Origin of the sequence: Pseudoalteromonas sp. P1-9 (assembly GCF_001399975.1) — a bacterium.
GTDB lineage: Bacteria > Pseudomonadota > Gammaproteobacteria > Enterobacterales > Alteromonadaceae > Pseudoalteromonas.
In genome coordinates, this window is record NZ_LKBD01000030.1 from 1 (window position 1) to 57671 (window position 57671).

Genomic DNA, 57671 nt, shown 5'->3' on the forward strand with positions numbered 1-57671 from the left:
TAAAACATAGAAAAGTCATTTCACCTCTTATCCATCATTCAGATAGAGGTATTCAATATTGCTCACATGAATACCAACGCATACACGAAGAATATGACATAACGTGCTCAATGACAGATGGGTATGACTGCTGCGAAAATGGTGAAACAATCCATTGATATCTATAATCAAAGAAGGCCACACACGGCTTTAAAATACAAAACGCCCGATGAAATACATCGAGCGTTTTATTAAAAAAAGTGTCAACCCATGCTAGGACGGGTCATGATTAAATGATGCGATCTTTATTCCAGCGACGCTCTTTTGCTAAACGCTGTTTACGTGCTTCACATGGGTCGTCGCAGTCACATACTTTATCTATGCCCATTGCACCTAAGCCACCACAGCTACTCGCCATTGATTTCTTTTGTACAATTACACCCACAGCCATTGCTAGTGCAATAATAACGAGTAATCCAAAAGTAAGAAAAAATATAGACATAGTTGGCCCCTTAAAAAAGTGTCGCAATTATACGCGCTCAAGACAAAAAATGTAATATTGAATTGGCTAATACTTGACCCAAAGCAAGCCAAAATTCAAAACAGTCTCACTCTCAAATATGCAAATCGAGCAACTCAAAACACCTAGTTGCTCCGTAAAGCAAATAAATAACTTACAGGTACGGCTTAAACGCGTTGCTGGCGTAAGTTTCCAAACCTTTTGGCGTTTTACTAATGAGGTAAACGGCCAAGTTATGTTGCTCTGCATATTGTTTCGCTTGCTCAGTGCCCATTACTGTTAGCGCGGTAGCTAAACCATCCGCTGTCATTGCTGACGCATGAAGCACTGTTACCGACACTAAGTCCTGACGCACCGGCTTGCCCGTTTCAGGATGTATAAGATGAGAGTAATGTACGCCGTCAACATCGTAGAATATACGATAGTCACCTGAAGTCGCCATCGCGATATCATTTACACGAATTAACTTATGAAATTCGCGTGTACCAGGTTCACTATCGGGTTGTTCAATCGCCAGCACCCAAGGCACATTGTTTGGCTTGTGACCTGAAGTACGAATTTCACCACCTATTTCAACCATATAATTAGTTAACGACAGTGAATCTAAATACTCGGCTACTTTATCAATGCCAAAGCCTTTAGCGGTAGCTGAGAAACTAATCTCTAGTCCTTCTACTGTTTTCATCAGGCCTTGTTCTGATAGCTTAAGTTTATCAACACCAATATGTTGCTTTATTTCAGCAATCACCTCATCACTTGGAATCGTTTCAGGACGATTATCTGGCCCAAAACCCCATAAATCGATTAAAGGTCCCATAGTCACATCAAGCGTCTTTGTGCTTAAGCCTAAACGAATTGACTCAGCGGTAACGCGGCGGAAATCTTCAGAAATAGGAAAGTTTTGATACGCAGCTAAACGGTTAAACTGATTGATTTCAGAATCAGGAATATACGTAGACATGGATTGGTTTACGTCTTTCAACAGGCTTGTTACATCACTGAATAAGCTCAGCTCCTGCACTCTTTGTTCTGGCACAAATACCTTAATTGTGAAAGTGGTGCCCATAGTCTTGCCTTGCAACAACACCTCTTGCATCTTGGTTTCTTTAGCCGCCTGTTCACAGCCAACCAAGGTCAGTAGAATCAGAAAAAAAGCAAAATAGTATATTCGTTTCATAAACTTATTATCTTGTAATAAAAAAGGCTCCTAAATCATTATAGTCGATTTAGGAGCCTGAATTGTATCGTAAAAATTTATCTTTTTACCTGTGAATTAACCACCGAAGTCATCAAGTAGGATGTTTTCATCTTCAACACCCAAGTCTTTCAGCATGTTAATTACTGCCGCGTTCATCATCGGCGGACCACACATGTAGTATTCACAATCTTCCGGTGCTTCATGATCACGTAGATAGTTTTCATAAAGAACGTTATGGATAAAGCCTGTGTAACCTTCCCAGTTATCTTCTGGTTGTGGATCTGATAATGCACAATGCCATACGAAGTTATCATTCTCAGCCTGTAGGCCGTCAAAATCTTCAACATAGAACATTTCACGCTTAGAACGCGCACCGTACCAGAAGCTCATCTTACGGTCAGAGTTAAGACGCTTAAGCTGGTCGAAAATGTGTGAACGCATTGGTGCCATACCTGCACCACCACCTACGAATACCATTTCTGCGTCAGTGTCTTTCGCGAAGAACTCACCGAACGGACCAGAAATAGTCACCTTGTCACCTGCTTTAAGTGACCAAATGTAAGATGACATCTTACCGCAAGGTAAGCTTAAATCACGCGGTGGTGGCGTAGCAATACGCACGTTAAGCATGATAATGCCTTCTTCTTCTGGGTAGTTAGCCATTGAATATGCACGGATAGTCTCTTCATCAACTTTTGACTCAAGAGCAAAGAAGCCAAAGTGCTCCCAGTCACCACGATATTCTTCAGGAACATCGAAATCAGCATATTTTACATGGTGAGCTGGTGCTTCAATCTGGATGTAACCACCTGCACGGAAAGGTACAGATTCGCCATCAGGAATTGCAAGCTTAAGCTCTTTGATGAATGTCGCTTTGTTATCATTTGAGATAACAGTACATTCCCACTTTTTAACACCAAAAATTGACTCTTCAAGTTCAATTTCCATATCGCCTTTAACAGCAACCTGACACGCTAAACGACAACCTTCACGTGCTTCACCTTTAGTAATATGGTCAAGCTCAGTTGGCAGAATGTCACCACCACCTGAATGAACGTCTACGCGACACTGACCACATGAGCCACCGCCACCACATGCAGATGATACGAAGATACCTGCATCGGCTAATGCGCCTAATAGTTTTGAACCTGGCTGTGTGATAATCGCTTTTTCAGGATCACCATTAACACCAATCGTTACGTTACCGCTAGGTACTAGTTTTGATTTAGCCGCGATGATAATCAGGACTAAGATCACAACAATAGCGATAAACATGCTTACGCCTAATACAACTGTTTCCATCGTATAGTTTCCTCGCTACCTTAAAGTGAAATACCAGAGAATGACATAAAGCCAAGACCCATAAGACCTACAGTAATAAAGGTAATACCTAAACCACGAAGACCATCAGGAATATCAGCATACTTCATCTTCTCACGAATACCCGCTAGCGCAACAATCGCAAGCGCCCAACCAACACCAGAACCAATACCAAATACAACTGATTCAGTGAAGTTATAGTTACGCTCAACCATGAATGCTACTGCACCAAAAATCGCACAGTTTACGGTGATAAGTGGTAAGAAGATACCCAGCGCGTTGTATAGCGGTGGGAAGAACTTATCAAGTGCCATTTCAAGGATTTGCACAAGTGCTGCGATAACACCGATGAATGTTAGGAACTTAAGGAAGCTTAAGTCAGCTTCAGGGTAACCTAACCACTCAAGTGCACCAGGTGCAAGCAAGTTGTGGTAAACCAAGTTGTTTACTGGTACTGCAACACCTAGTACGAAGATTACAGCAACACCAAGACCTAAAGAGGTAGTAACTTTCTTTGATACCGCTAAGAATGTACACATACCTAGGAAGAAAGAAAGCGCTAAGTTTTCAATGAAAACCGCTTTGATAAATAGATTAATATAATGTTCCATCTCTTACCTCTTATGCTTTCTCTACTTGGTCTTTCTTATAAGTACGAAGTACCCAAATGAATAAACCAATGATGAAGAAAGAACTTGGTGGAAGAATTAGAAGACCCATTGGCTGATAGAAACCACCTTCAGAAACTAATGGTAAGATTTCAACATCAAACAGCGTACCTTTACCAAATAGTTCACGAATGAAACCAACTGTTAGTAGTACTACTGAGTAACCAAGACCATTACCAATACCGTCTAAGAAAGACATCATTGGTGGCGATTTCATTGCATATGCTTCCGCGCGGCCCATTACAATACAGTTAGTAATGATTAGACCAACGAATACCGAAAGCTCTTTCGCTGTTGCGTAAACAAACGCTTGTAGCGTTTGGTCAACAACGATTACTAACGATGCAATAATCGTCATCTGTACGATAATACGTACACTTGATGGAATGTGGTTACGGATCATCGAGATGAATAAGCTCGAGAAAGCCGTTACTAATGTCAATGCGATTGACATGATAAGCGCATTTTTAAGGCTTGAAGTTACTGCTAGTGCAGAACAAATGCCCAGTACTTGAAGTGCAATTGGGTTGTTCGCAAAAACAGGACCAAATAAGACTTCTTTCATTTCTTTTGAATTAGCCATTAGTTCAATGCTCCTTCACGTACTTTCGCTAGGAATGGGCCAAACGCTTTTTCGCTTGTCCAGAACTTAAATGTGTTATCAACACCTACAGACGTAAGCGTTGCACCCGATAAACCATCCACTTTATGCACATTGTTACCCGCTGTACCTTTTACGATATCAACTGGTAATTGTTTATCTTCCCAAGTCGCAGTCCACTTAGGGTTTTGGATTTCACCACCTAGACCCGGCGTTTCATTGTGCTTGTAGAAGTTAATCGCTTTAACTGTTTTAGTGTCAGTATCTAACGCTAAGAAACCGTACATAATACCCCAAAGGCCGTAACCTTGAACTGGTAGAATGATTGTTTCTACTTTACCGCTGTCATTTTTTGCAAAATAAACTGGCGACTCAGTTGTCATGCGCTGAACACCTGCTTTGTCATCTTGCTTGTCTAGTTTGATGCTGCGTTTAGCATCGAACTTAGTCATTTCAAAATCAAAGCTGTTTGGATCAGTGTCAACGAACTCACCTGTTTTCATATCAACAACGCGAGCTTCAATGTTTGCATTGAATGTTTCAGACACATTTTTAACGTCAGCAAAACCAGCTGCAGCTAGAATGTTACGCTGAACGTCTTGTGTTTTATTTGCTTGCTGTAGCGGACGAAGCTGCACAGCGGCAAGCGATACAACTACCGCGCACACTAAACATAAGCCAACTACAACACCAAGTGTTTTGCCGATAGATTCGTTATTACTAGCCACGAGCCAATCTCCTCTTGATGTTCGACTGAACTACAAAGTGGTCGAATAACGGTGCAAACAAGTTAGCAAATAGAATTGCTAGCATCATACCTTCTGGGTATGCAGGGTTTACAACACGGATTAAAACAACCATTACACCAATAAGAATACCGTACGCCCACTTACCTTTATCTGTGAAAGATGCAGAAACTGGGTCGGTCGCCATGAAGAACATACCAAATGCGAAGCCACCTAGCACTAGGTGCCAATGCCAAGGCATAGCGAACATGTTATTGGTTTCAGAGCCGATACCATTTAATAGGAATGACATTGCAACCATACCTGCAAACACACCTAGTACGATGCGCCATGAAGCGATACGGAAGTAAATTAGTGCTAAACCACCAATCATCAGTGCTAGTGTCGACGTTTCACCTACAGAACCTTGAACGAAACCGTAGAATGCATTCCACCATAGCTCCATGTTGCTATAGTCAACGCTACCAACAACCGCTTGGCCGAGCATAGTCGCACCAGAGAAACCATCTACCGCTGTCCACACAGTATCACCAGAGATTTGTGCAGGGTATGCGAAGAATAGGAATGCACGACCAGCAAGTGCTGGGTTTAAGAAGTTACGGCCTGTACCACCAAATACTTCTTTCGCCATTACTACACCAAAGGTAATACCTAGTGCTACCTGCCAAAGCGGAATTGTCGCAGGCAAGATAAGAGCGAATAGTACCGATGTTACGAAGAAACCTTCGTTAACTTCGTGCTTACGAATCGATGCAAAGAGTACTTCCCAGAAACCACCTACAGCAAACACAGTTGCGTAAATTGGTAGGAAGAAACAAGCACCGTAGAACATTTTAACGCCCCAGCCCGATGTTGCAGTTAATTCACCGCCAAACATTTGGAATAACGCAACCTGCCATGAATCACCTAAAGCGAAACCATTAGCAAGCGCGATTGACGCTTGATGACCAATGTTAAACATACCGAAAAACATAGCTGGGAATGTCGCCATCCACACTAAGATCATAATACGTTTAAGGTCGATATTATCACGTACGTGAGAGCCGGTTTTAGTTACATGACCTGGCGTGTAGAAAATAGTCGCAGCTGCTTCATACAGCGCATACCATTTTTCGTGTTTACCACCTGGTTCAAAATGCGGCTCGATATCTTCAAGAAACTTCTTTAAGCCCATGGGATTAACCTTCCTTCTCAATAGTAGTCAGGCGTTCACGAAGGATTGGACCGTACTCGTATTTACCTGGACAAACGAAGGTACATAGCGCTAAATCTTCTTCATCTAGCTCAAGTGCACCTAGCGAAATCGCACCATCTAAATCACCTGCGATTAAATCACGCAGTAATAAAGTAGGAAGGATATCTAAAGGCATAATGCGCTCGTAGTTACCGATTGGCACCATAGAACGGCTTGAGCCACCTGTTGAGGTCGTCATTTTGAATAAACGACTAGGCGCTAAATGCGATAGGAAAGTACGTGTTACTGAGAATTTCTTCGCACCTGGAGCAATCCAGCCGAATAATTCTTTTTCACGACCTTCTAATAATGCTGTGATCTGAGTGTGGTAACGACCTAAGAAAGCATGAGGGCCACTTGCCGTAGTACCCGAAAGTACAGAACCAGAAATCACACGGTTTTCGCCATCTTCTAACTCACCAGCAACGATGTCATCCGTAGATGCGCCTAGTTGAGTTTTGATTAAGCGTGGGTTTTTAACAGTAGGACCTGCTAACGCCACAACGCGATCAGTGAAGATTTCACCTGTTAGGAATAGTTTACCGAATGCAATCACATCCTGGTAACCTAAGTGCCATACTTGCTTTTCAGCAGAAACAGCGTCTAAGTGGTGAATGTGAGTACCTACTAAACCTGCTGGGTGCTTACCACCGAACTCATGTACTTCTACTTGAGCTACAGATGAAGAAGGAACAGTTGCACCAGGCGCCTTACATACAAACACTTTACCGTCAGTTAGGCGAGAAACAACCGCAAGGCCTGCTTCAAACGCTTCAGCTTGTTCAGCAATAACAATTGCTGGGTCTGCTGCTAATGGGTTAGTGTCAATTGCAGTAACAAAGATCGAGCTTGGCGTTGAATCCAAAGCTGGAACTTTACTGAATGGACGGGTACGAAGCGCCGGCCATTGACCTGATTCAACCAGTACTTCTTGCACTTTTGCACGGTCAAGGCTCGCTAGCTCACCCGCCGAAAAAGACGCAAACGTTTCTTGCTCACTGCCGTTAACTTCAATAACAACAGATTGCAATACACGCTTAGCACCGCGATTGACTTCTTTAACAACACCAGAGGCTGGTGCAGTATACTTAACGCCAGGATTCTTTTTGTCGACAAAAAGAACTTGGCCTTTCTTGACTTGGTCATCCACACGAACATGCATGGTAGGACGCATACCAATAAATTCTTCACCTAGCACAGCGACTCGTTTAACGGCAGAACCGTCATGAATCACCTGCGAAGGTGCGCCTTCAATTGGCAAGTCCAGACCTTTTTTTATGTTGATCATACGCACTTGCATTACATTAATGAAAAGAAACTGAAAAATCTAACCATGTACCACCAAACATTCACGAAAGTGCAAATATTAGGCGATACAATCGAATCTATACATATTCCCCGAATTTTAACATTAATTCGGATGACTATGCGAGTCTAAATTGAAATTTATGCTTACAAATTAAAGCCTAAAATTTGTACTTTACAAGTTACTAAACGCTCTAATCTACTGGGTCGATCACCATTTTAATTAAATCAATTAGCCAAAAGTGTAATGTGAGAAATTTTCAGGGGAAGAAGATTGGTGGAATTAAGAATTAAGAGTTCAGAATATCGGCGCACTACAACACCCACCTTCTGAACTCTAAAAAGAGACTCTGAGTTTTACACTAACTCGATATCTGCAACTGGGTTTACGTCAGCGTCGTAATCTACGCTGTCGATACCAAAACCAAATAGTTTTAAAAATTCATTATGGTAGCTCACGTAATCCGTAAGTTCGTCAATTGAATCGCTATCTACAGTATCCCAAATAGTTTGTACGCGAGCTTGAACGTCATCTTCCAACTCTTTGTAGTTTTGGAATAAATGGCCGCCTTCGTCAAATCGTGGGTTGTCACCGTAAAGGTTTTCACGGAATAAACCATTGATCTGCTCAATTGTACCTTCGTAAGTGCCATCTTCTTTCATCACTTTGAATAGACCAGAAATGTAAAGTGGCATAATTGGAATTGCAGAGCTCGCTTGCGTTACAACAGCATTTAGTGAAGAAACATACGCTTCACCATTTAGGTTCGCTGTTTTCTCTTTAATTGCTGCGGCTGCACGATCTAAGTCTTCTTTTGCTTTACCGATTGTCGCATGGCCATAAATTGGCCACGTTAATTCTTTACCAATGTAGGTGTAAGCTGTTGTTTTAAAACCATCAGCAAGTACATCAGCCTGTTGTAGCGCATCAAGCCACATTTCCCAGTCTTCACCGCCCATAACTTTTACAGTATTAGCGATTTCTTCTTCACTTGCTGCATCAACAGTTACTTCATCGATAACACGCTTAGACGTGTTTAAGTTTTTAGTTGTTACAGAGTTACCAATTGGCTTAAGTACTGATGAATAGGTTTCACCTGTATTTGGATCGGTACGACGTGGTGAAGCAAGGCTGTAAATAACTAAATCAACTTTACCTAGCTCTTCTTTAATGGTTGCAACTGTTTTTTCTTTTAATTCGTTAGAAAATGCATCGCCATTAATGTTTTTTGACCAAAGGCCAGCGGCTTCAGCTTCTGCTTGGAATGCCGCTGTGTTGTACCAGCCTGCAGAACCTGTACGCTTTTCCGTACCTTCTTTTTCAAAAAACACACCTAATGTTTTTGCGCCTGCGCCAAATGCTGCTGTAATACGTGATGCAAGACCGTAGCCAGTAGATGCACCAATTACTAATACGTTGTTAGGTCCAGTTTCTAATTGGCCTTGAGACTTCACATATTCAATTTGCTCTTTCACATGAGCTGCACAGCCAACTGGGTGCGCGTTTGTACAAATAAAACCACGAATTTTAGGCTTGATAACCATAAGTTAATTCCACTTTTACCTAATAAAATCTTTTAAAATTGTTGCTAGTTTAAAGCAAAGCACTGATAAACAGGTCTGATCAGCAAATAATTTTCATAAAAAAGGGGCTTACGCCCCCTATCATCTTATCGTGTTATCGATTCGAATAATATTCCATTTCTGAAATCTGATGATACGCCTTAACTTGCTGTAAAAACTCTGAGTAAGAACGCCATACTTTTGCTACGGCTTCGTCATTGCGCGCTTGTTCACTAATTACTTCCATTGTGGCCGCCTTTAATGCCTGCATAACTTCTGGCGAGAATTTACGCAGCTTCACATTGTGCTTGTTTTTAAGCTGATCAAGCGCAGTATTATTGCGAGCCGTATACTCATCTAACATATCTTGGTTTGCAGTGCGCATCGCTGAAGTCACAATGGCCTGCAAATCACTCGGTAAAGATGCATATGCCTCTTTATTAATTAGAAACTCTAAATTCGCGCCTGGTTCATGCCAGCCAGAATAATAGTAAAACTCTGCCGCTTTATTTAAACCAAAGGCCAAATCGTTATACGGACCAACCCACTCGGTAGCATCAATTGCACCGGTTTGCAGTGCAGTGAAAATTTCACCACCAGTAAGCGATAATGGCACGCCGCCGAGTTTTTCAAGCACTTCACCACCTAAACCCGGAATACGCATCTTTAAGCCTTTTAAATCCTCTACGCTATTCACTTCTTTTTTAAACCAGCCCGCCATTTGTACGCCGGTATTGCCACCGGCCGCAGGAATTAAGTTATAAGGTTCATAGAGCTCTTTCCATAGTTCCATACCACCGCCATGGTGAAGCCAACCGTTAACTTCTTGTGCATTCATGCCAAACGGTATTGCGGTAAAGAACTGCGCCGCAGGAATTTTACCTTTCCAATAATAAGCTGCGCTGTGGCCCATTTCAGCGGTACCGCTCGATACGGTATCAAATACCTCGAATCCAGGGACTAATTCGCCTGCGCCATACACTTTAATTTTTAAGCGGCCATTACTCATTGCCTCCACGTTTTGTGCAAAACGCTCAGGCGCTGTGCCGAGCCCTGGGTAATTTTTTGGCCAGCTGGTCACTAGCTTCCATTTAAAGCTTTGTTGCTGTTCGACCGTATTTGTTGTTGCATTACTGGTTTGTTGTTCTTGACCACAACCACTTAAGCCAACCGCCAAGGCAATTGAAGTGATTAGTGCACTTAGTTTTTTCATGCTTCCTCCGTGCGTTCCATTGCAATGATTTTATGCATAAAGTTGGCTAGGCAACCACGTTACTAAACTTGGGAAAGCCGCCATTAACGCCAATAAAATCAATTGAATAATAATAAAAGGTATCACGCCTTTGTAAATTTGCGAGGTTAACACCGATTTTGGTGCAACACCGCGTAAATAAAACAGTGCAAAGCCAAAAGGCGGGGTTAAAAATGAGGTTTGTAAATTCACCGCTATCATAATGCCAAGCCAAATAGGATCTGCCCCCATCATTAATAAAATCGGTGCCACAATTGGCACCACAACAAAGGTGATTTCAATAAAATCTAAAATAAAGCCAAGTAAAAACATCACTAGCATCACAACAAGCATGGCACCAAATAAGCCACCGGGTAATGCTGCAAACATTTCAGCAATCAGTTCTTCGCCACCAAACCCTCTAAAAACCAGTGAAAACAGAGATGCGCCAATTAAAATCATAAACACCATAGCGGTGACTTTAGTGGTGCTTTGCATTACTGCATTTAGATTTTTTAAATTAAACTGTTTTTGCCAAATAGCTAAAATAATGGCACCAAATGCACCAACACCGGCGGCTTCTGTTGGTGTAGCAATACCAAATAAAATAGAACCTAGTACAATAAAAATCAGCATCAGTGGCGGCACTAAAGCGACAAATAGCGACACTTGCTTGCGCTTTTTAATATGCTCAATATCTTCATCCAATAATGCAGGAACTTGTTCTGGCTTAAATACCGCAACAAACACTGAGTACAAGATATAAAGGCCTACCAAAATGATGCCAGGGATCACCGCACCTGCAAATAAATCGCCCACACTGACATTCTCTGGCGAGAAAATTCCCATATTAAGTTGTGCTTGCTGATAGCTACTAGATAACACGTCACCCAGTAATACCAATGCGATTGAAGGCGGAATGATCTGCCCAAGCGTGCCCGTTGCGGTAATAATGCCACAGCTATATTGTTCGCTATACCCGCGCTTTAACATGGTTGGCAATGCCAATAGACCCATAGTTACAACGGTTGCACCCACAATACCGGTACTTGCGGCAAGCAACATGCCCACTAATGTAACCGCGATGCCCATGCCCGCTTTGCGTTTACCCATAACTACTGCCATGGCGTCTAGTAAGTTTTCAGCAACTTTCGATTTTTCCAGCATTACGCCCATAAAAACAAATAACGGCACGGCAATTAAGGTGCTATTAGTGACTATGCCAAATAAACGATTTGGCAACGCATGCAAAAACGCCCCGTCAAAAATACCAAACAGACTACCAATACCAGCAAAAATAAGTGCTGTTCCCGCCAGGGAAAATGCCACAGGGAAACCCATTAAAAGTACTACGCAAATACATATAAAGAGTAAAATTGCCATGTATTCCATTACGCTTCTCCTTTATTGAAAAGCGTATTTAAGCTCTTACAAATTTCACTTAGGCTTTGTATCAGTAATAAAATACACATCAACGGGATCAAGCTTTTTAATAGGTAAACAAATGGTAGGCCGCCTGCTTCTTGCGATTGCTCTTTAATTTGCCAAGACACGGCAACATAATCGAAACTTACAAACAGAATAAAAATGGCAACAGGCCACAATAGCACTAAGTGACCTACTAAATTAACAAAGGCTTTTTTTGCTTTTGAGAAGCGACGATAAAACACATCAACACGCACATGCTCATCGTGTTTTAACGCGTAGCTACAACCCAACATAAATAAATAAGCATGAAGATAAAGCACGCTTTCTTGCATGGCTATCCAACCAAGACTAAAGCCATAGCGCAATAGCACGATTAAAAACATAATCAGCACCATCGCAAAACTAAACCATGCCACCGTTTGCCCTATTCGCTCTATAAAAGCATCAAGAAGGTTAGCGATTTTAATTAAATGTGATGAAGAGGAATTAGAGTTGACTGCACTCATTGTTAATTATTGTTATTATTTTAAAAGGAAAAATGTAACACCTAATTAACAAAGAGAAAAGTCCAACCTGTTGCACATCAAAGGCTGGACATTAGAAAATTGAGGTATATTTGTTACTTACTGATCAAATTTAGAACCACCTAAGCACTTAGGCGAATTAGGAATATCAGCATTTTTCCACTGCGTTTTGGTATAAGTATGAATCGCTAACGCATGAATATGATTCGCTAGTTCATCAGCAAGGACTTCGTTGATCATACGATGACACTGTAGTAAACGCTTACCTTCAAAATCGTTACTAACAACAATCACTTTGAAATGTGATTCTGTGCCACGACTGTGCATATGGCTTTCATTAATCACTTCTAAATGTTCACAAGAAAACGCATTTTTTAGCTTTGATTCTATCTGCTCTAACATCGACATAATTAATTCTCATTAAAAATTTTCGCCTATTATATGCCACAAACAGTGCGAAACGTCAGATTTATTCGACCATCATTAACACGCTTTTGTACCGGTAATGAATGTTGATAATCGCGCTGACTATCTCCTGTCATCAACAAACAACTGCCATTACTAAGAATTAGATCCGTCACTTGCTTTGAGGTGTTTTCGCGTATTTTAAACTTGCGTGAGCTACCTAGGGAAATCGACGCTATGGTTGGGGAAAACCCCAATTCAGGCTCGTCATCCGCATGCCAACCCATTTTATCTTCGCCATCGCGATACCAGTTAAGCAACGCTGCATTAAACTGTGTGCCAAACCAATTATTAAGGCTATTTTTTAAATTAAGTACGCTGGCATGCCAGGGCTCAGGCAAAAACAGTTGATTAGAATAGCGGTAGCCAGTTCCCGCATCGCCCATATAAATTTGCTTTCGCGGAATAGTATGCTCTTTGTTAAAAATGGTCAGCGTTGGTTGCTGCCACTCTAAAGCCAGTAATTGTTGATACAAGGAACGCGCTTTTTGCTCTGCAATAAAGTGTTCAAAATAATAAAAGTCTGGCGCGACACATTGCGCCTTATTTATTCGCTCAATGCTGTTAGAAACATTCCAAGCCATGATAAACTACTGCACCTTTAAAAATAAATTCACAACACCGTTATGTCGCAAACATCTTCAGACTCACAGCTAAATGAAATTGCTCAATTAGGTGAGAACACATTTACCCTATCACGCTTTCCGCTCAAACAAAAAAACGCGAGCTTACAAGCATGGGATGCGGCTGATGAGTATTTAGTAAATTATATAGAACAGCAGCAGTTAGTAGAAAACAGCAGCAAAGTACTGATCATTAACGACGGTTTTGGCGCACTGGCCTGTGCATTTAATCATTCATTCATCTACCATCTGAATGATTCGTTTGTGGCAGAACAGGCTGCGCATTACAACCTTGAGCAAAATCAGCTCACTAGTGAAAACACGGTGTTTTTAAAAAGCTTAGATGCTCTACCAAACGATCTTGACCTAGTACTTATAAAAGTACCGAAAAACGCGGGTTACTTAACTTTTTTACTTAGCCAATTGAGTAAAGTTTTACGCCAAGACATCCCGATTATTGCTGCAGGTAAAGCAAAAGACATCCACTCATCTACCATTCAGTTATTTGAACGTTTTTCAGGGCCAACAACAACATCACTCGCAGTTAAAAAAGCCCGTTTAATTTTAAGTAAACAACACAACAAGCCACAAGAAAGCAAGTTTCCAATCACTTGGCCTCTTGAAAAAACGCAATTTACCATCACAAATCACGCCAACGTGTTTAGTCGTGACTCATTAGATATTGGTGCACGCTTTTTTATCAATTACTTACCACAAGGAAATAAAAAACAGCGCATCATCGATTTAGGCTGTGGCAATGGTGTCATTGGTTTAACCACTCTTGAACGCTGCCCCAACGCACTTGTTACCTTTGTTGATGAGTCAGCAATGGCTGTTGCATCAGCTAAACACAATGTCGCAGCAAATCTGCCAGAACAGTTAGAAAACTGCACTTTTTTACACAATGACTGTCTCACAGGTGTAGAAAGTAATAGTGCCGATTTAATTTTATGCAACCCGCCATTTCACCAACAACAAGCCGTTACGGACCATATTGCATGGCAAATGTTTGTTGATAGTTTCCGCTGTTTACGTGACGGTGGCGAATTGCGTATTGTTGGCAACCGCCATTTAAATTACCATGAAAAGCTAAAACGCCTATTTGGTGGCTACAAACTATTAGGCTCAAATAAGAAATTTGTCGTTTTAAGCGCTAAAAAGAGAGCATTATAATTATGAATGCAAAATATAAAGTTACCGTTTTGGCCCTCACTTTGGGCTTTCTTGCTGGATGCAGCACACCGTCACAGAGATTTATATTCAGTCCTAACTATACACAAACACACCAAAAAATGGTGCAGCAAGATGTGAGTTTATCAGTCAACGACCGCCGTGCGAGCTTTACCACAGTTACCATTAAAAATAGCGATGGTAACCAAACGCTTGCCGATAAATACCTTGCAGAGTCAATTACGCCAGCAATTGAACAAGCATTAGCCCAAGTGGGTGCAAACAATAGCGGTATGGGTAAAGCGCTCGATGTTAATATTCAGCGATTAGATACCACGATTAAACAGCAATTACACAAACACACCACAATTACCAATACAGAGCTTGAAGTTGTGATTGAAACCACTGAGCACCGTTTTGCTAAGCGTTATAAAGGCAATAAGCAAAGTGAAGCGCCACTTAGCTTTGATAAAGCAAAAGTAGAACAGCAAGTTAATCGCTTAATTGAAGAAATGATCACACGTATTGTGACAGACCCTGAATTTGTTAACGCGGTTAATCGCTAGGAGTTACATATTATGAAGTATTTAATCTCATTACTCGTACTATTAATGAGCTTTTCAAGCGCTGCTAATCTGATTAAAAAAGGCGAGTTTGTGCAAAAAGATAACGCCTTCCCTTTGGTTAAATTCACCACCACTATGGGTGATATCACCGTTGAATTAGATCGTCGTAAAGCGCCTATTACGGTAAATAACTTTTTAGGTTACGTAGTTGATGGTGGCTACGAAGATACCGTTTTTCACCGCGTTGAACACGATGCAGAGCAAGAGCGTGACTTTGTAATTCAAGGTGGCGGTTACGATAAAGATTACGACGGTGCATACATGGGGCCTGCAATTCCAAATGAAAGTGGCAATGGTTTAAAAAACGATATGTACACTATCGCAATGGCCTATCAAGACCGTAAACCACATTCAGCCACACGTCAGTTCTTTTTCAATATGAACGACAATAACCATTTAAACCCTGGTCGTGAATGGGGCTTTGCTGTATTTGGCTATGTTACCGAAGGCTCAGAAACACTCGATAAAATAATGCGTGTTGAAACAGGCTGCCACGACAAACTGGGTTGGTGCTTTGTACCAAAGAAACCTGTCGTGATTTTAAAAGCACAAGTGCTTGATCCTATACAGTAAACATAACGCTCAATAATATGAATAATAGGTAAAGTAAAACAACTATGGTTACTGTTTCAGAGTATCTTGGCTATTTTAAAGATCGCCGCTTAATCAATGTATTTGCATTTGGCGTCGCGAGCGGTTTTCCCTGGATACTGATTGGTTCAGTAATGTCAGCGTGGCTGAAAGACGAAGGTTTATCACGTTCAATGATAGGCCTTTTTGGTATCGTCTTTGTGTGCTACAGCATTAATTTCTTATGGTCGCCTTTAGTTGATCGTGTAAAGTTACCCCTACTTCACAAGTTACTGGGGCAACGTCGCAGTTGGATTTTACTAAGCCAAGTGTTTATCTTGCTGGCAACCTTATGGCTAAGCCAAGTTGATATTCAAAACCAATTGCAAACCGTAGCACTGTGTTGTTTTGTTATCGCGCTTGCTGGTGCTACCCAAGATATCGCAATCGATGCCTTTCGTATTGATACTCTAAACGAGCACGAGACTCATAAAACAACGGCCGCCGCGACGATGGCAACGTCAGGTTGGTGGACAGGCTATGCGTTATTGGGCGCTGTGCCTTTTTACATGGCTGATCTACCCGACTGGCAATGGACACACGTTTACTTTGTGTTGGCACTAATAATGTTAGCCCTAATGCTAGGTGTGTTTTTTGCGAAAGAGCCCGATTCCAATCGCGAATATATTCATAAAGCGCTTGAGGCAGAGTTTATTCAAACTGACGCATCATTTTTAAAACGCATTGGCGCTTGGCTTTGGGTGACAATTGCCGAACCATTTAGAGCGTTTTTTAATCGTAACGGTGTAAAAACGGCACTCGCGCTGTTGGCCTTTATATTTCTGTTTAAAATTGGTGAAGCTTTTTTAGGAAGAATGTCGATTGTCTTTTACAAAGAAATTGGCTTTAGTAACTCACAAATTGCCACCTACTCTAAACTTGGTACCGGCTTAATTACCATTGTATTTGCCTTTCTCGGCAGCTTATTTAATTCACGCTACGGTATTGTAAAAGGCTTATTTATTAGCGGCATTGCTATGGCGGCTTCTAACTTAATGTTTTCGCTTATTGCTATGGTGGGACCAAAAGAGAGTCTATACGCTATGGCCATTTTGGTCGATGGCTTTACTCAAGCATGGTCGTTAGTCGCTATGGTGGCATTTATCTCAATGTTATGTGACCGTGCATTTAGTGCAACACATTATGCGTTACTTGCATCGTTAGGAAATTTGGGAAGAACATTTTTATCAGGGTCGTCAGGGTATTTAATTGACTACTTAAATGGGAATTGGGCGCTGTTTTTCTTACTTACAGCACTAATGGTAATACCGTCTTTAATTTTCTTATTTTTAATTAGGAAGCGCCTAATGGCATTGGAAGCAAGCTTTCATAGCAAGCAGTAGTGCATCCATGCATCATTAAATTACTTAAAATAAAGTGAATGTTTATTCACTTTTTAATAGCGTTAAGCCTTCAATTGGATCTATTTCAAGCGCTTGGCAGTAACGAATAAATTCAACAACATCTAAACGACGTTCTTGGTTTTCAATTTTACCAACAAATGAATGCGGTGTTCCAAGAACCTGTGCAAGGCTGCGCATAGTGTGGCCTTTCTCTTGGCGTTTTACTTTAAGCCATTGTGTTAAACGCGAATTTTCTTCCGACGCAACTGTTTTCCCCATCATAATTACTTCTCCTATTGATGATTGGAAATGCTCTATTCTATCAACCCACTTAAACCACACTGAGAATATTGGTAAGAATACACAATACCTAGCATAAAATTTTAGTTAGCACATTCTACCTACTTTGAGTAAATGCCCTACAAATTTTGCGGTTAATCTACAAATTATAGCGACCAAATGCAGGAATTAGATTGATCCAGTATAAGTAATTATTAAAAGTGCATAAAAATTTAGTACTAATATTTTCGTCTATCGGTCAAAGTGACTAGCTAAAATATAGTCAATATTTTCAATTGTGGCAGACTTCCGCGTTTTGCTATAACCTAATAAAACAATAAATAAGTATTCATCTTTATGATTAGATTGTTTTTTTTACTACCAGTTTTACTGTGCTTTGCGTGGTTTTACTTTCTTAAGGTAAACAACATCCCGTTAAAACAAGGGAAGAAAGGCTTTTTTTATATTCTCGGTGTTAGCTGCGTTATCTTGGCGTTTTTTACCCTGATGCTACACCTGACGAAAACAAACTAGCATAAAAAAAGAGCATCAATTGATGCTCTTTTCATTTTTAACTTAAGCTAGCTTGCCAGTTTGTGCTCTACAATCTCGGCATCTTGATATTGCATCGGCTTTTTTCTAAGAGCCAATAAGCACGGTGTGAGTACTAAGGTGAGCACTGTTGCAAAGGCAAGGCCTCCGGCCACAGCTGTTGCTAATTGCACCCACCATTGCGTTGACGGCGCACCAAACGCTATTTCTCGGTTAAATAAGTCGATATTAATTTGCAGTACCATAGGCATTAAGCCCAGTATCGTGGTAACGGTTGTTAGCAGCACAGGTCTTAGGCGCTGAGCACCAGTTCGCAAAATCGCCTCGTGTTGGTCCATACCTTGTCTGCGCAGAACATTATAGGTATCAATCAATACAATATTATTGTTAACCACTATTCCTGCTAATGAAATAACACCGATGCCCGACATCACAATGCCAAATGGCTGTTGCAAGATAATCAAGCCTAAGAATACACCCACCGTTGAAAACAGCACTGCACTTAAGATCAGCATTGCTTGATAGAAACTATTAAATTGAGTAACTAAGATAATGCCCATCACAAAAAGTGCCACTAAAAAGGCTTTTTCTAAGAACACCATAGATTCATCTTGCTCTTCATTTTCACCACGCACTTTTAGTTTCACGCGAGGGTCTAGCCCTTGCGCTTCAAGTTGCGCTTGCAAGCGCGGTAATGCCTTACCTAGTTGTTGACCTACTCTAACATCAGCATTCACCGTAACTACTCTGTGGCTATCAACTCGATTGATGGTATCCACTTTTTGTACCGCTTTACGCTCAATAAAGTGAGTAATTGGCACTTGACCGTGCTGAGTTTTTACTCGCAGCGTTTCTAATCGGCCTAAATCACGTTTATCTGCTGGAAAACGGACACGAATATCAATTTCATCATCGACATCATCAGGGCGATATTCACCTAGTTTCAAACCGTTAGTTACCATTTGCACGTTAGCGCCAAGCATGGTTGCATCTGCTCCAAAACGCGCGGCATCTGCTCGGTTTAGTTTGAGCTGCCATTCAATACCTGGTTTTGAGGCTGAATCGTCCACATTCACAAAAGCGCCGTCGTTTTCTATCGCATTACGAATGCGGCGCGCCTCTTCATTTAATACATCTGGGAACTTAGAACTGAGTTCAATTGATAAATCTTTGCCGCCGCCGGGACCATTTTCATCTTTGCGGATTTCAATTTCTACACCAGCCATATCTGAAGTATTGCCAAGCACTTCTTCAATAATTTGATCTGCCGGACGGCGTTTATCCCAGTCTTTTAAGTTCATACGCAGTGATCCGACGATATCTTTGCCACCGGAGCGAGAATACAGAGTTTTTATGCCCTCAACCGTTAAAATACGCGCTTCAATATCTTTCATGATTTGGTCTTTTTCATAAATCGACAAATCACCGTAACTGCGCACCTTTAAGTTAATGCCATTCGGCTCTACATCAGGAAAGAACTCAACGCCAAGCCCTGACATGCCGTAACTAATAAACACTAAAAAAGAAAAACCAATCGCGGCAAATAAACTCAGTAATGGACGCTTAATCGCACGGTCAAGTAAGCGAACATAACGCCCTGTTGCGCCTTTTAATTGTGTTAGGTTACCTTCTTCCGCTACCAATAGGTTTTGCTTTTGTTCTTCTGTCAGCGGGCGAACTTTACCAATTAAACTACCAATTGTTGGCACAAATACCAGCGCCATTACTAGTGACGCAGAGAGTGTGGCAATTAAGGTTATCGGTAAATACTTCATAAATTCACCCATCATACCCGGCCAGAAAATCAGCGGTGCAAATGCCGCTAACGTAGTAGCTGTTGATGCAATAATTGGCCATGCCATGCGCTTAGCAGCAACCGCATAAGCTTTTTTACGCGGCATGCCTTCACTCATCATACGGTCGGCAAATTCACTCACAACAATGGCGCCATCTACCAACATACCTACCGCCATAATCAAGGCAAACAGCACAACAATGTTGACCGTTAAACCAAATATCGCAATCACTAAAATACCTGTGAGGAAAGAGCCTGGAATGGCCACTCCCACTAAAAACGCGGAGCGCGTGCCTAAAATCGCGATAATCACAATAACAACTAAAAGCACGGCAGAAAGCACATTATTTTGTAAGTCAGACAGCATGTCTTTTACGTCTTTACTCATATCACCGGTGTAAGTTACTTTGATATGATTTGGCCAAATTGCTTTGCTTTCTTCCACTTTGGCTTTGACTTGATCAACCGTATCAATAATGTTTTCACCAGCACGCTTTTTTACTTCGAGCGATACCGCTTGTTGGCCATTAATACGTGCAATCGAATTTGGATCTTTATAAGAGCGTCTAATTTGCGCAACATCCATAAAGCGTACAACTTTATCACCCGATACTTTTACCGGTTGTTCCATAACATCTTGAATAGTTTCAAAAACAGATGGAATTTTTACCGCAAAACGGCCCTTACCCGTATCCAGTGTGCCCGCAGCCACTAAGCGGTTATTATTGGTGAGTAAGCTATAGATATCATTTTGGTCAAGACCATACGACTCCATTAAAAGTGGGTCGACAACAATCTCAACCATGTCTTCGCGCTCGCCGCCGATTTCGACCTCTAATACACTTGAGATTGATTCCAACTCATCTTTTAAATTACGTGCGAGCGTTAATAAGCCGCGTTCAGGAATATCGCCCGAAAGCGTTAAGGTAATTGTTGGTTGCTGATCTTCCATCAATACTTCGTGTACTTCTGGCTCTTCGGTTTCCGAGGGCAGTTTAGCTTTTGCAAGCGACACCTTGTCGCGCACATCAGCAAGCGCTTCTTTTGGATCAGAGCCTGCGAAAAACTCAAGCGTAACGGATGCGTGACCTTCACTGGCAACCGCCGTCATTTCCTTTACCCCTTCGATAGCCCGCAGTTCTATTTCCATAGGGCGAACTAACAAACGCTCTGCATCTTCTGGCGAAATGCCATCATGTACTATCGATACATAGATAAATGGAATAGTGACATCAGGATTCGCTTCTTTTGGAATATTTTGGTAGGTCACCCAGCCCGAAATAATCAATAAAATGAATATTGATAAAACGGTACGAGTGCGACTGAGTGAAGCATCAATTAATGTGCGCATTATGCTGCCCTCTATACTCTTGCTCATTCGCAAACACAGGTTCAACCGTATCGCCAATTCGCACAAAACCTTGACCTAGGGTAATCACATTTGCGCTTTCGCCAAGTCCAGCCATCCACACGCCTGAGGCTTCTGACTTCACAACATCAATCGGCGAAAACACCACGCGGTTATTGTTATCAACCGTTTTAACACCAATGTTGCCGTCTTCATCGAGTGCCATAAATGCTGGGCTTAAATGAATCGCGTTTACTTCATCATAAGTAATATCAAGCTGGGTAGAAAAACCTGCACGGTATCTAATATTTGGGTTATCAAATGCCGCTTCAATTTTAAATGTGTTAGTGCCCTCATCAGCAACGGAAGCGATGTAACGAATTTTTCCACTATAGGTTTTATTGTTAATAAATAAACCCGTTACGCTTTGCCCTACACTTAATCCCATCACTTCTTTTTGCGTTACATCGGCGCGTACCACAAGTGGGTTTAAATCAGCCAATTCTAAAATTGGGTCACCACGCCCCAAGTAATCACCTAGTTCAACAAGGCGCTGATTAATTACACCAGAAAATGGGGCTTTAATTTCTGTTCGTTTAAGCGATAGTTCAAGATTTGCAAGGCTCGCCTTTGCCTGCTCTAAACTTGCCTTTGCACGCGCTAACGCAGATTGATCATTAAGTCCTTTTTGCTTTAGCTTGAGTGCTCCTTGGTACTCTACTTCGCTTTGTTCAAGTAATGCTTTTGCAGCGGTAATTTGTGAATCTAAATCGGACTTATCGAGTTTAAGAATAACCGTACCTTGCTCAACAAACTGACCCTCTTTAACAAGAATCTCAATTACTTCACCTTCTTGACGAGCGGCAACACTGGCAACCTTATTTGGTTCGGTGCGACCATAAAGCTGCAATGAACGGTTAATTGGCTTGGCCTGCAAGGTTTCAACTTTAACTTTAGCAATACGCTGCTGGGATTCAGAGGTGCTTTGCTCATTGGCATTTGAGCCACCTGACATCATCCATAAGATAATAAAAACAGTAATAAAAATAGCGATGATATAAGGCTTTTCGTTTAGCTGAGTGCGTAGCTTGTTAAATAGGTGCATTCCTGTCTCCGGAACTGATGTGGCAGATATTTCCTTATTTGATGATAATACTTCTCAACAATATATGTAAGTTAAAAAATGTAACACTCTGCACTCGAGCGTGTTGTTATTCGTGGTCTAAATTCTGGTCAAATCCAACGCTTTTTGATAGCGGCGTTGCTTTGCAAGCCTAGTGGGCTAAGTCAAGAAGCAACAACAAAAAACCATCAAATTCAGGCACAAAAAATGCCACATAAAGTGGCATTTTAAATTTTACTATTTGTGTATTTAGTTAAACACTAAATGATGCGCCACAACCACAGGTTGTTGTTGCATTTGGGTTGTTTACGAAGAAACGTGAACCCTCTAGACCTTCGGTATAGTCTACTTCACCATCAACTAGGTACTGAAGACTCATTGGGTCAACTACTAGAGTTACACCGCTTTTCTCGATTTCTAAATCGCCCGGATTGGTTTTCTCATCAAATGTAAAACCATATTGGAAACCTGAACACCCACCGCCCGTTACGTAAACACGTAATTTTAATGCTGGGTTTTCTTCTTCCTCGATAAGCTGCTTTACTTTGTTTGCAGCATTTTCGCTAAATTTAATTGGTAGTTGATCAGACATACTTCGACCCATTTATATGAATGGCCGAATTATCTAATACCTGACCAATTTAATCAAGTTTAGCGCTATTCCCTTTGGTGATATTAAAGTAACGAAGTATCTAACGCATTTATTGCTTTAGATCATTACTCGCTATACAAATTAACTTATTTTTTATTGCTATTATGCTGTTATAATTACGTCATAATTAACCCTCTGAATTACCGATAACAATCGCATGACATTTAGCCAAAAAGTAACCGATAATTTGGCGGCCTTACGAAGGGTCGTTGCTCGTCCAAAATCGAGTATTCAATTAGCGTTACTGGGTGTGCTAGCGGGCTTAGTTGCCGCCATGTTGATTATTATGTTTCGCTTAGTGGTATTAATTGGCCAAAGCGGCTTTGTCAGCGAATACGATAACTTCACTCAACTTCCTGAAACTGAGAGATTAATACTACCTATTCTCGCCGCAGTATTTATTGCTACTTTCGCTTACCTAACAGGCTTTAAGCATTATCGCCTAGGTATTCCCTACGTTATTCACCGCATTAAACAAAACTATGGCCAAATGCCTATTTGGAATGCCGTTAACCAATTTGTTGGCGGCGCAATTGCACTTATCAGCGGCTTTTCAGTGGGACGAGAAGGCCCATCGGTACACATGGGGGCAGCAGGTGCCAGTGTTATAGCCAGTTATTTGCATTTGCCTTTCAATGCCATGCGTACATTAACGGGATGCGGGGTAGCTGCAGGTATTTCAGCATCATTTAACACTCCGCTTGCAGCGGTTATTTTTGTAATGGAAGTGGTATTAAGAGAGTATAAAGTGCATATTTTCGTACCGGTTATTCTGGCATCGGTAACTGGTGCGATTACTACTCAATTTGTTTTTGGCTCCGATTCAGAGCTAGCGCTAATTCAAGTGGTATCGATTCCACCTTGGCATTATCCCTATTTAGTTGTCTGTGGCATTGTACTCGGTGCGGTTGCGTACGGCTTTAACAAAAACCTGATGTTAATAATTCGCACCTTTAAATCGGTAAATATGTTCCCTCGCCTTATTTTGGCAGGCATTATTACTGGTGCAATTGGTTACTTAGTACCGCAAGCCATGGGGTCAGGTATGAGCGCCATAGATATTGCAGTAAGCTCCCCTGAACAGGTTCAGTTACTGACCACCATTTTAATCGCTAAATTATTAGCAACCTTATTTGCCTTAGGCTTAGGTATTCCTGGCGGCATTATTGGCCCAGTTATTGGACTAGGCGTTATTTTAGGCTCACTAATGAGCTACTTTGCTGCGTTTATTAGCCCTGAAGTAAACATTACAGGCACTTACGCAGTACTTGGTATGGCAGGTTTGCTTGCAGCAACGCTCAATGCGCCACTCGCAGCACTGATGACAGTCATGGAACTCACTGCTAGCCACAGCATTATTGTGCCAGCTATGTTAGTAATTGTGTCTGCGTATTTAACCGCACTCCAAGGCTTTGGCAACCGTTCCATTTTCTTACAACAACTGGACTTTCAAGGGCTTAAATATCAGGTCTCTCCTGCCGTAGAAGCACTGCAAAAAGTTGGGGTTATTGAAGAAATGAGCGACAAATTCAACTTACTTTACAGCGATGATAAATCGCTTATCGCTGAGTCTCTTGATGCAGCGGACGCACAAACCCCGCTAATTGTTTTTGATGATGAAAACGGCTACCGCCTTGCTGAATACGACTTAAACCTTACCGCTGAAGAAAGCGTGTCAATCCGCTATATCGAAATGCAAGGTGTCACCAGCCAAGCAACCCTTGGTGATGCATTTGAGATTTTACGCGACAATCGTTCAGGGGTTATTTACGTATATGATCAACTCAAAGACAATGATATTTTAGGCATTATCCGCTGGGATGACATTCGCCAAATTTTAATGATCCGCAACGCATTGCTTTAGGATATAACAATAATGAACACCCTATTACTGATAAAAGCACTTCACATCTTTTTTATGGTTGCTTGGTTTGCAGGCATTTTTTACTTACCCCGTTTATTTGTTTATCACGCGCTTACCGAAGAGCGCAGCAACAGTGCCATGCTAAAAATCATGGAACGTCGATTACTTTTCTTTGTTACGCCATTTGCTATTTTAACGGGCGTTTTTGGCATCACTTTAATTGTAATGTATGGCCGAGAGTGGTTCCGCGCGAGCATGTGGCTGCATTACAAATTGGTGCTGGTCATTTTGCTTTATATTTACCACGGCTACTGCTTCAAATTACTGGCCGACTTCAAACACGATAGAAACCAACGAAGCGATAAGTTTTACCGTATATTCAATGAATTACCTGTTTTAGTACTGCTTGCGATTGTTATCTTAGCGGTAATGAAGCCAAGTTTATAAAAAATCTGCTATATTAGCGCCCGAAAATAACTGTTCAGGATCTTTATCATGTCAAACTTTGTTGGCCAGCATGTTCTGTCTGTAAATGAGTTAAACCGCGATGCGATTGAAACCATTTTTAATGTTGCAAAGAAAATGGAGCCGTATGCAAAGAAACAAAAACGCACCAAAGTACTTGAAGGTGCTATTCTTGCAAACTTATTTTTCGAACCAAGCACCCGTACCCGTGTAAGCTTTGGTACTGCGTTTAACTTGCTTGGCGGCCTTGTTCGTGAAACTACCGGCATGCAAACTTCAGCGCTTGCTAAAGGTGAATCTCTGTATGATACCGCTCGAGTAATTTCATCATACGCAGATGCGGTTGCCATGCGTCACCCAGAAGCACACTCGGTTGCGGAATTTGCTAATGGCTCAACGGTACCAGTACTTAATGGTGGTGATGGTCCAAACGAGCACCCAACACAAGCGCTACTTGACCTGCTAACAATTGATAAAGAACTTGCGCGCTTTGACCGCAATATTGACGGCATGCATATTGCCCTTGTCGGCGATTTAAAATACGGCCGTACAGTGCATTCACTATCAAAGCTGCTGTGCCATTATAAAGACGTAAAATTTTCACTTGTCGCGCCAGATGGCTTGCAAATGCCTGATTACATTGTTGATACCGTAACTAATGCAGGTCATCAAGTTGAAATCGTCAACCAAATGGAAGGCAACCTTGCAGCCGATATCGTGTATCAAACACGCATTCAAGAAGAACGCTTCCCATCGCAAGAAGAAGCGAATAAGTACCGTGGTGGCTTCCGTATTAGCCAAGCGATTTACGATGCACACTGCAAACCAAACTCTGTACTAATGCACCCATTACCGCGCGACAGTCGCGGTGATGCAAATGAGCTTGATAACGACTTAAACAGTAACGATAACCTAGCGATTTTCCGCCAAGTACAAAATGGTGTACTGGTGCGTATGGCGCTATTTGCATTAACGCTAGGTGTTGACGGTCTCGTCGACAAATATGAAACCGAAGTGCCATGGTTCAGCCGTAAACAAAATACCTAATCTTATTTGGAACAAATTATGACAATTAGCCAAGACTTATTTGATAGAGCTCAGGCGTCTATCCCTGGTGGTGTAAACTCACCGGTTCGTGCATTTAACGGTGTCGGTGGCACACCGCGCTTTATTACTAAAGCCGAAGGCGCATTTACTTATGACGCCGACAACAACAAGTACATTGACTATGTTGGCTCTTGGGGCCCAATGATTTTAGGCCACAACCACAGTGCCATTAAACAGGCAGTGCTTGACGCTGTTGAAAACGGTTTAAGCTACGGCGCACCAACAGAAACTGAAATCCTAATGGCCGAGAAAGTAAAAGCACTTGTGCCATCAATCGAAAAAGTGCGCATGGTAAGCTCAGGTACTGAAGCGACCATGAGTGCAATTCGTCTGGCGCGCGGTTTTACAGGCAAAGATAAAATCTTAAAGTTTGAAGGCTGTTACCACGGTCACGCTGATTCACTGCTGGTAAAAGCGGGTTCTGGCGCACTGACTATGGGCGTGCCAAATTCACCGGGTATTCCTGAAGACTTTGCGAAGCACACACTGACTGTATCGTTTAACAAACTCGATGAAGTTAAAGAAATCTTCGCTAAATTTGGTGATGATATTGCGTGTATTATCGTAGAGCCTGTGGCGGGTAATATGAATTGTATCCCACCAGTTGCTGGCTTCTTAGAAGGTCTACGAGCAGTGTGTGACGAATACAAATCAGTACTGATTTTCGATGAAGTAATGACTGGCTTCCGCGTTGCAAAAGGCGGTGCGCAGGCGTATTACAATATCACACCAGATCTAACCTGTTTAGGTAAGGTAATCGGCGGCGGTATGCCAGTAGGTGCATTTGGTGGTAAAACTGAAATCATGGATTACATCGCACCAGTAGGCCCGGTTTATCAAGCAGGTACGCTTTCAGGTAACCCAATTGCCATGGCGGCAGGCTTAAAAGCCCTTGAGTTACTGGATGTTGACGGTCTTCATGACGAGCTTGAAGCGAAAAGCAAACGCATTTGTGAAGGCTTTAAAGCTGCTGCGGAAAAAGCAGGCATTGAACTTACCACAAACTACGCCGGCGGCATGTATGGTTTCTTCTTCACATCTGAAGAAACAGTAACTACTTACCAGCAAGCAACAGAATGTGATTTAGAGCGCTTTAAAAAGTTCTTCCACTTAATGCTTGATGAAGGCGTTTATCTTGCGCCAAGTGCATTTGAGGCTGGCTTTGTTTCAACGGCACACGGTGATGCTGAAATTGAAGCAACTATCGCTGCTGCAGAGCGCGCTTTCGTTAAGCTTTAAGCAAATAAAGTAGATTTAATTTATAAAACCACGCACTAGCGTGGTTTTTTTTGAACGAAAAAAGGCAAAAACTCGTTCTTCTTATAAACTTGTACCACTGTGTCACTTAACAGGATCAGAGTTTATGTCTCAACCCAATGCCTTTATTCTTCCCGCCGTTACCTTAATGGCAAAGCTAAATTACTCTAAAAAGATCATTGTAGTAGTATGCGTGTTACTAATTCCCTTGGCGATCAGCTTAATTTTTTTAAACGTACAGCTTAACCATCAAATTACACAGCACCAACGGGAACTCTCAGGACTAAAAAATTACAAACCTTTGCTACAGGCGGTTGTCGAGAATAACTTAAATAAAGTTGCAGCCAATGACTTTAATGTTTCAGCTAATAATGCGTTAGAGTCTCTCAATAAAATATCGATAAAAAGCCAATTGGCAACCGATAACGATTTAGCGAGCAATTATTTAAATCGCGCCATAGTAGATGATTTCCCGCTGCTCGTTGCTAATTTTTATGCAGTAAAAGAAGCCACAGACACAGTAATAAATAGTGGCAGTTTTACACCTGATACTTTTATCCAGTTATCTAACCAAAATAAAGCGTTACCGAGTTCAGTCAATAATCTTGAAAACAAATTGATGGTCGCGATGACACATCACAAACCAACAGAAACTGCGCTACAAAGCGTCGTGCTCGATACCAAAAGCGCCCTGCTAAACTATCAAAGAACCATTAAACAGCAAGTGCTCGACCCCGATTCTATCAATTTATCACGCTCGCAGTTTTCTCAGCTAAATAATAAAACAATCGAAAGTTTAGAACGCTTTACAGACACCTTGCTGCCACACCTAACTAAAAAAGTACGCCAACAAATGGCAAACGCTCAGTTTATTCGTAACAGCGTGCTAATTGCATCGATTCTGTTTACGGTAATCGCGCTTTACTTGGTGACAGGTTTTTATTTTGCAGTTATACGCACACTATCGCGTTTATCTAACACCGTAAATGAAGCCGCCAACGGCTCACTAAATATCAAAGTAAACCTTGAAAGTGACGACGAATTAGCCGCTATCGGCCATCAAATTAATTTTATGCTAAAGCAGTTTGCAGAGCTTGTAGAACAATCTCAACACGCCGCACTTGAACTTAATCAAGCAACCTCTCTGCTTGCAGATGCAAGTGACGCAAGTCGCCAAGATGCGATACAACAAGAACAAAAAATTGCTGAAATTTCGAGTCAATTAAGTGAAATGAGCAGCTCAGCACAAGCGGTTGAGCAACAAGCCACCGATGCGCAAACCTTAGCAAAAGAAGCCAGTACACATGTACAGCAAGGCAGTCAGAATACGCTTAATTTAAGCCAACATATGGCAGAACTACAGCTTGACTTTAAACAGAGCCAAGCTGCGCTTAATAAGCTTGCAGAAGACACACAAAACATTAGCAATGTTAGCGTCGCCATTAGTGAAATTGCAGACCAAACTAACTTACTTGCACTCAATGCCGCTATCGAAGCTGCTCGTGCAGGAGAACAAGGTAGAGGGTTTGCTGTGGTAGCTGATGAAGTACGAACACTGGCAGCACGCACTCAACAACAAACGCAAGAAATTCACACCATTGTCAGCACTCTACAGGTGGCTGCAAAAGATACTCAACATAAGATGCAAAACAGTGTAGATAAAATGGAGCAAGGCGTTGAACAAGCCAACCAAACACGGGATATTTTGGCTAACGCCGAACACGATATGCAATCAATTGACCGCTCTGGTGCTGCAATTATGGAGCAAGCCAGTTTACAGACCAGTAGCACATTAAATGTTGTTGCGCACAGCGATGAAATTAGCCAGCTTGCACAACACAGTTTAAGCTCTGCGCAAAGCACCGCTTCTGAAGCGAATCATATTCTGCAAATCGCCAACAAGCTGAAACAATCTCTTGGCCAGTTTAAGCTTTAAGCTTGTTGTTCAAACATCACGATACGCGCTAGTAACAGCGCGGTCGTGAATTAAATAACTCTGCTGGTATTGGCAATTTAAGCACAGTGCCGCATCCTGGCGGAGCTTGTCTGCCCGTTTCTGTATTAACAAATGCCCATTTAATGGACGGTGGTCTAGGTGTCGCGATTGACTCAGGATTAAGCTGACGCAAGTAGCGAATGTAAAGCTCTAAAGCACCAACGCTACCAGTTAACTTAGTCGGTTTATTATCATCACGACCAACCCAAGTAACGGTTACCGTATTTTGGTCAAAACCGGCAAACCAGCTATCACGCAAGTTGTTGGTTGAGCCCGTTTTACCTGCTAACTGAATGGTTGGGAAGTGTAATTTTAAGCGTTTCGCGGTGCCTTCACGTGTTACCTTTTGCATTGCATATTTAGTCATGTAACTAGTCGCAGGAGAAAAGCGCGTTTCAGGCGTACTGTTATGCTGATAAATAAGTTCGCCCACAGCATTGGTAATTGCCGCTACTGACGTTAACTTACGATAATCGCCATCAAACGCAATAGTTGAGTACATTTGCGCAACATCAATCGGTGCAAGCTCTTGCGCACCTAACAGTAGTGACGGGTACTGGTTAATTGACTCATCAACCCCTAATCGCTTAATTGACTCAGTTACAGCAGGTAAACCTAAATCTAGCCCAACCGCCACAGCTGGCATATTGATACTTTTACTAAAGGCTTGGTAAAGCGGCATTTTACCGCGGAATTTTTGGTCGAAATTAGACGGTGACCAAGTGTGTCCGGCTTCATCGCTAATTTCCATTGGCTCGTCATCAACTAAGCTACCTAAGGTGTATTTACCCGATTCAAATGCCGTCATGTAAATGGCTGGCTTAACCAATGAACCGATATTACGTTTGGTATCGAGCGCTCGGTTAAAACCATTAAAATCGCTATCGCGTGCACCTACCAAGGCAGACACTCCGCCGTATTTTACATTAACCGACAACATTGCCGCCTCAAGTTTAGAAGTCGATTTTAAACGCTCTAAATATGGCAACCCAGTTTCAAACGACTTTTCCATCGCCGCTTGTTTTTGTAAATCGAAATAAGTAAATACGCGTACACCTGCGTCAATTTTATCTTTTGAATTTAAAATTGTTTTCAGCTCGCGGCGCACTAAGTCCATATAGCCCGGGTGCTGATTAATATCAAAGCGCGATAGTGGTTCTATTTTGATATCGCGTGCTAACGCCAGTTTATAGCTCTTAGTCGAAATTAACCCATTCTCAACCATTAAGCGCAGCACCAAATCACGTCTTTCCATCGTGCGCTCTTTAAAACGTCTTGGATTATAAAAACTAGGCCCTTTAACCATCGCCACTAATAGCGCCACTTGGTCGTATTCAATTTCATTCAGCGGTTTACCAAAATAAAACTCACTGGCTAAACCAAAGCCGTGTACACCTTGCGAACGCGACTGACCTAAATACACTTCGTTTAAGTACGCTTCTAAAATTTCGTCTTTGCTGTATCTAAAATCTAAAATCAGCGCAATTAATGCTTCATTGATTTTACGTGTTAGGGTGCGATCTCGGGTTAAATAAAAGTTTTTCGCTAACTGCTGAGTTAAAGTACTGCCCCCTTGCACTGTGCGACCTGCGCGAATATTTGCAACCAAGGCACGTACAATAGACCAAACTGATACCCCATGGTGCTCGTAAAAATTGCGGTCTTCTACCAATAGCAAGGTATCTTGTACTACTTGCGGAATATGACTAAGTGGCACAAACTCGCGGTCTTGCTTGCTTTCGTTGGCAAGGCGCGCCAGCTGCAATGGTTCTAAGCGCGCCATTGATAAATTTGCCCCTTGTTCATCTTTAATTGCAGCAAGCTTTTTCGGGCCAAAGACTAAATCGAACCCAACTTGTTGTTCTGCCCCATCATAAAATTCAAAAGCACGGCGATAAATACGAATAGTATTGCCTTTAATAACGTACTGACCGGTATTATTGATGCGATTAACTTCAGAATAATTAAGGCGTTGGAGTTCCCACACCACTTCATCTTTTGATAAGTATTGGCCGGGATAGAAGGTCATTGCGCGGGCATAAATTTGCGCTGGTAACTGCCACTTGTTACCCTCAAATTTATGGCTAATTTTGCTATCTAAGTAGATTAAATAAAGTGCTAGTGCAACCAACAAACCAGCACCTAGCTTTAACGCAAGCATTGAAAAGCGTTTTAATTTGCTCGGTTTGGTTTTAGCTTGAGTGGCTTTTTTAGCGCGCGGCTTACGCGTTGTAGTTGTCTTTTTCGTTGCCGCTTTTGGCGTTTTCTTTTTATCTGTCATTGCACTTAGAATTGAGAAAAATCCTGTTTATCATACCGATTTTTGTATCGCATTTCATTGCCAATACCTATTAAAACCCCCATTATAATTGCCTGATGTTGTTGTTTGTATTTTAAATCAGCACGGCTGAGTATTGTTCTCATAAAAAAGCATCAAATCGCAACGTCATATTTTCACTAAATCTAATAATTTTAAGACCAGAAGGTTCGCTATGAAATACGCAAAATTAGGAAGTTCAAACATTGATGTTTCACGTATTTGTTTAGGCACCATGACCTGGGGTGTACAAAACAATCAACTTGATGCCAATCAACAAATTGAGTTAGCCGCCGAGCTCGGTATCAACTTTATGGATACAGCCGAAATGTACGCTGTACCACCAACACCCGAAACCTACGGTAAAACAGAAGAAATTATTGGTAACTACTTTGCCAAAAATAAACGAAAGCGTGATGACTGGGTAGTTGCAACAAAGATAGCAGGCAATGGCCTGCCTTGGATCAGAAATGCTTCAGACATCACAGGGCAAGCGGTTATCAATGCAGTTGATGCGTCGTTAAAGCGCCTACAAATCGACACCATTGATGTGTACCAGCTACATTGGCCTAACCGCACCTCTCCGCATTTTGCAAAACATAGACCAAACCAAATTAGTTTTACAAATGTTGATACTAAAGCGCATAAAGCGCAAATGTTAGATATTTTACAAGGGCTAGATCACTGTATTAAAGCAGGTAAAATTCGTCACTATGGCCTCTCTGATGATACGACCTGGGGCATTCATACGTTTATTGAGTTAGCCAAAGCACATAACTTACCTCGCCCGGTGTCTATTCAAAATGAATTCAATTTACTGCACGCTAAAGATTGGCCTTATCTAATCGAGCACTGTGTACATGAAAAAATTGCCTATTTACCTTGGTCGCCGTTAGCAACTGGAATGCTAAGTGGAAAATACCTAAACGATGCTAGACCACAAGGTAGTCGCTGGACATTAATACAGCGCAATGGGTTATTTAGAAATACCGAAATCGCACAGCAGGCGGTTGCTGAATATTGTCAGCTTGCTGCGAAATTAGGGATTACACCAAGCCAACTTGCACTGGCATGGTGCGATAAAGTAGATGGCGTAACTTCGACCATTATTGGTGCAACTACGCAACAACAACTAGCCGAAAACATTGCCGCATTTGAACTTAACCTACCAGATGACTTTATGGCGCAAGTAGATGCTATTTGGCGTAAATACCCACTACCGTATTAGCGCGGGCAGTTAACATACTAACGCTTAAATAATGTGTGTACTAACTGCTTTAAGTTAATCGGCATAATAACAAATAAGGCAACACCCGATGAAAAGTGCGGGTTTGCCTTACAATAAAATGCAATCTCTCGTTTTTCGCTGTTAAAAAATGCCTTTAAATCATCGTCACTGTAAGCACTACTGCGCCCTGTTTCCACTAAACAACGGGTATTTGTAAGTGAACTAACAATGCCAGCCTTGTTAAATGCGTCAAACAAATCGCGTTTATGATTCAAAAACTGCGGGCTAGGGTACGTGATTGCAACGCGCTTACTAATAGCGCGATACATTGCAGGGCTTAACATGGTGTCGGCGTAGTAAATATCTTGCCAAGGGTGCATTAACCAATACTTAAACGCTTGTTGAATAGAAAACGATAAAGTATGACCACCTTGTCGAAATTCAGGATAAAAGCCAGCGGATGCTCTTAACAGTACTTTTTTGTTTGCACGTTCAAACGTAAGTAAACAATAACCAACAATGTTTCCATCAGCAAAATAAAGCCTTAAAACACGTTTAAACGCCGCATTACAATTGAAGTATTTTTCAAAATATTCGTCACTGGAAATGCCATTAAAACAGGCAGTAAAAATATCTTTGAGCGCTGAAATATGTGATGTATCTAACCAATTATTTGGCCAACTAAAATCTTGTGTCTGCTGAATTGTACCCACATAACCACCCTAAATAGAGCTATAACTCTAAACAGAATATCAGAGCCTGTTTATCTAAATCCATAATAAACTAAACAAATCTGATGATTCTCGCGTACAATCACTATCAATTGAAATCGTGAATTGTACTTATGTCAAAATATAGCAATCAAACACTATTAGGTTACCTTGGTCTTATTCCATTTTTATTATTAGTAGGTGCTCACTTTCTTTTTGAGCATGTTTTATTAAGCCAAGCATTTATGTTTTATAGCATTAGTATTATGAGTTTCGTTGCCGGTACGTTATGGCGCGAGTCAAACAGTAATAAGCTAAATTGGCTAATTGTATTACCAACAATTCCAACGCTAGCGCTCGCACTATTTGATACAAAACTGGCCCTACTCTACCTCGGCGCCTGCTATGTTTTTGTCTTGGCAGTGCAAAAACGTACCGAAACATGGGGTAAATTAAACCCAGATTATCAACGCATGCGTGAGCGTATTACGGGTGTAGTGTTGGTTTGTCATTTATTTTTTGCCGCACAACTGCACCATGGTGTGGTGCAGTAAAAAACAGTGTGATTACATTCTGCTTTTTACTTTATTAGTTGCCTTAGCATTGGCCGGATCGTCTGGCCAAAAATGCTTAGGGTAACGTCCTTTCATTTCTTTTTGTACTTCACGGTAACTTGACGCCCAAAACCCTGCTAAATCTTGCGTGATCTGGAGCGGTCGCATTGCCGGTGACAGTAATTCAATGGCTAACGATAGCTGACCATTCGCAAGCTTAGGTGTGGTTGCAACGCCATACATTTCTTGCATTTTTACCGAGAGCTTTGCAGGCCCATCAACTTGGTAATGAATTTTTAGTTTTGAACCAGTGGGCACAACTAATCGCTCGGGCAATAGTTCATCTAATAAAGTTTGCTGTTGCCAATCAAGCAATCCTTTAAGTGGCGCTATTAAGTCCAACTTTTTAAGCGCCGCTAAACTATTTACTTCATTTAAATAAGGCGAAAGCCACGTGTCAAGATGATCAAATAGGTGTTGTTTTGATAACTGCGGAAACCCATTTGGTAAAAATTGATGGGCTAACGTTAAACGCACTATGTATTGCTCAACGTCAAACGTTAGGTTTAACAGCTGCCACCCTTTTCTTGCGATAATATGACACCAAGCAGCAGCTTTTTCATCACCATTAAGCGCTTTATTGCTCGGTTTACGTGACAGTATCAGCTGCCCTAAACAATATTGTGTTTCGGCAATAAAACGCCCAGCGCTCTCATCAAACTGTGCAACGTCTTTATTTTCAAATAAGTACGGCAACGCCCTTTCAACTTGTGCTAAGTCACACTTACACGCATTAAATACGTGCTGCCCTGTCGCACCGCCCATATCACCAATACACAATAGGTCATCATAAATTGGAAAGTCATCATAAAGCGTTGCGCCTGCACCATTAGCTAAACGTAATCCGTTACCGCGTTTTTGCGCAATGCGGTCGGGAAAAGCCAACGCCATTACAATCGATAAATATTCAAGAGGTAAATGATTAACTGCCGTTAATTTTAAGCGTTTAAGCCACAGGCGTAGTTCTTTATCAAAGTTTGGCTGCGGTGATTTAAGCTGAAAATTAAGCCCAGTTGCAAGGTCATTACTGCGATTTACCTGACTGGTGAAAAGCGCAACCAGATACACCGCCAAATGATAAATACCGGTATAATCAGCTTCAAGCTGCTTAGCTTTTATTAACATATGAGCAAAACGTAGCTCTGTACCATAACTCAACATTTGTTGACCTAATGAGGTAATCTTGCCATCAGCAGTGATAGCTTCAAGCATCAATAACAGGCTGTTTGCCGCATCAATCTGTTTGGGTGATGGCTGATCCAGTAACACCAAATCGTCAATTGACGTTCCCCAATTAGCGCACTCTAAAACAAGCTGACTAATATCGCTGCGCAATATTTCAGGTATGGCATGGCATGCTCGTCGCTCGAAATGTTCTTTACTGCCTAAGCGATACACCACACCCGCTTCGATGCGCCCTGCACGACCCGCGCGTTGAATCGCCGATGACTTAGCCTCATTAACAGTAAGTAATTGGCTAATACCATTTTTAACATTGTATTGGGTTATTTTCTCTTTACCTGAATCAACAACAATGCGAATTCCATCAATGGTTAAGCTGGTTTCTGCCACATTGGTGGTGAGTACTATTTTCCGTTGCCCTTCGGAGCATGGCTTAAGCGCCGCTTGCTGTGTTTTTTTGTCTTGCTTGCCAAACAGTGCGTAAATTGCAGTATCTTGCGCGATGCTTCCTGTGTTTTTGGCTGCGATAAGCTCAGACTCTACCGCTTTTATTTCTTTTACGCCGGGTAAAAACACCAGTGCGCTGCCGCTTTGTTCTGCCATTGCTTGAATGGTTAACGGCGCAATTTGCGCGAGCCAATCAGCTTCATTTTTAACTGCAGTGTAATGTTCAGCGATAGGAAATTGACGCCCTTCACTTTGTACCAGCGGCGCATCGAAGTGACAACTTAAACGCTCCCCATCAAGCGTTGCCGACATAATCAATAATTTAAGATCATCACGATAAGCCATTTGCGCTTCAAATGAGAGTGCAAGTGCTGTTTCAGCTTGAATTGAACGCTCGTGAAATTCATCAAAAATCACCAAATCTACGCCGTCTAATTCAGGGTCATCTTGCAGCATACGTGTCAGCATGCCTTCAGTTACAATTTCTAAACGGGTGTGTTGGCTGGTAAAATTTTCACCACGAATGCGCAAACCGATTGTGTGCCCTAGCGGCTCATCTAAACAGTCGGCCAGAAAGCTTGCGATATTGCGTGCAGCAAGCCTACGTGGCTCTAACATAATAATACGTTTGAAGTGATTATCTTTAATTAATTGCAGTGGCAACCAAGTTGATTTACCCGCCCCTGGTGGCGCTTGCAGCACCACGCGCTCATGTTGCGATAATCTAGAAACCAGAGTTTGATAAACACTTTCAATCGGCAGCAAAACAACTTTCCATTCATTTTTTGCTGAATTTTAACTGTTTTGCGTTAACTTCGCAGTAATTGGAATACAAATCGCTACAAATAATGCGCTCGCGATTAAACATGCTGTTAACCCATATTGCTGAAACAATAATCCAGACAACACAGTGCCAAATAAACGCCCACAGGCATTTGCCATGTAATAAAGGCCAACATCCATCGAGGCACCTTCATCGCGGGCGTAATGCACAATCAAAAATGAGTGAATGGCAGAGTTAATAGCAAAAATTACGGCAAATAAAATTAGTCCAAGTATCGCCACATTAACCAGTGATAGGCCATAAGAAATCGCCACCAGCATAACCACCAAAACAACCAACAATGCAAGCGCACTGAACACCGCTGACTGCGCATTGGCCTGTTTATTAAAAGCCTTAAATACTTTTGGTGTAGTTGATTGAAAAACCCCGTAAATAATCACCCAAGACGCCATCATAGTACCTACAGCTGTACTCGACCATCCCGCTTGCATGGTTAAAAACACAGGCAAAGCAACTACAAACCACACATCGCGGCTGGCAAATAAAAAGCAACGCGCAAACGAGAGTAGGTTTACTTTTTTACTTGATGAAAATACTTGGCTAAATTTAGGCTTAAATGATTTGGCCTCTAAACTTTGCTTTAACTGAGAGGCAACCAATAAAGTAATTAATCCAAGTCCGGCAGCCAGTAAATACAAACTGTTTTGATAGCCAAATAGCGCCAGTAAAAAACCACCTAAAAAGAAACCACAACCTTTTAGTGTATTTTTCGACCCTGTAAGCAGTGCCACCCATTTAAACAGAGTGCTACTTTCATCGCTTGGCACAAGCTGTTTAATAGCTGTTTTGGCACTCATTTTATTGAGATCTTTGGCGATGCCTGATGCTGCTTGCAATATCATTACATAAACAACACTTAGCCACTGAGTTTGCGCCAGTAAAATAAGCGCGCTAATTTGCAGCAGCAAGCCACTAAACAAAGTGACTTTTAAACCAAAACGGGCGCCCAACCAGCCACCAAACAAGTTAGTAACAATGCCAAAAAATTCGTAAAACAAAAATAGCATTGCCACTTCAATTGGCGAATAACCGAGTGTATGAAAATACAGCACCACTAGCATACGCAGTGCGCCGTCAGTTAAGGTAAACCCCCAGTAAGCTAGGGTAATTTGTATGTAGTCTTTAATTCCCTGACTGACTGTGTTTGATGCTGCTAACATAATTTAAAACTACATGAAGTGATAAACAAAGCCTAAACCAAGGCGTTGAAATACTTTGGTTTAGGGCGAAAAGGTAAGTTAAGACGCGGCAATCATATTAACAATGTCATTCATACGTGAGACATAGTTAATTTCGTTATCGTACCAAGCTAATACTTTCACTAAATGCTTGTCGATTACTTGAGTCGACAAGCCATCAACAATGGCACTGTGCGTATCGCCCACAAAATCAACCGAAACCAACGGGCGCATTTCAATATCTAAAATACCCTTTAATTCACCTGATTTAGCACGTTCAAAAGCATTGTTAATCTCTTCAATACTGGTTGGTTTTTCAGTTTCAATTACTAAGTCTACCAAAGAGCCACTTAACAGCGGTACGCGCACGGCTAAGCCATCAAGTTTGCCTTTCAGCTCAGGGAAAATCGTCATAATTGCTGTTGTAGACCCCGAGCTTGTTGGAATTAACGATTCACCACAGGCGCGCGCTCGACGTAAGTCTTTATGGGCTTTATCAACAATCGTTTGGGTATTGGTAATATCATGAATGGTGGTCATTGAACCACGTTTTATGCCGACTGTTTCTTTTAATACCTTTACAACAGGTGCAAGGCAGTTAGTTGTGCACGACGCTGCCGTGACCACTTTATGTTTATCTGCTTGGTATAAATCATGATTTACGCCATAGACTAAATTAATCGCGCCTTCGTCTTTTACTGGGCAAGAAACAAGAACTCGCGCTAACCCTTTATCTAACAAAGGTTGAAATAGCTCCGATTTACGGTAAAGCCCCGAACAGTCAATTAATAAGTCAATGTTATCAACTGGCAACTCAGTTAATTTTGACTCGTGCAATAAGCTAATTTTCTGCTCAGCGACATATAAATGGCTGTCATCTGCATGAATTTCTTTATCTTTAAAGCGTCCTTGAACTGAGTCAAACGCTAGCAAATGGGCTATCGCCTCGTTTGTTGCAGCGGGATCATTAATATAAACTAACTGATGGTTTCCCTCAGCCAACACAATACGTGCTAATAATTTACCCATACGACCGAAGCCATTAATCGCAATTTTCATAATAAACAGCCTAACAATTTGAAGGTTTGAAAGAAGTTAAATCACGTTGCACTTGGCAATCGTTATTTAGTGTGTCGAGTGTTAATTTCAATATCGCTAACAGCGGCTGGCTGAGCGATTCATTTAATTGATAAAAACGCCATGTACCGCGGGTAACTGACTGCACAAGCCCAGACTTTTTTAAATAACTTAAATGGCGACTAACCGTACCTTGTGGCATATCTAAAACGGCAACAAGATCACAGACACAGACCTCTTTATGCTCTAAAATAAGAGCCATAATTCGAAGGCGAGTCTGCTCACTGAGTGCTTTGTGAAATTGTGCTGCAACCATAAATTCGCTTAAACATATATATGCATAAGCAAATATTAAAAGATGACAGATAAAAATCAAGAAAATAAACGGCTATTTTTTGGCTTAGACTTTAGTGAAGAAGATAAATATAAAATATTCAATTGGTTAACATCAAAAATTGAAAGTAAACGAAAGCCTATATTAAAAAGTAATTTGCACTTAACCTTAGCGTTTTTACCGAATGTGCCAATTAGAACACAAGAAGCTTTAATTGAATTTGCACGCTGTTTATCGGTTTCACCATTTAGTTTGCGCTTTGAAGAGACAAGCTTTTGGCAAAATAGTGGAATTTTTTATTTAAAACCAACAAGCCAGCCCAGTTCATTAACACAGCTTGCCAATACATTACGCGATGAAGGTGAAAAACTGCAACTTTACACTAACCCGTTTGCCTATCACCCGCACGTTACGCTAATACGAAACTGCAAACAGCCCCCTCAAATAATACAAAAAATCACGCCGTTTGACGTGACCTATAGTGAATTTAAACTCTTTCACTCGACGCGCATTAATAACCAGTTACGCTATATACCAATCGAAACATTTCCGCTAAAAGCCGACTAAGATAATTGGCGTTTAAAATCTTTAATCACGTTATTTAAGCTATTAATAATTTTTACATGATTATAAGCAAGCTCTTCAAACTTCATTAACGTGTCATCAGTTACTTCAGTTAATTTACTTTCTTCGTCGTTGGTGAGTTCTAGTTGGCTAAAAATTTCAAAAAACTTAAGTGATTGATGACTTTGAATTTGCTGAGTTTGTTCAGTAAAAAGTCCCATTTTTTGCTGTAAATCATCTAATTCAAACGCAATTTTTTTAAAATAAAGCTGTTTTACATACTCTTGATTAAGCATATTAACTTGATGATTTGCACATTCAATATAGGCCGCTACTACATCTAAAATTTGCCCTTTTCGTACTTCGTCTTCAGGCATATTTTTAATTAAAATACAGATATAACTGTCTTTGAAAAAATATCGACGCCCAGCATTAATAATACGTTCGTCTTTTTGCATTACTAATTTAAAAAGATCTTCTTCCATACCACATGCACGTGCATAAGGACTATCCCAGTAACTTATCTGACTATTTTCACTATACGCAACCGATGCCGTGAGCTCTAAACTTTGTAAGTACGAAAAAATATGAACTAAAAACTCGTTGTAGTTAGTGCAAGATAGGCAACCTTGAATCGCTCTTGCCGTATTACCCCACATAAAGGAATCTGACATCGCAGAAAATACTGCTGTGTTTGCCTGTTGCTCAGCCTCTTTTAGGGCATCAAACTCTTGCCGGTTAGCCAGCGCTTTTTTAATTTTGATTAATAATAAAGGGGGGATAAATGAGCGTTTATCAATCCAATCTGCGGCACCTGCATTGAATGCATTCATTTTGGTATCCAGTTCTTCGGAGGCGCTTAAGAAAATGATGATTGGGTTATTGCCTTGTTTTTTAACATGATGAATTAGCTCAACGCCATCGCCATCTGGAAAGTAATAATCCAATACAATGACACTAAATTGAGACTTATCGCACAAGGCTTTCGCTTGCTCCAAATTATACGCTTGCGACACTAAATATTCATCGGTCAAGCTTGAGGCAACAAGATCATTTAAACAAATATCGTCTTCCGCAATTAGTAAGTCTATTTTCATAGTTTAAACACGTTAATAGCACCAGTACTAAGCATAGAAGAATATTACAAATAAAAAAGCCCAATGCCATTAGGCATCGGGCTTTCGATTATTTATAACTTAAATCAAACCAGCTACTTAGATATTACCTCGCACGGTAACAAACTCAGGGTACGCATCTACACCACAATCGTGCTGGTCCATACCGTTGATTTCTTCTTCTTCGCCAACACGAATACCCATGGTTTTTTTAAGTACCGCCCAAACAATAAAGGAGCTCACAAATACAAAGGCAAAGATTACTACTGCGCCAATTAACTGATTTACAAATGTCGCATCACTATTTGATAACGGCACTAACATAAGACCTAAGAAGCCGCATACACCGTGAACTGAAATCGCACCCACTGGGTCATCAATTTTAGCTTTGTCTAATGCCACAATGCTAAACACAACGAGGCTACCACCTAACGCGCCACCCAGTACCGCAAGTAGCGGGCTTGGTGATGCAGGTTCTGCGGTAATAACAACAAGACCTGCAAGTGCCCCATTTAATACCATAGTTAAATCAGCTTTACGCCATAACACTTTACAAAGTAATAGTGCTGAAATTGCACCTGCTGCCGCTGCCGCATTCGTGTTAAGTAAGATTTGACTCACTGCGGTGGCATTTTCTTTATCTGATAGCAGCAATTGCGAACCACCGTTAAAACCAAACCACCCCATCCAAAGAATAAATGTACCTAGTGTTGCAAGCGGCAAATTAGAGCCTGGAATTGGGTAGATTTCACCATTTTTACCGTACTTCCCTTTACGTGCACCTAGTAATAGTACGCCAGCAAGCGCAGCTGCTGCACCGGCCATATGTACAATACCTGAACCTGCAAAATCAACAAAACCCATCTCAGATAAGAAACCACCGCCCCAAGTCCAGTAGCCTTCTAGTGGATATATAAAACCAGTTAACACCACACAAAAAACAAGGAAAGACCATAACTTCATGCGCTCAGCAACTGCACCTGAAACAATCGACATTGCCGTTGCAACAAACACAACTTGGAAGAAAAAATCTGATTGCAATGCATGATCAGCATCTGCCGCTTCAGTACCAATCAGCATACCTAGTGACGGTAAAAAACCACCCTCGGCATTATCAACATACATAATGTTGTAACCAACAATCAGATAAACCGTACATGCAATCGCGTAAAGCGCGACGTTTTTAGTTAAAATTTCTGTGGTATTTTTAGAGCGTACTAGGCCCGCTTCTAACATTGCGAAACCTGCAGCCATCCACATTACTAAGATGCCAGACATTAAAAAGTAAAACGTGTCGAGCGCAAATTTTAATTCAACTACTGTGTTTTCCATGACATTCCCCTTAAATTGCCGCTTCGTCTAACTCGCCCGTACGAATACGAACAATTTGCTCTAGGTCATAGACAAAAATTTTACCGTCACCGATTTTGCCGGTTTGCGCCACATTGGTAATTGCCTCAACCACGCGGTCAACATTATCGCTTTGCGTTGCAATTTCGACTTTAATTTTTGGAATAAAATCAACTTGGTACTCTGCACCTCGATATAGCTCAGTGTGCCCGCGTTGACGTCCAAAACCTTTTACATCGACTACTGTCATGCCTTCAATGCCAAGATCTGACATCGCTTCTCTAACATCATCAAGCTTAAATGGCTTAATAATGGCGCTGATCATTTTCATAACGTGTACCTGTTGTTGTTTTTTATTTGTACTTACTAAATCCAACCTTTATGCCAATAATATTTTTTTATCTAATTCATAAAGTTATGTAATTTACAATGTGTTACAACAAAGTTAACGCACCACAAAGGTGCAGCAATAGTGGGTTTGAGAACGTTTTGGTGCAAAAAATGAAACAGCAAAAACTTGCTTTGGTGACCGTTTTTGACACAATATGCTATGTCTGAGTTAGCTGTTATGCTGAGCCGTACTAACTCAATGGAATAAAAAACAATAACAAAGGATATATAAGCAAATGGCTTATTGGGTTATCCAAGCTTTAATTGCTCTCATATTATTATTTGGCGGACTGTCAAATATAGACACTGACAAGGAAATGCATGGCCTTGCAAACGTGTTTGCGTATGCGGGCATACGCACTTTAAGCTTCTTTCTTATTACTCACTTTTTGATTCGCGCCCCTATTAATTTCTTACGCAACAAAGAAGCGGGGTTTATAAAAGTATTCATCTGTGGCTTGGTCTTTGTTGCTGTCGGCTCATTTATAGGCAAGAGTATCCGAGATATAAGCAGAGATATGTTTGTGCCTATTGCTAACGAAATTACCTATTATCGAGCAAACCCCGATAAAGATCCGCTTAATCAAGTTAAACCAGATAGCGAAGTTGAAAAAAACACAGACACTCAAGGTGAAACATCAACTAATGCGACAGCAAAATCTGAATTTAAAAAAGGTTTTAAACAAGGGTTTGACAAAGCACATATAAAAGCGCGAGAGGAACTTGAGAAAATTCATAATGGAGATCAAGAAGCGATTGATCGTGCCTCTTCGAAACGATTAAAGTCTCAATTCGGTGCATTTCTTTTTTGGTTGTTTTGCTATCTACCGTTATCAGCATTAAAACGTCGCTTCCAAGTTAAAACACAACTTAAGCAAAGTCAGATCGCATTATTAATGAGTCAGCTTAATCCGCATTTTTTGTTTAATTCATTAAACAGTATTCGCGGTATGATTTTCGAAGATAAACAGCTTGCTAAAGAGTTGATTGATAAACTAAATGAACTTTTTCGCTACAACTTAACAGCCAATAAGCACCCCACGGTAAAATTAAAAGAAGAATTACGCATTTGTGAATTCTATCTTGATATTGAGCATATTCGCCTTGAAGAGCGTTTGTTAATTGAAATGCATGTAGATGAAACCTGCTTAAATATTAAAGTCCCTACTATGGGCATTCTTACATTAATTGAAAACTCAATTAAACATGGCATTGCGCCAAGGCAAGATCAAAGCCTGCTGATTGTTGATATTGCTAAACAAAAGAATCAACTCGTGGTAACAGTAAGTAATCCAATTTATACAGGCACCTATAAAGTCGAAAGCACAGGTACAGGGCAAGAAAACTTAATTAAACGCTTGCAGCTAATGTATAACGAAAATGCCTCGTTAAACGCTGAGTTTAAAGACGATAAATATATCGCATGTTTAACATTGCCAATTTAAAAAGGTCAAAATCCGGTTATGAATTTCAGTTACATTCGAAATACCAGTCCTAATTATTGGCGATACCAAGGGCCGATCTTATTTATTTCATTCTTAGTCAGTTACCTGGGAATTTGGGGTGTTTTTCACGAACCTGATGCTGAAACAATGCCAATCATTCAACTTGGTTGGTATGGCGCACTGGTACTCACCACTTACCAGCTAATAATGATTTTTGCAGCATTTCATATCGTGCTGCGCGGCGTTTATAAACACTATAAAAGCTACGCTAAAACTAAGTGGAAACTGTTTTTACTGCTATTAGCGAGTTCAACCATCACCTCAATGGTGATTATTGGTTTAGATTTTTTACCTATACTACTGGCGCTCACCCCGTACTCCATTGAGGAGTACGTAAACAGCATTATGCATTTAGATAATTTAGGTGAATCACTCTTAGCCTATGTTATTTATAATATTGTGTTTAATTTAGTGTGGGCCTACTGTTACGTGCTCGCAGCTAGCATTTCAAATTATAAACAGCTCGCACTATTACTTAAAAAGCAAAAACTACAAATTTTAACCAACCGTGTTAACCCTGAGTTTTTATTCGATACCATGGAGGCTATTAAACATCAAATTGATATTGATGAAGAAAAAGCAGCGGATCTTGTAACCAAAGCATCAGACCTTTTTCGCTACAACTTGATGTCGAGTAAAACAGCCGACGCAAAGCTCAGTGATGAACTGACCAGTTTAACCAATTACCTAGAATTACTTGAAGAACAAAAACGTGCGCCAAGTAGCTACAGCTTAAAGCTTCATGATGCTGAGATATCACCTAATATCCCAAGTATGTCGCTTATTTTTATCTGTTCGTTTTTACTCAATACTGCGCGTAAACGCGACGGCGAGCTGACGATAGCAAGCTTTATAAAACACCAAAAATATCGTATTGAGATTGCCCATCAAAGCCACGGTAAATTCTTTTTAGATACAGAGCATTTTGATAATGTGAAAAGCCGTTTAGAACACCAATATAGTAACGATGCTAGCATCGTTTTAGTTAAAAGCGGTAAGCGCAGAAAAGTCGTGATTGAGCTGCCAATTGACTGGCAACAACAGCTAGAAAAAACAGCTTAACCATTCATCTCACTTTTTTGCCGTTTATCATTTTAATTGGCGAGATATTTTTAAAATCGATAGACTCAGAATAGTCTGTCAGAAAAGAGACTTTCTTTTTATATGTTTGAAAAAAATGCGGAAGCACCATTAAACCCACACTTCTTGTTTAATAGCATGAATGCTATCCGCTATATGATTTTCGAGAATCAAGATTTAGCGAGCGACTTGCTTGGCAAACTTGCCGAGTTAATTCGCTATCAACTAAACGACGGTGTAGGTAATACCAGCGTTAGCGACGACTTAACTCAATTAGCACACTTGCTTGATTTAGAAGCGCTACGCCTAGAAGAACGAATTACGATAACAAAACAGTTCACTAAGCTTTCAAACCCATATCCACTAGCATGCTCTTTACTACTGCCTGTAGTTGAGTATGTATTTATCAAAAAAGATATTTACAGCGTTAGCCACAATGAACTACTCGTAAGCACTAATGAAACTGGCGGTGCACTTACTTTTACACTTAAATTAACGCAAACACCAAAAATAAAGTCAGGTGACTTGCCATTAAACGAGCTTATTGCGAAGCTCGGCCTTGGTAATGTTTGCAATGCAACACAAACCTGTGATGCGACCACTTACACGATGGAGTTAACTTTTAACAATGAGTATTAGAATAATAATTGTTGATGACGAACGTCTTGCTCGCAGTGAATTAAAGCGCCTACTATCAAAACATAGCCAAATTGAAATTGTCGATGAGGCTAAAAATGCCGAAGAAGCGAGTGAAAAAATCGCTGAACATAAGCCGGATGCAATCTTCCTAGATATTCATATGCCTGGCGCAACCGGTTTAGAGCTTGCAGAATCACTCGGTGATGATGTGAATATTATCTTCTGTACTGCTTACGACCAGTTTGCCGTAGAAGCGTTCTCACTAAATGCGATGGACTATCTTGTAAAACCAGTAAATCCTGCTCGATTAGCCGAAAGCATTGAGAAGTTAGAAAAGCGCCTCGAGCAAAGTGCTTCTGAAAGTGGCCTACCTGATGACCACAAACTTATGGTGAAGTACGGCGAAACCATGCGCATTATTGAACTAAAAGAAATTATTCGTTTTGAGTCAATAGGTAATCATGCAGCAATTTATACACCGCACGGTAAAGCGTACTTACACAGCTCGCTCAACAAGATCGAAGCAAAATTAGACGAAAGACATTATTTCCGTGCCAGTCGTTCAGACATTATTCGCCTAGATGCAATTGAAAGTATGGAACAGGCAATTAGCTATGGCTTAACAGCGACGCTAAGTAATGGTCAAACGGTTGAAATCTCGCGCAGACAAGCAACGAAATTAAGACAGCTACTTGAATTTACGCAGCTGTAAAAGCTTTCAGCTTTCAGCTTTCAGCTTTCAGCTTTCAGCAAAATTAAAAGCTAAGAGTGTCGATTCAGCACTCTTAGCTTTACGCTTAAAACGTTTCTTTATTGGTGAATAACCACCTGATTTCGGCCACCACCTTTCGCATCATAAAGTGCCACATCGGCGCGATTAATAAGCTCAGACAGTTCTTCATCTTGCTGTAATTGAGCAACACCTGCACTGATAGACAAACTAATAAACTGCCCCGCCGCTTCAACCTGCATATTTGTTAATGAAAAACGCAATTCGTCAAGTTTTTCAAATGCTGCATCCTGATCTTCACCACTAAACAACACGGCAAATTCTTCCCCACCAAGACGTGCCATCAGCGCATCACCAAATTGCTCTGTTAACTTATTTGATAAAAAGCTCAACACTTCATCACCAGCTTGGTGTCCATAAGTATCGTTTATTTGCTTGAAGTGATCGATATCAATTACAGCAATACTTAATAACGATTGTTCAGTGATGATTTTCTCTGACGCTTTATAGAAATAACGACGATTATAAAGCCCTGTAAGGTAGTCTTTGTTCGCTGAATCTTTAATGGTCTCTATCAGATTGAGCTGCTCCATGGTCATCATTACACGACAATGGAACTCTTCTGGTGCGAACGGTTTTGTTAAAAAATCATTTGCGCCATGCTTAATAAACTTGGCTGATAAACTTTGACTACCAGAACCTGAAATACCAATAATACCTAAACTATCACGGCCTCGTTTTGAACGAATGCTTTTTACTAATTCAAAACCATCTTTCTTCGGCATTGCATAGTCTGTGAGTAGTAACTTAATACTCTCATCAGCTAATAGCTTTTGATACGCTTGATCACCATCTTCAGCCTCTTCAACATGGTACAATAATCGCTCTAAGTTTTGTCGCATCATAGTACGACTCGTTTGCGAATCATCGGCAACCAATACTTTAGTTCCTTGATTGCCTAATAACTGTGCCAACTGCTTTACAGCATAAATATAAGAATCACGGTTTTCTTTTAATACGTAATCCACCACGCCCATTTCAAGCATTTGCTGACGCTTAAACTCATCAATACTGCCAGTTAAAACAAGCGTTGGAATACCACAACGCAAGGTCAGCGTTGCTACTTCACCATTGCTCGCATCAGGTAAATTTAAATCCACCAGCGCTAAGGTATACTTGTTATTTTTCATGAGCCCAGCCGACTCTCTCAGCGATGCGGCAAAATCAACGGGAACAGATAAATACTGCGCGACTAGATGGCGCAATACTTGTTGCACCATTTTGCTATCTTCAACGATCAGAATTCGTTGCATTGTTACACTCCAACTAAGCTTTTCTTACCTGCACGCAGGCTTATTATTGTGGTCCTGTTATACCACATAACCATTAAAAAAAGGGAAACAAACGTTCCCCTTTTTAAATAACCAACCCTATTTACTCGTAACCGCGAGGGCCTTTGTGTTTTATGATGGCAATATATCCATGCCAGCTTGCATAGCTAAGCAGCGGCATTATTACAATAAACCCTGTTGCGCCAGTTAAAAAACCTAATGCCACCAAAGCAACAATACAAAACGCCCAAACAATCATTGCACCGATATTTTCTTTTACTGCATGTATCGACGACACCACAGCTGTCATAATATCGACTCGGCGTTCCATCATTATTTGCGGTGTAAACGCTGAAATAGCAAATACACTGCCGAGCATAACTGCACCAATTAACGACCCTAAGGTTAAAAAGGCCGAGAGCTCGTCAAATGTAGGGTTAACACTATTTGGATACAAAGCATGTACTAGAGCTGCTAAACGCATCCAAATAATCATAATCACCATTAACAGCACCGCAAAACCCCACTCGCCAACTGGGTTTCGAAACATTGACCTTAAACTATGGCTTAGTGTTGGTTTGTGCTGTTTTTCCAGTTCCCACGCAATATCGTATAAGCCAACAGCAAAAGCCGGCCCAATTAGGGCAAATGCCACGGTGGCGGGTAAAATTACAAGATGGGTACCTGATTGATAGACAAAATATAAAATCGCGACAGGAATAATACTAAACACAACACCATAAAATAGGCTCAAAATTGGCGCACTCGCCATATCTTTAAAACCAAGGGCAAGCCAATGCAGAGGGGCAAATAGTCCAACCTTATTGCACTCTAAACATCTGGCAAAAGTCGCATGCTTATCTGCTACTGGAGTTTGAGGCATAACTTTCTCCTTAATTGAATCAGTTAGCGGTGACAATATCGCTCATAGTTACTGTACGTATCGATACAAACAATGGGTTTGTTTTTTTGCTTTAACTATTTAGTGGCGTTTTAAATACAAAGCTTATTGCGCTGTAAAAACGGCTTATAAGTAAAAAGTCAAAGTGCATCATTGTTTTATATCCGTCATTAATCAGTATAGGGTAGATTTAGTAATTCAACGAAAAAATGCCTATATTGGTCTCACTCTCTTTGACCGCACAAGCAAAAATTAAGTAGTCTGCTTGCTAACTAAATCCACATGTTTAACAACAGGGCCAACATGAAAAAGCTTATTCAGTTAGTTGTTTTTTCAGCGCTTGTGATAGCCTATCAATCACAAGCCACTGATAGAAAAATAACAATCGACAGTAAACAAACCTCTAATCACCAAGTAAAAATCTTAGGTAACAAGGTTAAGTACAGTGCAACAATTGGCACGCAACCGGTGTGGGATGAGCAAGGTAACGCGATTGCCAGTTTGCATTACACGTATTATCAAAAGTCAGGTGTGAAAGACTATGGCAAACGCCCATTACTGATTTCGTTTAATGGTGGACCAGGTTCAGCTTCGGTTTGGATGCACCTTGCTTACACAGGCCCGAAAATCTTAAATATTGATGACGAAGGCTACCCAGTTCAACCTTATGGCGTTAAAAGTAACCCTTACTCTGTGCTTGATGTCGCTGATATAGTCTACGTTAACCCAGTAAACACAGGTTACTCGCGTGTTCTTGAAAATGACAAAGGTGAACTGCCAAGTAAAGATAAACAAAAAGAGTTATTTTTTGGTGTTAATGCCGATATTAAATACCTAGCGGATTGGATTAATACCTTTGTAACACGCAACAATCGCTGGTTATCACCAAAGTTTCTAATTGGTGAAAGTTACGGTACAACACGTGTTTCTGGTCTTGCGCTTGAATTGCAAAATCGCCAATGGATGTACCTAAATGGCGTAATATTAGTATCACCTACTGAAATTGGCATTAAACGCGAAGGCCCAGTTGAAGCCGCTAATCGTATTCCTTACTTTGCCGCAACGGCTTGGTATCACAACAAGTTAAATGCGAAATATCAAAACATGCCACTAACAACGTTTTTAGCCGAAGTTGAAGACTTTACAATCAATAAAGCAATTCCTGCAATTAGCAAAGGTGGTTTTATTAATATTGATGAAAAACAACAAATTGCGGCAACTATCGCTAAATACACGGCACTGAGCGAAACCTTTGTACTACGCAATAATCTTGATATTCCTAATGCCGCGTTTTGGAAAGAATTACTGCGCGAAGACGGTTTTACTGTGGGTCGTTTAGATTCACGTTATAAAGGCATCGATAAGCGTGATGCAGGTAGTCGCCCTGATTATTGGGCTGAATTAACCTCATGGTTGCACTCATTCACACCGGCAATTAATTACTACCTACAACAAGAGCTCGGCTATAAAACAGATCTAAAATACAACATGTTTGGCTCAGTTCACCCGTGGGATCGCAGCGATAATAAAACCGGCGAGAATTTGCGCTTAGCAATGGCGCAAAACCCATATTTAAATGTAATGGTGCAATCGGGTTATTTTGATGGCGCAACAAATTACTTTGATGCCAAGTACACAATGTGGCAACTTGACCCAAGTGGTAAAATGCGTGAACGCTTGAGCTTTAAAGGCTACGAAAGCGGGCACATGATGTACCTTCGTCGCGCTGATTTAGAAACATCAAACCAAGATGTACGCGAGTTTATTTTAAACTCCCTGCCATCAGGTCCAGCTAAGTACTAATCACATTAAAAAGCAGCAGTTCTTGCTGCTTTTTAACTTTGCAAAAAAGCTTTTAACAACTATATACTTAGCAAAACAATTAATTTTGCTAAGTATATGAGCTATCGCATTCAATTCGCCCAATTAAGTAACAATGTCACCACCGAACAGGCGAAAACAATCTTAACAACAAAATTAAAACTGTCTGATGCAAAAGCTACACAGTTTCTTGCGGGCAAGCTCATTTTTAGTCCTATCTCGCAAGACAAAGCAATAAAACAGCAAAAAACATTCTCTGCGCTCGGCATTAAAGTCAAAATAGTCAATGCAAACAAAGCGCAAACACAAGAACCTGAGCACGATGTCGACCAGCGCATTTTGGCTGCCCTTGACTATATAACCACATCAATTATTCGCCTTGAAGAAAAAGTCGATGACTTAGCTCGGCTGCAACAAGAACAAAATGGTGAAATCGACTTAGAGCTTGAAAACAATAATTGGGGCGAAGAGCTTGAGTTTGATGAAACCGTTGAATCAAGTAACAAACCAAAAAATATCAATTGGCTGTTCTTTGCTTTAATTGCCATTTTACTGTCTTTACTCGGTGTAATTGTCGCATTTCCTAATCTACTGCCCTTTTAATATTTAAATATTGCTATGGAACGTCAAAATATTCGCAAGTTAATGCGAGAACGTCGCGCTCAACTTTCAGAAATTGAACAACGTGAAGCCGCGAAAAAAATTAACGTGAACATTTTTCAACACTTTAAAAACGCCAGTATACGCCGAGTTGGGATCTACTTATCAAACGACAGCGAAATTGATACCTCATTGATAATTGAGGAATTATGGCGTAAAAACATCAAAGTTTACCTACCTGTACTACACCCCTTTTGCCACGGTTACTTACTCTTTCAAAGGTATGAGAAAAATTCACCCATGACGCCAAATCGCTATGGTATCTTGGAACCCAAGTTAAATTGTAGTCAGGTTTGTTTGGTTGAAGACTTAGATGTGCTCTGCACACCACTTGTCGCTTTTGACCAACAAGGTAACCGCCTTGGTATGGGTGGCGGCTATTATGATCGTACGCTCGCTAAATATTATCGCGAACAACGTACCAAGCCCGAAATAATCGGCCTTGCCCATGATTGCCAACACATTGACCAATTACCGATTGAAAGTTGGGATGTACCACTGAAAACCATAGTAACGCCAAAAAAGTGTTATTTATGGTAAGCATGTAAGGTGCAACTAGGTATAATACTTACAACTCTAAAATCCGTTCAAACATTAGGCCTTTACCTATGACTCAAGATGAAATGAAAAAAGCAGCTGCATGGGCAGCACTGGAATACGTTGAAAAAGACAGCATCGTTGGTGTTGGCACAGGTTCAACGGTTAACCACTTTATTGATGCACTTGCGAGCATTAAAGATGACATTCGCGGTGCAGTTTCAAGTTCAGAAGCCTCAACTGAAAAGTTAAAAGCACTCGGTATTGAGATTTTTGAATTGAACGATGTAGATAGTTTAAGTGTGTATGTTGATGGCGCAGATGAAATCAACTCACTTAACGAAATGATCAAAGGTGGCGGTGCCGCGTTAACACGTGAAAAAATCGTAGCAGCAGTTGCTAAACAGTTTGTTTGTATTGTTGATGAAACAAAGCTTGTTGATGTACTTGGTAACTTCCCATTACCGGTTGAAGTCATTCCAATGGCACGCAGCTATGTTGCACGAGAATTAGTACACCTTGGTGGTGACCCTGTTTATCGCGAAGGCGTTATCACAGATAACGGCAATGTCATTTTAGACGTGCACAATATGCATATCGACAACGCCAAACAAACTGAACAAAAAATAAATCAAATTGTTGGTGTAGTAACCAATGGTTTATTTGCCGAGCGCGGCGCAAACACAGTGATTGTAGGTACACCACAAGGACCTAAAACGCTGAAGTAATATTTAGGAAAGGTTATGAGCAAGGTATCGTTAGCAAAAGACAAAATTAAAATTTTACTGCTTGAAGGCGTGCACCAAAGTGCCGTTGAAACACTTAAGCGTAATGGTTACACCAATATTGATTATGTTAAAACGTCCTTGCCTGAGCCTGAACTGATCGAGCGTTTACGCGATGCACATTTCGTTGGTATTCGCTCACGTACTCACTTAACTGAAGCTGTACTTGAACAAGCAGATAAACTGGTTGCGATTGGCTGTTTTTGCATTGGTACCAATCAAGTGTCACTGGATGCAGCACAGAAATTTGGCATTCCAGTATTCAATGCACCGTTCTCAAATACACGTTCAGTAGCTGAATTAGTACTCGGTGAAATTTTACTGCTATTACGCGGTATTCCTGAGAAGAACGCCAAAGCACATCGCGGTGAATGGCAAAAATCAGCTGCAGGTTCATTTGAAGCACGTGGTAAAACTTTAGGTATTATCGGTTACGGCCACATTGGTACACAGCTAAGCATTATGGCTGAAAACATCGGCATGAAAGTACAGTTCTTCGATATTGAAGATAAGCTGGTACTTGGTAATGCGACGCAAGTACAAAATTTAACGCAGTTATTGCAAACATCCGATGTAATCAGCTTACACGTACCAGAAACGGCGCAAACCAAAAACCTAATTGGTGCTGCAGAACTAGAAGTTATGAAACAGGGCGCCATTTTAATCAACGCGTCACGCGGTACGGTAGTGGATATTGATGCGCTTGCCAGCAGCTTGCAAGAAAAGAAAATCGCCGGTGCAGCTATTGACGTATTCCCGGTAGAGCCAAAAGGTAACGACGAAGAGTTTGTTTCACCACTGCGCGAATTTGACAACGTGATTCTAACGCCACACATTGGTGGTTCAACCCAAGAAGCACAAGAAAATATTGGTGTTGAAGTAGCAGGTAAACTCGCTAAGTACTCAGACAACGGTTCAACGGTATCGGCTGTTAACTTCCCTGAAGTATCGTTGCCAGAGCTGGCTAATCGCAGCCGCCTATTGCACATTCACCACAACCAACCAGGTGTACTAACGCAAATTAACCAAGCGTTTACCCAACACGGTATTAATATCGCAGCGCAATACCTGCAAACAAACGAAACCATTGGTTATGTGGTAATTGATGTAGAAACAGATCATTCAGAAGTGGCATTAAAAGAGCTACGTGCCATCGACGGTACAATTCGCGCACGTATTCTTCACTAATAGCCGCGTCAAAACAGCATAAAAAAAGCAGCGTTACGCTGCTTTTTTTATATCTATAAATACACACATCAAAGTGAATTAAAACAGTGCTTCTAACGCTTGTGCTAGCGAACTCACACCTATCACTTCCATGCCTTCAATTTGCTCTTTAGGTTTATTGGCGATAGGTACAATAGCGCGTTTAAAGCCATGCTTTGCCGCTTCTTTTAATCGCTCAACACCACTTGGAACTGGACGAATTTCACCGCCTAAGCCAACCTCACCAAATACCACTAATTCGCGTGCCAGTGAGGCATTTTTAAAGCTTGAAACAAGCGCAGTGATAAGGGCTAAATCGGCGCTAGTTTCAGTAACTTTTACACCACCCACCACATTAACAAATACATCTTGATCAGATACTTGTAAGCCACCATGGCGGTGCAATACTGCTAGTAACATCGCCAAGCGGTTCTGTTCAAGGCCAACCGTAACGCGCCTTGGGTTACCTAACTGCGAATAATCTACCAATGCTTGCACTTCAACCAACAGTGGTCGCGTGCCTTCCCAAATTACCATTACCAGTGAGCCTGGTGTTTGCTCGTCTGAACGATTTAAGAAAATAGCCGATGGGTTACTAACTTCTTTTAAACCCTGCCCTGTCATGGCAAATACGCCTAATTCATTTACCGCACCAAAACGGTTTTTGTTGCCACGCAGCGTTCTAAAGCGGCTATCGCTGCTACCTTCAAGTAAAATAGAACAGTCAATGCAATGCTCTAGCACTTTCGGACCGGCCAAAGATCCATCTTTAGTAACATGGCCAACCATAATAATCGCCACTTGGTTTTGCTTAGCAAAACGCGTCAAATAAGCAGCGCCTTCTCGTACTTGCGATACGCTGCCCGGCGCCGACTGAATATCGGCCATATGCATTACCTGAATTGAGTCAATAACCATGATTTGCGGCTTTTCTCTAAGCGCTAATTGGCAAATAGTTTCAACATTGGTTTCAGCCAGGGTTTTCAGTTTATCGGTGGGTAAGCCAAGGCGCTTCGCTCGCATTGCCACCTGCTGCAGCGATTCTTCACCGGTAACGTACAAGGTATTCATGTTTTGTGCGAGCAAACACATGGTTTGCAGTAGCAAGGTACTTTTACCGGCACCAGGAGAACCGCCAATCAAAATTGCACTACCCGGCACCACACCGCCACCCAGTACGCGGTCAAATTCAGCAAAACCTGTTGTAAAACGTGGCAATTGTTCAAGATTAACCTCATCTAAGGTTTGCACCTTAGCTTCAATCGCGCCTGCATAACCGGCTGTTGCGCCACCACTTCTTGGCGTTTGCTTAATAGATGGCACACGAAATTCAGTCACTGTATTCCACGCTTTACATTCACCACATTGACCTTGCCAACGGGCGAATTCTGCGCCACACTCACTGCAAACAAATGCAGTTTTATTTTTAGCCATAAAAACCGACTCTTATAAATTTGTACGCAATATGCACCTAACACTCGTTAAATCAATGTTTCTTGCTAGGATACTGGTATAGTAATTGCTTCAGTTAATAAATCACGCTTCACCGCTAAATGCGACAAGCTAAAATCAAAATTGTTTGATATCTTAACCTATTCAAGCAAGTAGAATAATAAAAATTAAGGAACAATCCGTTTTTATGACTGAAGATGTATTGATAAAGTATCAATCGCTTATTGAAGATCTCAAGCGCGACTTGGGACGCCCTAATTTTGATGCGATTTTTACTAAAAAAACCAAAACATTAAGCAGTTCAGAGCGGTTCCTTATAAAAATGGAAATGAACCGTCTACTTCAGCCAATCAATCGCTTTATTGATTTACGCGGCCAAGTAACCGGTGATGTGCGCGCCTACAGCTATAACGGTAAGCAGCACTTTATGGATGAAATTGCCATCAATGTATTTGAGGCAGGAATTCGCCGCTATAAACGTTACACCCTTGCCGTTTATGAAGCGGTAATGAACACCGAAAACAATCACAAAGTAATGCAGCGCAAAGCGCAAGAGCGTGGCGAGCTTGCCCCTCAACCGGTTGGCAGTAGCGAGCAAAAAGAAGAAAAGTCCGGCGTCAATTGGGTATCTTTTGCCTCATACGAGTCGCGTTCAGAAGAACGCATGAATTACTCAATTAAAGTAAAGCTGTTTTTACCCTCTGGCAGCGAAATTGAAGCATCTACGTCAGATATTTCCGTTAGCGGTTGTAAAGTAAAACTCTATTCGCGCTACCAAGTACGTAAAGGCGAAACCATTCGCATGCGCCTAATGGGTTTAGAGCAAGACTTTGAGTTAGGGCTTAAAAACGGTTTGGAATACGAAGTGGTTGCCGTAGAGTCGGTCAATGCAGAATTAAATCATGTACGCATGAAACGCACCTTCAGCGATGACAATAAAACCATAGATGACTTTTTAAAAAGCTTTATTCACGGCAATAAGCGCCGTTATAAAGTGAATCTAGATAACACCCTTGATGCCGTTGTTGTAAAAGGTTATGAGCAATATTACTTGCCGCGTGTTGCATCATTGTTTGTATTTTTAAGCGTAAAAGATGCGCGCGTTATTCCGAATATAGTGCTGTCTAACGAAAATAATTTAAATGTTGCACGCTATTTTAATGATGAAAATCGCAACTCAGTACTGCCACAAATATTAAACTCAGCCCGCATTAACCAATTAAAAAACACGCCGGGTGATGTTAAGCAAATCAATTTATACTGCTTCACACATACTAATAACGGTAAAATTTTCTATTATTCAGCAAGCGAGAGCGAGCTAAATAACACGCCGAATTTACGTAATTTATTTTGGGGCTTTGCCAGCCAAAAACCAAGCTTTAGGGTGTTCAATGTACAGTTAATGCCCTGCTCAAGCGAAGACAGTTACATTCCGTTATCACTACCAGATAGTGCCAGCAGCGAAGTTGCTAAACTCAATAAACCACCTTCTCCACGTGTACAAGGCATTGTAAAAGACACCAAGTATTTATTGTTGTTAACTGATATCACCAGTGCATCATCAAGTGATACGTTAAAGAAAATTACTTTTGATAAAAGCCATGTTAATCACTTAAAACAATATGGTCATCAAAAGCTGCGCAGCTACCCAGATGTTGAGTTTGTAGCACTTGATTATATTAACTTGCGCAACGAAACACGTTATTTATACAAAACGCCTATTCAATTAGAACAAGAAGAAAAAGGCGAGCTAACAGGTCACACGTTGGATTTCTCGGTGAATGGTTTGCAGCTTGAACTTGCCGCCCCTACCGATTATGAAAAAGGCGATTTACTGCTAGTCGCACTGCCTGAATTACAAAAGCTAACTAAAAAATACCAGCTAAGTAAATTAGCCTATGAAGTAATGGCGGTTAGTAAAACCAAAACGGTCGTGAATTTACGCACCTATAAACCAACTACCGATATGGAGCACCAAGGCTCACGCTTTTTTAATCAGTTAATTGAAAACAATAAATCAAAGCTTGTTGCTTCAGAAGAGTCACCCAAAACGCCGGGGCTT

Annotated in this window: 52 protein-coding genes and 1 pseudogene (1 of these 53 running past the window's edge); 23 read left to right on the plus strand and 30 right to left on the minus strand. The window is 41.1% G+C overall.

Going from position 1 to position 57671, the window contains the following annotated elements; all coding sequences use genetic code 11:
• Positions 1-234: pseudogene (locus tag AN214_RS22270) on the plus strand (integrase core domain-containing protein); the annotation flags it as partial.
• Between the two features lie 34 nt (positions 235-268).
• On the opposite strand, the gene nqrM reads toward AN214_RS22270, so the two are convergent.
• From nqrM to AN214_RS16110, 14 genes are all read right to left on the minus strand, one after another.
• Positions 269-481, minus strand: coding sequence for a (Na+)-NQR maturation NqrM (gene nqrM, locus AN214_RS16045; protein ID WP_010561776.1), 213 nt, complete (start codon positions 479-481; stop codon positions 269-271).
• Between the two features lie 172 nt (positions 482-653).
• A complete protein-coding gene (locus tag AN214_RS16050) occupies positions 654-1676 on the minus strand; it encodes an FAD:protein FMN transferase (RefSeq protein WP_054980656.1) in 1023 nt (340 codons plus the stop codon).
• Between the two features lie 96 nt (positions 1677-1772).
• A complete protein-coding gene (gene nqrF, locus AN214_RS16055) occupies positions 1773-2999 on the minus strand; it encodes an NADH:ubiquinone reductase (Na(+)-transporting) subunit F (RefSeq protein WP_054980657.1) in 1227 nt (408 codons plus the stop codon).
• 20 nt (positions 3000-3019) lie between these two features.
• Positions 3020-3628, minus strand: a complete 609-nt coding sequence (gene nqrE, locus AN214_RS16060; protein WP_010561779.1) for an NADH:ubiquinone reductase (Na(+)-transporting) subunit E — start codon at positions 3626-3628, stop codon at positions 3020-3022.
• Positions 3629-3638: 10 nt separating this feature from the next.
• Positions 3639-4268, minus strand: coding sequence for an NADH:ubiquinone reductase (Na(+)-transporting) subunit D (locus AN214_RS16065; protein ID WP_054980658.1), 630 nt, complete (start codon positions 4266-4268; stop codon positions 3639-3641).
• Positions 4268-5014 (minus strand): Na(+)-translocating NADH-quinone reductase subunit C, encoded by a 747-nt coding sequence (locus tag AN214_RS16070; protein WP_010561781.1) that lies wholly within the window; start codon positions 5012-5014, stop codon positions 4268-4270. Before AN214_RS16070 ends, AN214_RS16065 begins: the two co-directional genes overlap by 1 nt.
• The gene (locus tag AN214_RS16075; protein WP_054980659.1) at positions 5007-6206 is read right to left on the minus strand and encodes an NADH:ubiquinone reductase (Na(+)-transporting) subunit B; all 1200 of its coding nucleotides are present in this window, start codon (positions 6204-6206) and stop codon (positions 5007-5009) included. Before AN214_RS16075 ends, AN214_RS16070 begins: the two co-directional genes overlap by 8 nt.
• 4 nt (positions 6207-6210) lie before the next feature.
• Positions 6211-7554 carry a Na(+)-translocating NADH-quinone reductase subunit A gene (locus AN214_RS16080; protein WP_054980660.1) on the minus strand — a complete coding sequence of 448 codons (1344 nt, stop codon included), beginning with the start codon at positions 7552-7554 and terminating at the stop codon, positions 6211-6213.
• Positions 7555-7928: 374 nt separating this feature from the next.
• Entirely contained in the window at positions 7929-9116 is a 1188-nt protein-coding gene (gene fabV / locus AN214_RS16085) for an enoyl-ACP reductase FabV (RefSeq protein ID WP_054980661.1), read from the minus strand.
• Between the two features lie 133 nt (positions 9117-9249).
• Positions 9250-10347: a TRAP transporter substrate-binding protein gene (locus AN214_RS16090; RefSeq protein ID WP_054980662.1), complete on the minus strand. Its 1098-nt coding sequence runs from the start codon at positions 10345-10347 to the stop codon at positions 9250-9252.
• A 30-nt stretch (positions 10348-10377) separates the two neighbouring features.
• Positions 10378-11757 (minus strand): TRAP transporter large permease subunit, encoded by a 1380-nt coding sequence (locus AN214_RS16095; protein ID WP_054980663.1) that lies wholly within the window; start codon positions 11755-11757, stop codon positions 10378-10380.
• Entirely contained in the window at positions 11757-12299 is a 543-nt protein-coding gene (locus AN214_RS16100) for a TRAP transporter small permease subunit (RefSeq protein WP_054980664.1), read from the minus strand. The genes AN214_RS16095 and AN214_RS16100 overlap by 1 nt, the downstream gene beginning before the upstream one ends.
• 117 nt (positions 12300-12416) lie before the next feature.
• A complete protein-coding gene (locus AN214_RS16105) occupies positions 12417-12725 on the minus strand; it encodes a BolA family transcriptional regulator (protein WP_054980665.1) in 309 nt (102 codons plus the stop codon).
• Positions 12726-12754: 29 nt separating this feature from the next.
• Positions 12755-13366, minus strand: a complete 612-nt coding sequence (locus AN214_RS16110) for an alpha-ketoglutarate-dependent dioxygenase AlkB (protein ID WP_054980666.1) — start codon at positions 13364-13366, stop codon at positions 12755-12757.
• Positions 13367-13408: 42 nt separating this feature from the next.
• Here AN214_RS16110 and AN214_RS16115 point away from each other — a divergent pair, with 42 nt between their 5' ends.
• Genes AN214_RS16115 through AN214_RS16130 form a run of 4 tightly spaced genes read left to right on the plus strand, consistent with a single transcriptional unit; the run spans position 13409 to position 17174 of the window.
• On the plus strand, positions 13409-14578 hold the full coding sequence (locus AN214_RS16115; protein WP_054980667.1) for a methyltransferase: 1170 nt from the start codon (positions 13409-13411) through the stop codon (positions 14576-14578).
• Between the two features lie 2 nt (positions 14579-14580).
• Positions 14581-15141 carry a YajG family lipoprotein gene (locus tag AN214_RS16120; protein WP_054980668.1) on the plus strand — a complete coding sequence of 187 codons (561 nt, stop codon included), beginning with the start codon at positions 14581-14583 and terminating at the stop codon, positions 15139-15141.
• 12 nt (positions 15142-15153) lie between these two features.
• Complete coding sequence (locus tag AN214_RS16125; RefSeq protein ID WP_054980669.1) at positions 15154-15774, plus strand: peptidylprolyl isomerase; 621 nt, start codon at positions 15154-15156, stop codon at positions 15772-15774.
• A 44-nt stretch (positions 15775-15818) separates the two neighbouring features.
• Entirely contained in the window at positions 15819-17174 is a 1356-nt protein-coding gene (locus AN214_RS16130) for an AmpG family muropeptide MFS transporter (protein WP_054980670.1), read from the plus strand.
• A 42-nt stretch (positions 17175-17216) separates the two neighbouring features.
• Here AN214_RS16130 and AN214_RS16135 read toward each other — a convergent pair whose 3' ends face one another.
• The 4 genes from AN214_RS16135 to erpA all read right to left on the minus strand — a co-directional run bounded on the left by AN214_RS16135 (position 17217) and on the right by erpA (position 22863).
• Positions 17217-17456 carry a helix-turn-helix domain-containing protein gene (locus AN214_RS16135; RefSeq protein ID WP_010561794.1) on the minus strand — a complete coding sequence of 80 codons (240 nt, stop codon included), beginning with the start codon at positions 17454-17456 and terminating at the stop codon, positions 17217-17219.
• A gap of 578 nt (positions 17457-18034) precedes the next feature.
• A complete protein-coding gene (locus AN214_RS16140; protein WP_054980671.1) occupies positions 18035-21151 on the minus strand; it encodes an efflux RND transporter permease subunit in 3117 nt (1038 codons plus the stop codon).
• Positions 21135-22253 (minus strand): efflux RND transporter periplasmic adaptor subunit, encoded by a 1119-nt coding sequence (locus tag AN214_RS16145; protein WP_054980672.1) that lies wholly within the window; start codon positions 22251-22253, stop codon positions 21135-21137. Before AN214_RS16145 ends, AN214_RS16140 begins: the two co-directional genes overlap by 17 nt.
• 271 nt (positions 22254-22524) lie before the next feature.
• Positions 22525-22863 carry an iron-sulfur cluster insertion protein ErpA gene (erpA, locus tag AN214_RS16150; RefSeq protein ID WP_010561797.1) on the minus strand — a complete coding sequence of 113 codons (339 nt, stop codon included), beginning with the start codon at positions 22861-22863 and terminating at the stop codon, positions 22525-22527.
• A gap of 217 nt (positions 22864-23080) precedes the next feature.
• On the opposite strand from erpA, the gene AN214_RS16155 reads away from it, so the two are divergent.
• The 5 genes from AN214_RS16155 to AN214_RS16175 all read left to right on the plus strand — a co-directional run bounded on the left by AN214_RS16155 (position 23081) and on the right by AN214_RS16175 (position 29552).
• Positions 23081-24787: a chloride channel protein gene (locus AN214_RS16155; RefSeq protein WP_010561798.1), complete on the plus strand. Its 1707-nt coding sequence runs from the start codon at positions 23081-23083 to the stop codon at positions 24785-24787.
• A 12-nt stretch (positions 24788-24799) separates the two neighbouring features.
• The gene (locus tag AN214_RS16160) at positions 24800-25234 is read left to right on the plus strand and encodes a CopD family protein (RefSeq protein WP_010561799.1); all 435 of its coding nucleotides are present in this window, start codon (positions 24800-24802) and stop codon (positions 25232-25234) included.
• A gap of 48 nt (positions 25235-25282) precedes the next feature.
• Complete coding sequence (locus tag AN214_RS16165) at positions 25283-26299, plus strand: aspartate carbamoyltransferase (protein ID WP_010561800.1); 1017 nt, start codon at positions 25283-25285, stop codon at positions 26297-26299.
• An 18-nt stretch (positions 26300-26317) separates the two neighbouring features.
• Complete coding sequence (gene hemL / locus AN214_RS16170; RefSeq protein WP_054980673.1) at positions 26318-27598, plus strand: glutamate-1-semialdehyde 2,1-aminomutase; 1281 nt, start codon at positions 26318-26320, stop codon at positions 27596-27598.
• A 124-nt stretch (positions 27599-27722) separates the two neighbouring features.
• Entirely contained in the window at positions 27723-29552 is a 1830-nt protein-coding gene (locus tag AN214_RS16175; RefSeq protein ID WP_054980674.1) for a methyl-accepting chemotaxis protein, read from the plus strand.
• A gap of 28 nt (positions 29553-29580) precedes the next feature.
• Here the strand turns inward: AN214_RS16175 and mrcB are convergent, their stop codons facing one another.
• Positions 29581-31893 carry a penicillin-binding protein 1B gene (gene mrcB / locus AN214_RS16180; RefSeq protein WP_054980675.1) on the minus strand — a complete coding sequence of 771 codons (2313 nt, stop codon included), beginning with the start codon at positions 31891-31893 and terminating at the stop codon, positions 29581-29583.
• 211 nt (positions 31894-32104) lie between these two features.
• Here mrcB and AN214_RS16185 point away from each other — a divergent pair, with 211 nt between their 5' ends.
• On the plus strand, positions 32105-33157 hold the full coding sequence (locus tag AN214_RS16185) for an aldo/keto reductase (protein ID WP_054980676.1): 1053 nt from the start codon (positions 32105-32107) through the stop codon (positions 33155-33157).
• Positions 33158-33174: 17 nt separating this feature from the next.
• Here the strand turns inward: AN214_RS16185 and AN214_RS16190 are convergent, their stop codons facing one another.
• Positions 33175-33870, minus strand: a complete 696-nt coding sequence (locus AN214_RS16190) for a hypothetical protein (RefSeq protein WP_082428604.1) — start codon at positions 33868-33870, stop codon at positions 33175-33177.
• Between the two features lie 131 nt (positions 33871-34001).
• Between AN214_RS16190 and AN214_RS16195 the strand changes: the two genes are divergently transcribed.
• Positions 34002-34421 (plus strand): DUF3429 domain-containing protein, encoded by a 420-nt coding sequence (locus AN214_RS16195; RefSeq protein ID WP_054980677.1) that lies wholly within the window; start codon positions 34002-34004, stop codon positions 34419-34421.
• A gap of 12 nt (positions 34422-34433) precedes the next feature.
• Here AN214_RS16195 and hrpB read toward each other — a convergent pair whose 3' ends face one another.
• From hrpB to AN214_RS16215, 4 genes are all read right to left on the minus strand, one after another.
• Positions 34434-36875, minus strand: coding sequence for an ATP-dependent helicase HrpB (gene hrpB / locus AN214_RS16200; protein ID WP_054980678.1), 2442 nt, complete (start codon positions 36873-36875; stop codon positions 34434-34436).
• Between the two features lie 30 nt (positions 36876-36905).
• The gene (arsJ, locus tag AN214_RS16205) at positions 36906-38114 is read right to left on the minus strand and encodes an organoarsenical effux MFS transporter ArsJ (RefSeq protein ID WP_054980679.1); all 1209 of its coding nucleotides are present in this window, start codon (positions 38112-38114) and stop codon (positions 36906-36908) included.
• Positions 38115-38192: 78 nt separating this feature from the next.
• Complete coding sequence (locus AN214_RS16210; RefSeq protein WP_054980680.1) at positions 38193-39191, minus strand: ArsJ-associated glyceraldehyde-3-phosphate dehydrogenase; 999 nt, start codon at positions 39189-39191, stop codon at positions 38193-38195.
• A 10-nt stretch (positions 39192-39201) separates the two neighbouring features.
• Positions 39202-39525 carry a helix-turn-helix transcriptional regulator gene (locus tag AN214_RS16215; RefSeq protein ID WP_054980681.1) on the minus strand — a complete coding sequence of 108 codons (324 nt, stop codon included), beginning with the start codon at positions 39523-39525 and terminating at the stop codon, positions 39202-39204.
• Positions 39526-39567: 42 nt separating this feature from the next.
• Between AN214_RS16215 and thpR the strand changes: the two genes are divergently transcribed.
• A complete protein-coding gene (thpR, locus tag AN214_RS16220) occupies positions 39568-40110 on the plus strand; it encodes an RNA 2',3'-cyclic phosphodiesterase (protein WP_054980682.1) in 543 nt (180 codons plus the stop codon).
• Here the strand turns inward: thpR and AN214_RS16225 are convergent.
• The 3 genes from AN214_RS16225 to AN214_RS16235 form a co-directional block, all read right to left on the minus strand.
• Positions 40107-41204, minus strand: a complete 1098-nt coding sequence (locus AN214_RS16225) for a response regulator (protein ID WP_054980683.1) — start codon at positions 41202-41204, stop codon at positions 40107-40109. The genes thpR and AN214_RS16225 overlap by 4 nt on opposite strands.
• Before the next feature lie 117 nt (positions 41205-41321).
• Positions 41322-42554 (minus strand): ammonium transporter, encoded by a 1233-nt coding sequence (locus AN214_RS16230; protein ID WP_010561814.1) that lies wholly within the window; start codon positions 42552-42554, stop codon positions 41322-41324.
• Between the two features lie 10 nt (positions 42555-42564).
• Positions 42565-42903: a P-II family nitrogen regulator gene (locus AN214_RS16235; RefSeq protein WP_010561815.1), complete on the minus strand. Its 339-nt coding sequence runs from the start codon at positions 42901-42903 to the stop codon at positions 42565-42567.
• 295 nt (positions 42904-43198) lie between these two features.
• On the opposite strand from AN214_RS16235, the gene AN214_RS16240 reads away from it, so the two are divergent.
• The 4 genes from AN214_RS16240 to AN214_RS16255 all read left to right on the plus strand — a co-directional run bounded on the left by AN214_RS16240 (position 43199) and on the right by AN214_RS16255 (position 46898).
• Positions 43199-44407, plus strand: a complete 1209-nt coding sequence (locus AN214_RS16240) for a sensor histidine kinase (RefSeq protein ID WP_054980684.1) — start codon at positions 43199-43201, stop codon at positions 44405-44407.
• A gap of 18 nt (positions 44408-44425) precedes the next feature.
• Positions 44426-45529, plus strand: a complete 1104-nt coding sequence (locus AN214_RS16245) for a histidine kinase (RefSeq protein WP_054980685.1) — start codon at positions 44426-44428, stop codon at positions 45527-45529.
• Between the two features lie 102 nt (positions 45530-45631).
• Positions 45632-46186, plus strand: coding sequence for a histidine kinase (locus AN214_RS16250; RefSeq protein ID WP_054980686.1), 555 nt, complete (start codon positions 45632-45634; stop codon positions 46184-46186).
• Positions 46176-46898 carry a LytTR family DNA-binding domain-containing protein gene (locus tag AN214_RS16255; RefSeq protein WP_054980687.1) on the plus strand — a complete coding sequence of 241 codons (723 nt, stop codon included), beginning with the start codon at positions 46176-46178 and terminating at the stop codon, positions 46896-46898. Before AN214_RS16250 ends, AN214_RS16255 begins: the two co-directional genes overlap by 11 nt.
• A 98-nt stretch (positions 46899-46996) precedes the next feature.
• Here the strand turns inward: AN214_RS16255 and AN214_RS16260 are convergent, their stop codons facing one another.
• Both AN214_RS16260 and AN214_RS16265 read right to left on the minus strand, forming a co-directional pair.
• Positions 46997-48229: a diguanylate cyclase gene (locus AN214_RS16260; protein ID WP_054980688.1), complete on the minus strand. Its 1233-nt coding sequence runs from the start codon at positions 48227-48229 to the stop codon at positions 46997-46999.
• A 121-nt stretch (positions 48230-48350) separates the two neighbouring features.
• Entirely contained in the window at positions 48351-49130 is a 780-nt protein-coding gene (locus AN214_RS16265; RefSeq protein WP_010561821.1) for a DUF2189 domain-containing protein, read from the minus strand.
• Between the two features lie 321 nt (positions 49131-49451).
• Here AN214_RS16265 and AN214_RS16270 point away from each other — a divergent pair, with 321 nt between their 5' ends.
• The 5 genes from AN214_RS16270 to serA all read left to right on the plus strand — a co-directional run bounded on the left by AN214_RS16270 (position 49452) and on the right by serA (position 54139).
• Positions 49452-50951, plus strand: coding sequence for a S10 family peptidase (locus tag AN214_RS16270; protein WP_054980689.1), 1500 nt, complete (start codon positions 49452-49454; stop codon positions 50949-50951).
• A 96-nt stretch (positions 50952-51047) separates the two neighbouring features.
• Positions 51048-51572 carry a hypothetical protein gene (locus AN214_RS16275; RefSeq protein ID WP_054980690.1) on the plus strand — a complete coding sequence of 175 codons (525 nt, stop codon included), beginning with the start codon at positions 51048-51050 and terminating at the stop codon, positions 51570-51572.
• 9 nt (positions 51573-51581) lie between these two features.
• Complete coding sequence (locus tag AN214_RS16280; protein WP_408002967.1) at positions 51582-52169, plus strand: 5-formyltetrahydrofolate cyclo-ligase; 588 nt, start codon at positions 51582-51584, stop codon at positions 52167-52169.
• A 68-nt stretch (positions 52170-52237) separates the two neighbouring features.
• Positions 52238-52894, plus strand: coding sequence for a ribose-5-phosphate isomerase RpiA (gene rpiA, locus AN214_RS16285; RefSeq protein WP_010561825.1), 657 nt, complete (start codon positions 52238-52240; stop codon positions 52892-52894).
• A 15-nt stretch (positions 52895-52909) separates the two neighbouring features.
• The gene (serA, locus tag AN214_RS16290; RefSeq protein ID WP_010561826.1) at positions 52910-54139 is read left to right on the plus strand and encodes a phosphoglycerate dehydrogenase; all 1230 of its coding nucleotides are present in this window, start codon (positions 52910-52912) and stop codon (positions 54137-54139) included.
• A 78-nt stretch (positions 54140-54217) separates the two neighbouring features.
• On the opposite strand, the gene radA is transcribed toward serA, so the two are convergent.
• Entirely contained in the window at positions 54218-55591 is a 1374-nt protein-coding gene (radA, locus tag AN214_RS16295; protein ID WP_054980692.1) for a DNA repair protein RadA, read from the minus strand.
• A gap of 205 nt (positions 55592-55796) precedes the next feature.
• On the opposite strand from radA, the gene AN214_RS16300 reads away from it, so the two are divergent.
• Positions 55797-57671, plus strand: the 5' portion of a protein-coding gene (locus AN214_RS16300) for a PilZ domain-containing protein (protein WP_054980693.1). Its footprint extends 657 nt past the window's final position; only the first 1875 of its 2532 coding nucleotides appear in the window; it begins with the start codon at positions 55797-55799; its stop codon lies beyond the right edge, outside the window.

Bases quoted from the DNA above. Each gene is read 5' to 3' on its own strand.
- nqrM (WP_010561776.1), bottom strand. From the start codon at position 481: ATGTCTATATTTTTTCTTACTTTTGGATTACTCGTTATTATTGCACTA.
- AN214_RS16050 (WP_054980656.1), bottom strand. From the start codon at position 1,676: ATGAAACGAATATACTATTTTGCTTTTTTTCTGATTCTACTGACCTTG.
- nqrF (WP_054980657.1), bottom strand. From the start codon at position 2,999: ATGGAAACAGTTGTATTAGGCGTAAGCATGTTTATCGCTATTGTTGTG.
- nqrE (WP_010561779.1), bottom strand. From the start codon at position 3,628: ATGGAACATTATATTAATCTATTTATCAAAGCGGTTTTCATTGAAAAC.
- AN214_RS16065 (WP_054980658.1), bottom strand. From the start codon at position 4,268: ATGGCTAATTCAAAAGAAATGAAAGAAGTCTTATTTGGTCCTGTTTTT.
- AN214_RS16075 (WP_054980659.1), bottom strand. From the start codon at position 6,206: ATGGGCTTAAAGAAGTTTCTTGAAGATATCGAGCCGCATTTTGAACCA.
- AN214_RS16080 (WP_054980660.1), bottom strand. From the start codon at position 7,554: ATGATCAACATAAAAAAAGGTCTGGACTTGCCAATTGAAGGCGCACCT.
- fabV (WP_054980661.1), bottom strand. From the start codon at position 9,116: ATGGTTATCAAGCCTAAAATTCGTGGTTTTATTTGTACAAACGCGCAC.
- AN214_RS16090 (WP_054980662.1), bottom strand. From the start codon at position 10,347: ATGAAAAAACTAAGTGCACTAATCACTTCAATTGCCTTGGCGGTTGGC.
- AN214_RS16095 (WP_054980663.1), bottom strand. From the start codon at position 11,757: ATGGAATACATGGCAATTTTACTCTTTATATGTATTTGCGTAGTACTT.
- AN214_RS16100 (WP_054980664.1), bottom strand. From the start codon at position 12,299: ATGAGTGCAGTCAACTCTAATTCCTCTTCATCACATTTAATTAAAATC.
- AN214_RS16105 (WP_054980665.1), bottom strand. From the start codon at position 12,725: ATGTCGATGTTAGAGCAGATAGAATCAAAGCTAAAAAATGCGTTTTCT.
- AN214_RS16110 (WP_054980666.1), bottom strand. From the start codon at position 13,366: ATGGCTTGGAATGTTTCTAACAGCATTGAGCGAATAAATAAGGCGCAA.
- AN214_RS16115 (WP_054980667.1), top strand. From the start codon at position 13,409: ATGTCGCAAACATCTTCAGACTCACAGCTAAATGAAATTGCTCAATTA.
- AN214_RS16120 (WP_054980668.1), top strand. From the start codon at position 14,581: ATGAATGCAAAATATAAAGTTACCGTTTTGGCCCTCACTTTGGGCTTT.
- AN214_RS16125 (WP_054980669.1), top strand. From the start codon at position 15,154: ATGAAGTATTTAATCTCATTACTCGTACTATTAATGAGCTTTTCAAGC.
- AN214_RS16130 (WP_054980670.1), top strand. From the start codon at position 15,819: ATGGTTACTGTTTCAGAGTATCTTGGCTATTTTAAAGATCGCCGCTTA.
- AN214_RS16135 (WP_010561794.1), bottom strand. From the start codon at position 17,456: ATGATGGGGAAAACAGTTGCGTCGGAAGAAAATTCGCGTTTAACACAA.
- AN214_RS16140 (WP_054980671.1), bottom strand. From the start codon at position 21,151: ATGCGCACATTAATTGATGCTTCACTCAGTCGCACTCGTACCGTTTTA.
- AN214_RS16145 (WP_054980672.1), bottom strand. From the start codon at position 22,253: ATGCACCTATTTAACAAGCTACGCACTCAGCTAAACGAAAAGCCTTAT.
- erpA (WP_010561797.1), bottom strand. From the start codon at position 22,863: ATGTCTGATCAACTACCAATTAAATTTAGCGAAAATGCTGCAAACAAA.
- AN214_RS16155 (WP_010561798.1), top strand. From the start codon at position 23,081: ATGACATTTAGCCAAAAAGTAACCGATAATTTGGCGGCCTTACGAAGG.
- AN214_RS16160 (WP_010561799.1), top strand. From the start codon at position 24,800: ATGAACACCCTATTACTGATAAAAGCACTTCACATCTTTTTTATGGTT.
- AN214_RS16165 (WP_010561800.1), top strand. From the start codon at position 25,283: ATGTCAAACTTTGTTGGCCAGCATGTTCTGTCTGTAAATGAGTTAAAC.
- hemL (WP_054980673.1), top strand. From the start codon at position 26,318: ATGACAATTAGCCAAGACTTATTTGATAGAGCTCAGGCGTCTATCCCT.
- AN214_RS16175 (WP_054980674.1), top strand. From the start codon at position 27,723: ATGTCTCAACCCAATGCCTTTATTCTTCCCGCCGTTACCTTAATGGCA.
- mrcB (WP_054980675.1), bottom strand. From the start codon at position 31,893: ATGACAGATAAAAAGAAAACGCCAAAAGCGGCAACGAAAAAGACAACT.
- AN214_RS16185 (WP_054980676.1), top strand. From the start codon at position 32,105: ATGAAATACGCAAAATTAGGAAGTTCAAACATTGATGTTTCACGTATT.
- AN214_RS16195 (WP_054980677.1), top strand. From the start codon at position 34,002: ATGTCAAAATATAGCAATCAAACACTATTAGGTTACCTTGGTCTTATT.
- arsJ (WP_054980679.1), bottom strand. From the start codon at position 38,114: ATGTTAGCAGCATCAAACACAGTCAGTCAGGGAATTAAAGACTACATA.
- AN214_RS16210 (WP_054980680.1), bottom strand. From the start codon at position 39,191: ATGAAAATTGCGATTAATGGCTTCGGTCGTATGGGTAAATTATTAGCA.
- AN214_RS16215 (WP_054980681.1), bottom strand. From the start codon at position 39,525: ATGGTTGCAGCACAATTTCACAAAGCACTCAGTGAGCAGACTCGCCTT.
- thpR (WP_054980682.1), top strand. From the start codon at position 39,568: ATGACAGATAAAAATCAAGAAAATAAACGGCTATTTTTTGGCTTAGAC.
- AN214_RS16225 (WP_054980683.1), bottom strand. From the start codon at position 41,204: ATGAAAATAGACTTACTAATTGCGGAAGACGATATTTGTTTAAATGAT.
- AN214_RS16230 (WP_010561814.1), bottom strand. From the start codon at position 42,554: ATGGAAAACACAGTAGTTGAATTAAAATTTGCGCTCGACACGTTTTAC.
- AN214_RS16235 (WP_010561815.1), bottom strand. From the start codon at position 42,903: ATGAAAATGATCAGCGCCATTATTAAGCCATTTAAGCTTGATGATGTT.
- AN214_RS16240 (WP_054980684.1), top strand. From the start codon at position 43,199: ATGGCTTATTGGGTTATCCAAGCTTTAATTGCTCTCATATTATTATTT.
- AN214_RS16245 (WP_054980685.1), top strand. From the start codon at position 44,426: ATGAATTTCAGTTACATTCGAAATACCAGTCCTAATTATTGGCGATAC.
- AN214_RS16250 (WP_054980686.1), top strand. From the start codon at position 45,632: ATGTTTGAAAAAAATGCGGAAGCACCATTAAACCCACACTTCTTGTTT.
- AN214_RS16255 (WP_054980687.1), top strand. From the start codon at position 46,176: ATGAGTATTAGAATAATAATTGTTGATGACGAACGTCTTGCTCGCAGT.
- AN214_RS16260 (WP_054980688.1), bottom strand. From the start codon at position 48,229: ATGCAACGAATTCTGATCGTTGAAGATAGCAAAATGGTGCAACAAGTA.
- AN214_RS16265 (WP_010561821.1), bottom strand. From the start codon at position 49,130: ATGCCTCAAACTCCAGTAGCAGATAAGCATGCGACTTTTGCCAGATGT.
- AN214_RS16270 (WP_054980689.1), top strand. From the start codon at position 49,452: ATGAAAAAGCTTATTCAGTTAGTTGTTTTTTCAGCGCTTGTGATAGCC.
- AN214_RS16275 (WP_054980690.1), top strand. From the start codon at position 51,048: ATGAGCTATCGCATTCAATTCGCCCAATTAAGTAACAATGTCACCACC.
- rpiA (WP_010561825.1), top strand. From the start codon at position 52,238: ATGACTCAAGATGAAATGAAAAAAGCAGCTGCATGGGCAGCACTGGAA.
- serA (WP_010561826.1), top strand. From the start codon at position 52,910: ATGAGCAAGGTATCGTTAGCAAAAGACAAAATTAAAATTTTACTGCTT.
- radA (WP_054980692.1), bottom strand. From the start codon at position 55,591: ATGGCTAAAAATAAAACTGCATTTGTTTGCAGTGAGTGTGGCGCAGAA.